This window comes from Ostreiculturibacter nitratireducens (genome assembly GCF_032670585.1).
GTDB lineage: Bacteria > Pseudomonadota > Alphaproteobacteria > Rhodobacterales > Rhodobacteraceae > Ostreiculturibacter > Ostreiculturibacter nitratireducens.
This window is the reverse complement of the sequence record NZ_JAVQHL010000002.1, coordinates 221,654-276,570: the sequence shown is the minus strand read 5'-3', so window position 1 is coordinate 276,570 and position 54,917 is coordinate 221,654. Positions and strand designations below refer to the sequence as shown.

General features: G+C 65.8%; 56 protein-coding genes (1 of these 56 cut by a window edge). 32 read left to right on the top strand and 24 right to left on the bottom strand.

Translation table 11 applies throughout. The features are described 5' to 3' along the window. Together ABCN56_RS08640 and ABCN56_RS08635 are read left to right on the top strand one after the other, a co-directional pair. On the top strand, positions 1-312 hold the 3' portion of the coding sequence (locus ABCN56_RS08640; protein WP_343080406.1) for a ParA family protein. 489 nt of this gene lie to the left of the window's left edge; 312 of the gene's 801 nt are visible here — the last part of the coding sequence; its start codon lies off the left edge, out of view; the stop codon is at positions 310-312. Between the two features lie 22 nt (positions 313-334). Next, on the top strand, positions 335-1,234 hold the full coding sequence (locus tag ABCN56_RS08635) for a ParB/RepB/Spo0J family partition protein (RefSeq protein WP_343080405.1): 900 nt from the start codon (positions 335-337) through the stop codon (positions 1,232-1,234). A gap of 3 nt (positions 1,235-1,237) precedes the next feature. Here ABCN56_RS08635 and ABCN56_RS08630 read toward each other — a convergent pair whose 3' ends face one another. From ABCN56_RS08630 to rph, 5 genes are read right to left on the bottom strand one after another with little or no spacing between them, the layout of a single operon-like run. Then, positions 1,238-1,591 carry a YbaN family protein gene (locus tag ABCN56_RS08630; protein WP_343080404.1) on the bottom strand — a complete coding sequence of 118 codons (354 nt, stop codon included), beginning with the start codon at positions 1,589-1,591 and terminating at the stop codon, positions 1,238-1,240. 1 nt (position 1,592) lies between these two features. Beyond that, positions 1,593-2,747, bottom strand: a complete 1,155-nt coding sequence (gene hemW / locus ABCN56_RS08625) for a radical SAM family heme chaperone HemW (RefSeq protein ID WP_343080403.1) — start codon at positions 2,745-2,747, stop codon at positions 1,593-1,595. A 3-nt stretch (positions 2,748-2,750) separates the two neighbouring features. Continuing rightward, on the bottom strand, positions 2,751-3,086 hold the full coding sequence (locus ABCN56_RS08620; RefSeq protein WP_343080402.1) for a RidA family protein: 336 nt from the start codon (positions 3,084-3,086) through the stop codon (positions 2,751-2,753). A gap of 50 nt (positions 3,087-3,136) precedes the next feature. Further along, entirely contained in the window at positions 3,137-3,745 is a 609-nt protein-coding gene (locus ABCN56_RS08615) for a non-canonical purine NTP pyrophosphatase (RefSeq protein ID WP_343080401.1), read from the bottom strand. Next, positions 3,742-4,455 carry a ribonuclease PH gene (gene rph / locus ABCN56_RS08610; RefSeq protein ID WP_343080400.1) on the bottom strand — a complete coding sequence of 238 codons (714 nt, stop codon included), beginning with the start codon at positions 4,453-4,455 and terminating at the stop codon, positions 3,742-3,744. Before rph ends, ABCN56_RS08615 begins: the two co-directional genes overlap by 4 nt. 116 nt (positions 4,456-4,571) lie before the next feature. Here rph and hrcA point away from each other — a divergent pair, with 116 nt between their 5' ends. Both hrcA and ABCN56_RS08600 read left to right on the top strand, forming a co-directional pair. Beyond that, entirely contained in the window at positions 4,572-5,636 is a 1,065-nt protein-coding gene (hrcA, locus tag ABCN56_RS08605; RefSeq protein ID WP_343080399.1) for a heat-inducible transcriptional repressor HrcA, read from the top strand. A gap of 5 nt (positions 5,637-5,641) precedes the next feature. Continuing rightward, complete coding sequence (locus ABCN56_RS08600; protein ID WP_343080398.1) at positions 5,642-6,196, top strand: nucleotide exchange factor GrpE; 555 nt, start codon at positions 5,642-5,644, stop codon at positions 6,194-6,196. A gap of 9 nt (positions 6,197-6,205) precedes the next feature. Here ABCN56_RS08600 and mutS read toward each other — a convergent pair whose 3' ends face one another. Further along, positions 6,206-8,827: a DNA mismatch repair protein MutS gene (mutS, locus tag ABCN56_RS08595; RefSeq protein ID WP_425466104.1), complete on the bottom strand. Its 2,622-nt coding sequence runs from the start codon at positions 8,825-8,827 to the stop codon at positions 6,206-6,208. A gap of 159 nt (positions 8,828-8,986) precedes the next feature. On the opposite strand from mutS, the gene ABCN56_RS08590 reads away from it, so the two are divergent. After that, positions 8,987-11,254 (top strand): NADP-dependent malic enzyme, encoded by a 2,268-nt coding sequence (locus ABCN56_RS08590; protein ID WP_343080397.1) that lies wholly within the window; start codon positions 8,987-8,989, stop codon positions 11,252-11,254. Positions 11,255-11,260: 6 nt separating this feature from the next. On the opposite strand, the gene msrA is transcribed toward ABCN56_RS08590, so the two are convergent. Further along, positions 11,261-11,884, bottom strand: a complete 624-nt coding sequence (gene msrA, locus ABCN56_RS08585) for a peptide-methionine (S)-S-oxide reductase MsrA (RefSeq protein ID WP_343080396.1) — start codon at positions 11,882-11,884, stop codon at positions 11,261-11,263. A gap of 122 nt (positions 11,885-12,006) precedes the next feature. Between msrA and ABCN56_RS08580 the strand changes: the two genes are divergently transcribed. Together ABCN56_RS08580 and ABCN56_RS08575 are read left to right on the top strand one after the other, a co-directional pair. Next, complete coding sequence (locus ABCN56_RS08580) at positions 12,007-12,912, top strand: D-amino acid aminotransferase (RefSeq protein ID WP_343080395.1); 906 nt, start codon at positions 12,007-12,009, stop codon at positions 12,910-12,912. Beyond that, positions 12,903-13,619 (top strand): sulfotransferase-like domain-containing protein, encoded by a 717-nt coding sequence (locus tag ABCN56_RS08575; protein WP_343080394.1) that lies wholly within the window; start codon positions 12,903-12,905, stop codon positions 13,617-13,619. The genes ABCN56_RS08580 and ABCN56_RS08575 overlap by 10 nt, the downstream gene beginning before the upstream one ends. A gap of 45 nt (positions 13,620-13,664) precedes the next feature. On the opposite strand, the gene ABCN56_RS08570 is transcribed toward ABCN56_RS08575, so the two are convergent. Further along, positions 13,665-14,891 carry an argininosuccinate synthase gene (locus tag ABCN56_RS08570; protein WP_343080393.1) on the bottom strand — a complete coding sequence of 409 codons (1,227 nt, stop codon included), beginning with the start codon at positions 14,889-14,891 and terminating at the stop codon, positions 13,665-13,667. A 130-nt stretch (positions 14,892-15,021) separates the two neighbouring features. Next, entirely contained in the window at positions 15,022-15,786 is a 765-nt protein-coding gene (locus tag ABCN56_RS08565; RefSeq protein ID WP_343080392.1) for a hypothetical protein, read from the bottom strand. Positions 15,787-16,003: 217 nt separating this feature from the next. Between ABCN56_RS08565 and ilvA the strand changes: the two genes are divergently transcribed. Next, a complete protein-coding gene (ilvA, locus tag ABCN56_RS08560) occupies positions 16,004-17,251 on the top strand; it encodes a threonine ammonia-lyase IlvA (protein ID WP_343080391.1) in 1,248 nt (415 codons plus the stop codon). On the opposite strand, the gene ABCN56_RS08555 is transcribed toward ilvA, so the two are convergent. Then, positions 17,248-17,592, bottom strand: coding sequence for an Hpt domain-containing protein (locus ABCN56_RS08555; RefSeq protein WP_343080390.1), 345 nt, complete (start codon positions 17,590-17,592; stop codon positions 17,248-17,250). The genes ilvA and ABCN56_RS08555 overlap by 4 nt on opposite strands. Positions 17,593-17,767: 175 nt before the next feature. On the opposite strand from ABCN56_RS08555, the gene ABCN56_RS08550 reads away from it, so the two are divergent. Beyond that, the gene (locus ABCN56_RS08550; RefSeq protein WP_343080389.1) at positions 17,768-19,048 is read left to right on the top strand and encodes a PP2C family protein-serine/threonine phosphatase; all 1,281 of its coding nucleotides are present in this window, start codon (positions 17,768-17,770) and stop codon (positions 19,046-19,048) included. On the opposite strand, the gene ABCN56_RS08545 is transcribed toward ABCN56_RS08550, so the two are convergent. Beyond that, entirely contained in the window at positions 19,045-19,485 is a 441-nt protein-coding gene (locus ABCN56_RS08545; protein WP_343080388.1) for an NUDIX hydrolase, read from the bottom strand. The genes ABCN56_RS08550 and ABCN56_RS08545 overlap by 4 nt on opposite strands. Before the next feature lie 76 nt (positions 19,486-19,561). Between ABCN56_RS08545 and hslO the strand changes: the two genes are divergently transcribed. From hslO to ABCN56_RS08500, 9 genes are all read left to right on the top strand, one after another. Further along, positions 19,562-20,572, top strand: coding sequence for an Hsp33 family molecular chaperone HslO (hslO, locus tag ABCN56_RS08540; RefSeq protein WP_343080387.1), 1,011 nt, complete (start codon positions 19,562-19,564; stop codon positions 20,570-20,572). Continuing rightward, positions 20,559-21,158 (top strand): CoA pyrophosphatase, encoded by a 600-nt coding sequence (locus ABCN56_RS08535; RefSeq protein ID WP_343080386.1) that lies wholly within the window; start codon positions 20,559-20,561, stop codon positions 21,156-21,158. The genes hslO and ABCN56_RS08535 overlap by 14 nt, the downstream gene beginning before the upstream one ends. After that, positions 21,158-22,300: a CCA tRNA nucleotidyltransferase gene (locus tag ABCN56_RS08530; protein ID WP_343081453.1), complete on the top strand. Its 1,143-nt coding sequence runs from the start codon at positions 21,158-21,160 to the stop codon at positions 22,298-22,300. Before ABCN56_RS08535 ends, ABCN56_RS08530 begins: the two co-directional genes overlap by 1 nt. 52 nt (positions 22,301-22,352) lie before the next feature. Further along, a complete protein-coding gene (locus ABCN56_RS08525; RefSeq protein WP_343080385.1) occupies positions 22,353-22,949 on the top strand; it encodes a LysE family translocator in 597 nt (198 codons plus the stop codon). A gap of 57 nt (positions 22,950-23,006) precedes the next feature. Then, a complete protein-coding gene (locus ABCN56_RS08520) occupies positions 23,007-24,857 on the top strand; it encodes an ABC transporter ATP-binding protein (RefSeq protein ID WP_343080384.1) in 1,851 nt (616 codons plus the stop codon). Beyond that, positions 24,854-26,710 (top strand): ABC transporter ATP-binding protein, encoded by a 1,857-nt coding sequence (locus ABCN56_RS08515; RefSeq protein ID WP_343080383.1) that lies wholly within the window; start codon positions 24,854-24,856, stop codon positions 26,708-26,710. The genes ABCN56_RS08520 and ABCN56_RS08515 overlap by 4 nt, the downstream gene beginning before the upstream one ends. Next, positions 26,700-27,128: a VOC family protein gene (locus ABCN56_RS08510; RefSeq protein ID WP_343080382.1), complete on the top strand. Its 429-nt coding sequence runs from the start codon at positions 26,700-26,702 to the stop codon at positions 27,126-27,128. Before ABCN56_RS08515 ends, ABCN56_RS08510 begins: the two co-directional genes overlap by 11 nt. Next, on the top strand, positions 27,128-28,354 hold the full coding sequence (locus ABCN56_RS08505) for a class I SAM-dependent RNA methyltransferase (RefSeq protein ID WP_343080381.1): 1,227 nt from the start codon (positions 27,128-27,130) through the stop codon (positions 28,352-28,354). Before ABCN56_RS08510 ends, ABCN56_RS08505 begins: the two co-directional genes overlap by 1 nt. A gap of 80 nt (positions 28,355-28,434) precedes the next feature. Further along, on the top strand, positions 28,435-28,932 hold the full coding sequence (locus ABCN56_RS08500) for a L,D-transpeptidase family protein (RefSeq protein ID WP_343080380.1): 498 nt from the start codon (positions 28,435-28,437) through the stop codon (positions 28,930-28,932). Positions 28,933-28,946: 14 nt separating this feature from the next. Here the strand turns inward: ABCN56_RS08500 and dalA are convergent, their stop codons facing one another. After that, positions 28,947-29,459, bottom strand: a complete 513-nt coding sequence (gene dalA, locus ABCN56_RS08495) for a divisome-associated lipoprotein DalA (RefSeq protein ID WP_343080379.1) — start codon at positions 29,457-29,459, stop codon at positions 28,947-28,949. Between the two features lie 187 nt (positions 29,460-29,646). Here dalA and ABCN56_RS08490 point away from each other — a divergent pair, with 187 nt between their 5' ends. The 3 genes from ABCN56_RS08490 (at position 29,647) to ABCN56_RS08480 (ending at position 30,822) form a co-directional block, all read left to right on the top strand. Continuing rightward, positions 29,647-30,252: a L,D-transpeptidase gene (locus ABCN56_RS08490; protein ID WP_343080378.1), complete on the top strand. Its 606-nt coding sequence runs from the start codon at positions 29,647-29,649 to the stop codon at positions 30,250-30,252. Positions 30,253-30,399: 147 nt separating this feature from the next. Further along, positions 30,400-30,585, top strand: a complete 186-nt coding sequence (locus tag ABCN56_RS08485) for a hypothetical protein (RefSeq protein WP_343080377.1) — start codon at positions 30,400-30,402, stop codon at positions 30,583-30,585. A gap of 36 nt (positions 30,586-30,621) precedes the next feature. Continuing rightward, positions 30,622-30,822, top strand: a complete 201-nt coding sequence (locus tag ABCN56_RS08480) for a hypothetical protein (RefSeq protein WP_343080376.1) — start codon at positions 30,622-30,624, stop codon at positions 30,820-30,822. 61 nt (positions 30,823-30,883) lie between these two features. Here ABCN56_RS08480 and hemH read toward each other — a convergent pair whose 3' ends face one another. Together hemH and ABCN56_RS08470 are read right to left on the bottom strand one after the other, a co-directional pair. Continuing rightward, complete coding sequence (hemH, locus tag ABCN56_RS08475) at positions 30,884-31,951, bottom strand: ferrochelatase (RefSeq protein ID WP_343080375.1); 1,068 nt, start codon at positions 31,949-31,951, stop codon at positions 30,884-30,886. Between the two features lie 52 nt (positions 31,952-32,003). Beyond that, the gene (locus tag ABCN56_RS08470) at positions 32,004-32,849 is read right to left on the bottom strand and encodes a methyltransferase domain-containing protein (RefSeq protein ID WP_343080374.1); all 846 of its coding nucleotides are present in this window, start codon (positions 32,847-32,849) and stop codon (positions 32,004-32,006) included. Here ABCN56_RS08470 and ABCN56_RS08465 point away from each other — a divergent pair. From ABCN56_RS08465 to ABCN56_RS08450, 4 genes are read left to right on the top strand one after another with little or no spacing between them, the layout of a single operon-like run. Then, positions 32,848-33,597, top strand: a complete 750-nt coding sequence (locus ABCN56_RS08465; RefSeq protein WP_343080373.1) for a double zinc ribbon domain-containing protein — start codon at positions 32,848-32,850, stop codon at positions 33,595-33,597. The two genes, ABCN56_RS08470 and ABCN56_RS08465, sit on opposite strands and share 2 nt — an antisense overlap. Positions 33,598-33,634: 37 nt before the next feature. After that, entirely contained in the window at positions 33,635-33,892 is a 258-nt protein-coding gene (gene grxC / locus ABCN56_RS08460) for a glutaredoxin 3 (RefSeq protein ID WP_343080372.1), read from the top strand. Between the two features lie 5 nt (positions 33,893-33,897). Next, the gene (locus ABCN56_RS08455; RefSeq protein WP_343080371.1) at positions 33,898-34,728 is read left to right on the top strand and encodes a carbon-nitrogen hydrolase family protein; all 831 of its coding nucleotides are present in this window, start codon (positions 33,898-33,900) and stop codon (positions 34,726-34,728) included. Between the two features lie 2 nt (positions 34,729-34,730). Beyond that, positions 34,731-35,174, top strand: a complete 444-nt coding sequence (locus ABCN56_RS08450; RefSeq protein ID WP_343080370.1) for a MarR family winged helix-turn-helix transcriptional regulator — start codon at positions 34,731-34,733, stop codon at positions 35,172-35,174. Positions 35,175-35,186: 12 nt separating this feature from the next. On the opposite strand, the gene ubiG is transcribed toward ABCN56_RS08450, so the two are convergent. Then, positions 35,187-35,936: a bifunctional 2-polyprenyl-6-hydroxyphenol methylase/3-demethylubiquinol 3-O-methyltransferase UbiG gene (gene ubiG, locus ABCN56_RS08445; protein ID WP_343080369.1), complete on the bottom strand. Its 750-nt coding sequence runs from the start codon at positions 35,934-35,936 to the stop codon at positions 35,187-35,189. A 63-nt stretch (positions 35,937-35,999) separates the two neighbouring features. Here ubiG and pip point away from each other — a divergent pair, with 63 nt between their 5' ends. The 5 genes from pip to infB all read left to right on the top strand — a co-directional run bounded on the left by pip (position 36,000) and on the right by infB (position 42,590). Continuing rightward, positions 36,000-36,983, top strand: a complete 984-nt coding sequence (pip, locus tag ABCN56_RS08440; RefSeq protein ID WP_343080368.1) for a prolyl aminopeptidase — start codon at positions 36,000-36,002, stop codon at positions 36,981-36,983. Between the two features lie 217 nt (positions 36,984-37,200). Beyond that, positions 37,201-37,791: a ribosome maturation factor RimP gene (gene rimP / locus ABCN56_RS08435; protein WP_343080367.1), complete on the top strand. Its 591-nt coding sequence runs from the start codon at positions 37,201-37,203 to the stop codon at positions 37,789-37,791. Between the two features lies 1 nt (position 37,792). After that, positions 37,793-39,406, top strand: coding sequence for a transcription termination factor NusA (gene nusA, locus ABCN56_RS08430; protein ID WP_343080366.1), 1,614 nt, complete (start codon positions 37,793-37,795; stop codon positions 39,404-39,406). Between the two features lie 23 nt (positions 39,407-39,429). Continuing rightward, complete coding sequence (locus tag ABCN56_RS08425) at positions 39,430-40,059, top strand: RNA-binding protein (RefSeq protein WP_343080365.1); 630 nt, start codon at positions 39,430-39,432, stop codon at positions 40,057-40,059. Further along, a complete protein-coding gene (gene infB, locus ABCN56_RS08420) occupies positions 40,056-42,590 on the top strand; it encodes a translation initiation factor IF-2 (protein WP_343080364.1) in 2,535 nt (844 codons plus the stop codon). Before ABCN56_RS08425 ends, infB begins: the two co-directional genes overlap by 4 nt. A gap of 66 nt (positions 42,591-42,656) precedes the next feature. Here the strand turns inward: infB and ABCN56_RS08415 are convergent, their stop codons facing one another. From ABCN56_RS08415 to ABCN56_RS08400, 4 genes are all read right to left on the bottom strand, one after another. After that, positions 42,657-42,794 carry a hypothetical protein gene (locus ABCN56_RS08415; RefSeq protein WP_343080363.1) on the bottom strand — a complete coding sequence of 46 codons (138 nt, stop codon included), beginning with the start codon at positions 42,792-42,794 and terminating at the stop codon, positions 42,657-42,659. Between the two features lie 97 nt (positions 42,795-42,891). Further along, positions 42,892-43,290: a (deoxy)nucleoside triphosphate pyrophosphohydrolase gene (locus tag ABCN56_RS08410; RefSeq protein WP_343080362.1), complete on the bottom strand. Its 399-nt coding sequence runs from the start codon at positions 43,288-43,290 to the stop codon at positions 42,892-42,894. Further along, on the bottom strand, positions 43,287-44,669 hold the full coding sequence (argJ, locus tag ABCN56_RS08405; RefSeq protein ID WP_343080361.1) for a bifunctional glutamate N-acetyltransferase/amino-acid acetyltransferase ArgJ: 1,383 nt from the start codon (positions 44,667-44,669) through the stop codon (positions 43,287-43,289). Before argJ ends, ABCN56_RS08410 begins: the two co-directional genes overlap by 4 nt. 26 nt (positions 44,670-44,695) lie before the next feature. Continuing rightward, positions 44,696-45,550, bottom strand: coding sequence for a peptidylprolyl isomerase (locus ABCN56_RS08400; protein ID WP_343080360.1), 855 nt, complete (start codon positions 45,548-45,550; stop codon positions 44,696-44,698). 187 nt (positions 45,551-45,737) lie between these two features. Between ABCN56_RS08400 and secA the strand changes: the two genes are divergently transcribed. Then, the gene (gene secA, locus ABCN56_RS08395; protein WP_343080359.1) at positions 45,738-48,437 is read left to right on the top strand and encodes a preprotein translocase subunit SecA; all 2,700 of its coding nucleotides are present in this window, start codon (positions 45,738-45,740) and stop codon (positions 48,435-48,437) included. 16 nt (positions 48,438-48,453) lie between these two features. On the opposite strand, the gene radC is transcribed toward secA, so the two are convergent. From radC to dnaK, 3 genes are all read right to left on the bottom strand, one after another. Beyond that, a complete protein-coding gene (gene radC / locus ABCN56_RS08390; RefSeq protein ID WP_343080358.1) occupies positions 48,454-49,215 on the bottom strand; it encodes a RadC family protein in 762 nt (253 codons plus the stop codon). Positions 49,216-49,361: 146 nt separating this feature from the next. After that, positions 49,362-50,504: a molecular chaperone DnaJ gene (gene dnaJ, locus ABCN56_RS08385; protein ID WP_343080357.1), complete on the bottom strand. Its 1,143-nt coding sequence runs from the start codon at positions 50,502-50,504 to the stop codon at positions 49,362-49,364. Between the two features lie 71 nt (positions 50,505-50,575). Then, positions 50,576-52,492, bottom strand: a complete 1,917-nt coding sequence (gene dnaK, locus ABCN56_RS08380) for a molecular chaperone DnaK (RefSeq protein ID WP_343080356.1) — start codon at positions 52,490-52,492, stop codon at positions 50,576-50,578. 202 nt (positions 52,493-52,694) lie between these two features. On the opposite strand from dnaK, the gene ABCN56_RS08375 reads away from it, so the two are divergent. Then, positions 52,695-53,312, top strand: coding sequence for an alpha-ketoglutarate-dependent dioxygenase AlkB family protein (locus ABCN56_RS08375; protein ID WP_343080355.1), 618 nt, complete (start codon positions 52,695-52,697; stop codon positions 53,310-53,312). Positions 53,313-53,318: 6 nt separating this feature from the next. Here the strand turns inward: ABCN56_RS08375 and ABCN56_RS08370 are convergent, their stop codons facing one another. Together ABCN56_RS08370 and ABCN56_RS08365 are read right to left on the bottom strand one after the other, a co-directional pair. Further along, positions 53,319-53,963, bottom strand: coding sequence for a peptide-binding protein (locus ABCN56_RS08370; RefSeq protein WP_343080354.1), 645 nt, complete (start codon positions 53,961-53,963; stop codon positions 53,319-53,321). Further along, complete coding sequence (locus ABCN56_RS08365) at positions 53,948-54,766, bottom strand: ABC transporter permease (protein WP_343080353.1); 819 nt, start codon at positions 54,764-54,766, stop codon at positions 53,948-53,950. Before ABCN56_RS08365 ends, ABCN56_RS08370 begins: the two co-directional genes overlap by 16 nt. Between the last annotated feature and the right edge of the window lie 151 nt (positions 54,767-54,917).

Sequence of the window (54,917 nt, the reverse complement as noted above, 5' to 3'; positions counted from 1 at the left end):
TTCGCGCTTGAAGGGCTTTCGCAGCTCATGCTGACGATTCGAGAGGTCCGGCAGAGCGCCAATACCGATCTCCGGATCGAGGGCGTCGTCCTTACCATGGCCGATATTCGAAACAACCTTTCGCAACACGTCGAAAACGATGCCCGCACCACCCTCGGCGACCTGGTCTTCGAAACGGTGATCCCGCGGAATGTCCGCGTCAGCGAGGCACCATCCTTCGCGCTTCCCGTGCTCACCTACGATCCGCAGTCGAAGGGCAGTGCCGCTTACCGGGCGCTTGCCCAAGAACTTCTGTCGCGTCACGCTAAATAGCTGAAAAACAAGAGGTTTCCCGATGGCAGAGAAGAAGACAGAGCGTCGCGGTCTCGGGCGGGGCCTATCCGCGCTGATGGCCGACGTCGGCGCTTCCGCCCCGGACAAGGCCTCCGAGGACCGTCCGCGTCGGCCTGACCAGCGGGTGCCGATCACCGCGCTGTACCCCAACCCGGACCAGCCGCGCCGAGATTTCCCCAAGGAGGCGCTGGAGGAGCTTGCAGCCTCCATCCGCGCGAAGGGCGTGATTCAGCCGCTGATCGTGCGGCCGCGTACAGGTGCGCCGAATACCTATGAAATCGTGGCCGGCGAGCGCCGCTGGCGCGCGGCTCAACTCGCGCAACTGCACGAGGTTCCGGTTCTCATCCGCGACTTCACCGACGCTGAAGTGCTCGAGGTCGCGATCATCGAAAACGTCCAGCGAGCGGACCTCAACGCGATCGAAGAGGCGATGGGATACCGGCAGCTGGTCGAACGGTTTGGCCACACGCAGGACCAAATCGCCGAGGCGCTGTCGAAAAGCCGCAGCCACATCGCGAACCTGCTTCGACTTCTGAACCTCCCGCCCGAGGTTCAAACCTACGTCCGCGATGGCAAGCTTTCCGCCGGTCACGCCCGCGCGCTCATCACGACGGAGGATCCGGCCGCGTTGGCCCGCCAGGTCATCTCGAAGGGACTCTCGGTCCGCGAGACCGAGCGTCTGGCGAAGGCGCCAGCAAAACAGCCGGGCGTTGGCCGGCCCGCGCCCTCCCGGCCCGAAAAGGACGCGGATACGCGCGCCCTGGAGCAGGATCTATCCGCAGCACTTGGTATGCGCGTCGTCATCGACCACAAGGGTCATGATGGCGGACAGCTCGTGATCACCTACAAGACGCTGGATCAACTCGACGAACTTTGCCAGGTTCTCGGCAGCGCGCGGTGAAGATCAGACGCTCGGCCGAGTCAAGATGAACAGGATCACGGCGGCGAAAGCCATCGCCTGTATGATCAGGACAATCGTCGGGAAGCCGAGGAGCAGCGACAAGCCGTAGCCGGCCAGGATTGACAGCGTCGCCAGGCGTTTCGACCGCTTGCTGATCGCCCCGCGTTCGTTCCAGGCGATGATCGGTGGACCGTAGGTCGGGTGTGTCAGGATCCAGTGGTGCAGTCGTTCCGAGGACCGGGCAAAGGAATATGTCGCGAGCAGCAGGAACGGCACTGTCGGCATGATCGGCAGGAAGACTCCGATGATGCCAAGCACCACTGAAATCACTCCAAGGATCAGCCAAAAGATCTTCATCTCAGGGTAGAAGTTCCCGGATCACACCGTTGAGGACGGCGCGACCCTCTGCCGTCGCCCCAAGCCGCCCGGCGGCGCGCCAGACAAGTCCCTCGTCCATTAACATGTTGATTTTGTTATCATCAAGCGGTCCCCGAGCAAGAATCTGATAACGGGAAAGCTCTATCCCCTCCGCCAGCCGCAGCCCCATCATCAGGTATTCCGCGGCTTGATCCGCCAGCGGCAGAAGTTCCCTAGGCACCTCGCCGGAGCCGCGGTCCTCGACCGCGCGCAGCCAGTCCGCGGGCCCCTTGGGTGTCTCCGTCGCGTGGCGATGCCCGTCAAGCGTCAGGCGCCCGTGTGCCCCTGGACCGATGCCGGCGTAATCCCCCGCGCGCCAATAGATCAGGTTGTGCCGGCTCTCCGCGCCTTCCCGCGCGTGGTTCGAAACCTCATAGGCCGGCATCCCTGCCTTGTCACAAATCTCCTGTGTCATCAGATACATATCGGCCGCCAGGTCATCGTCAGGCAGGCCTTTCAGCTGCCCCAGAGCCGCCCGGGAACCGAAAACCGTGCCCTCCTCGACGGTCAACTGGTAGAGCGAGAAATGATCAACGGCCATGGCAAGAGCCTCGGACAATTCGGCCCGCCACCCTTCCGCCGTCTGGCCCTGCCGCGCATAGATCAGGTCGAAACTCACACGGTCAAAGACGCCGCGCGCTACGTCGAACGCTGCGCGAGCTTCGGCGGCCGTATGCATCCGCCCCAGGCGCCTCAGATCGGCGTCGTTGAGCGCCTGCACGCCCATCGAGACGCGCGTGACGCCTGCCTCCCTGTAGCCACGGAACCGGCCGGCTTCGACGCTTCCGGGGTTCGCCTCGAGCGTTATCTCTGCGTCGTTCGCCATCGGCCAGGCCGCCCGAACCGCTTCCAGGACGGTTGCCACGGTCTCTGGCGCCATCAGGGACGGCGTTCCGCCGCCGAAGAACACGGTATCGAGCACCCGCGGCCCCGTTTCCGCCGCCACCCGACGGATTTCCGCGACATAGGCCCGAGCCCAGCGTTCCTGATCGATCGCCGCCGCGACATGCGAGTTGAAGTCGCAATACGGGCATTTCGACGCGCAGAACGGCCAGTGCAGGTAAAGCCCGAATCCGCCGTTGCGCCAGTCTTCCATACCTCAGCCCCGCATCGCGGTGACTTCGATCTCCACATTCATCTCCGGCCTGATCAGCCCCGCGACCACCATGGTCGCCGCGGGCCGGATCTCGCCGAGAGCTTCGCCGAGGACCGGCGTGATCCGTTCCACGAAGGAAGCATCCGTAACCGTGTACTGGACGCGAACGATGTCCTCCATCGTGAACCCGGCCTCCTTCAGGACCCCTTCTATGGTCCGGAAACAGTTCCGCGCCTGTTCGGCCACCTCCTCCGGCATCTGCATCGTGGCGTAGTCGTAGCCCGTGACGCCGGAAACGAAGCACCAGTCGCCCTTCACGATGGCGCGACTGTAACCCATTGTTTTTTCGAACGGAGATCCCGTCGAAATGCGCCTGACCTTCATCTCCCTCACTCCTCGAACAAGGCCACGAGCCTGCCGAAGGCGTCCGCCCGGTGGCTGATGCTGTTCTTAAGGTCCGGGTCCATCTCGCCATAGGTCATGCTGTAGCCTTCGGGCTGGAACATCGGGTCATAGCCGTGCCCGCGCGCCCCTCGCATCGGCCAGACGACCTGACCTTCCGCCTTGCCCTCGAAGACTTCGTCATGTCCGTCCGGCCATGCCAGAACCAGTGTGCACCGGAACCGCGCCGTTCTGGGATACGGCGCTTTCGCGGCCTCGAGTTCTTCCCATGTCCGCGTCATGGCGCGTACGAAATCGCGCCCGCCCGGACCCTCGGCCCAATCCGCCGTATGGACCCCGGGCGCACCCCCGAGACCGTCGACCTCGATCCCGGAATCATCCGCAAGCGCGGGCAGCCCCGAGGCCTTGGCCGCCGCATGCGCCTTGATCCGCGCGTTCCCGACGAAGGTCGTCTCGGTCTCCTCGGGCTCCGGCAGGCCAAGCTCCCCGGCCGAGACGCAGGAAATCCCGAACGGCTTCAACAGCGCCGCGATCTCCTGCAGCTTCCCCGCGTTATGGGTCGCGATCAGCAGCCGGTCGCCGGTAAACCGTCTCATCCCAGCGCCGCCTTCTGCGCCGCGACCAGTTCCGAGACGCCCGCTTCGGCAAGATCCAGGAGTTCGGTCATCTCGGCCCTGCTGAATGTGGCGCCCTCGGCGGACATCTGCACCTCGATCAACCGCCCTGCGCCGGTCATGATGAAATTGCCGTCCGTCCCCGCCTCGCTGTCTTCGGCGTAGTCAAGGTCAAGCACCGGCTGGCCTGCGTAAATGCCGCAGCTGACCGCGGCCACGTGGTCGAGGATCGGGTCCGACGTGACCGCGCCGACCTTCAGAAGCTTGTTCACCGCCATCCTCAGGGCCACCCACCCCCCCGTGATGGAGGCGCAGCGGGTTCCGCCGTCGGCCTGGATCACGTCGCAGTCGACAACGATCTGGCGCTCACCCAAGGCCACGCGGTCGATCCCTGCCCGGAGCGAGCGACCAATAAGCCTTTGAATTTCCTGCGTTCTGCCGCTCTGCTTGCCCGCCGCAGCCTCCCGCCGGCCACGCGTGTGCGTGGCGCGGGGCAGCATGCCGTATTCCGCAGTCACCCAGCCGAGCCCGGAGCCCTTCAGGAAGGATGGCGCCTTGTCCTCGATCGTCGCGGTGCAAAGGACATGCGTGTCCCCCATCCTGATCAGGCACGATCCTTCCGCGTGCTTCGTGACTCCCGTCTCGATTGAAACGGCACGCATTTCGCCTATCTTCCTGCCGGAGGGACGCATGATCTAACCTTTCATTATCTCAAGGCCAGATATGCCCCGCGCCGGGCGTGATGCAACCCCGATTGACGGAGGAAATCTACCGCCTCTAATGTTCCCAACCCCCAGCGACGGTGACGATGAACGAAAGCCCTAACATTCTTGCCGACCTGAACGAGCGGAGCCGCGAAGTCTTCCGCCGCGTGGTCGAGGGCTACCTCGATACCGGCGATCCCGTTGGTTCCCGCACCCTGACCCGCTCCATGAGCGAGAAGGTCTCTGCCGCGACAATCCGGAACGTCATGCAGGACCTCGAGTACCTCGGTCTCCTCGGCAGTCCGCATGTTTCCGCGGGCCGTGTGCCCACTCAGCTGGGCCTGAGAATGTTCGTGGATGGCCTCATGGAGGTCTCCACCATGGCCGAGGAGGACCGGGAAAAGATTGACGCGACGCTTGGCCAGAACGACCCCGATGTCGGCACGATCCTTGACCGCGTCGGCGCCGCGCTTTCGGGGATTACCAGGGGTGCGAGCCTCGTCCTCGCTCCGAAGCACGAGGCCCCGATCCGCCACATCGAGTTCGTGAGCCTCGGCCCGGACCGCGCTCTCGTGGTGCTCGTCTTCGCGGACGGCCACGTGGAAAACCGCGTCTTCAATCCGCCCCCGGGCCAGACGCCGTCCTCGATGCGGGAGGCGGCGAACTTCCTGAATTCACTTGCCGAGGGCCGCACGCTTTCGGAACTGCGGACGCAGCTTCGGCGCCAGATCGAAGTGTATCGCCAGGAACTCGACGCGCTGGCCCGTGAACTCGTGGAAAACGGCCTCGCGCTCTGGGACGGCACGGGCGACGGGGCCGAAAGGCTCATCGTACGCGGCCGGGCGAATCTGATCGGCGAGGAGGCCAGCGACATCGAGAGAATCCGGACGCTGTTCGACGATCTCGAAAGGAAGCGCGACATCGTCGAATTCCTCGAACTCACCGAGGCCGGCGAAGGCGTGCGCATTTTTATCGGCTCAGAGAACAAACTTTTCTCACTTTCGGGTTCCTCTCTGGTGGTGTCTCCCTATATGAACGCCGACCGTAAGATCATCGGCGCCGTGGGCGTGATCGGGCCGACGCGGCTCAATTACGGCCGCATCGTGCCGATCGTCGATTACACGGCGCAACTCGTCGGCCGGATGCTCGGCGGCGAGCGCAAGGGATAAGACTTATGAGCGAGATGAAGAAAGACGAAATCGCCGAGGATCAGGCCCAGATCGGCGAGGAAGCAGTCGAGGAAGTGTCCGAGGTCATGGCCGAGGAGCTGGCCCAGCTTCGGGCCGAGCGGGACGAGTTCAAGGACCGCTTCATGCGCGCCCTCGCCGACGCGGAAAACGCCCGCAAGCGCGGTGAACGCGACCGGCGCGAGGCTGAACAGTATGGCGGCTCGAAGCTCGCCCGCGATCTCCTGCCCGTCTACGACAACCTTCGGCGCGCGCTCGATGCGGCGAACGAGGAACAGCGTGAAATCGCCTCCGCGCTGATCGAGGGCGTGGAACTCACACTGCGCGAACTGGTCCACGTGTTCACCAAGCACGGGATCCAGCCGGTATCGCCCGCCGTGGGCGAAGCGTTCGACCCCCAGATTCACCAGGCGATGTTCGAGGCCCCGGTCCCCGGCACCAAGGCGGGCGACATCATCCAGGTGATGACCGAGGGCTTCCTCCTGCACGACCGGTTGCTCCGGCCCGCGCAGGTGGGTGTGTCCTCCACGCCGAAATCCTGACGACAGGCTCTATTCCGCCAGACTTTGCCTGAGCTCGTACAGTGCTGCCAGCGCCTCGAGCGGCGTCATCTCGTCGGGGTGCAGCTCTTTCAGCTGCGCCTCGATAGGGGATGGCCCCTTGGGTTCGGCGCGCGGCGCGACCGTGACCGTCGCGTTGAACAGCGGCAGGTCGTCCACCAGACCCTCGCGTTTTGCGGACCCCTCGCGCTCACCCTTCTCGAGCGCATCCAGAACCACTCGCGCCCGCTCCACGACCGCATGGGGCAGTCCCGCGAGACGCGCCACCTGCACCCCGTAGGACCGGTCCGCCGCACCCTTCCGCACCTCGTGGAGGAAGATCACCTCGCCCTCCCACTCCTTCACGGCCACCGTCGCGTTCTCGACACCGTCGAGCTTGTGCGCCAGCGCCGTCATCTCATGGTAATGCGTTGCGAACAGGGCCCGGCAACGGTTCACGCCGTGCAGATGCTCCATCACCGCCCAGGCGATCGACAACCCGTCATAGGTCGCCGTCCCGCGCCCGATCTCGTCGAGGATCACCAACGCACGGTCATCGGCCTGATTGAGGATCGCCGCGGTCTCCACCATCTCGACCATGAAGGTCGACCGCCCGCGCGCCAGGTCGTCCGCCGCGCCCACCCGGCTGAAAAGCTGGCTGACGAGCCCGATATGCGCCCGCCGGGCCGGAACATAGCTTCCCGCCTGCGCGAGAAGCGCGATCAGGGCGTTCTGGCGCAGGAAGGTCGACTTGCCGGCCATGTTAGGACCGGTCAGCAGCCAGATCGCCGGCGTCTCGCCATCGGTCAGCGCGCAATCGTTGGCGACGAAGGGCTCCCCGGTCCGCCGCAGCGCGCGCTCGACCACGGGATGCCGCCCCGCCTCCACGACGAAGGCGCGGCTGTCGTCCACTTGCGGCTCGCACCAATCCCCTTCCCGCGCGATTTCCGCGAATGCCGCCGCGAGGTCGATCTCCGCCAGCGCCCGAGCCGCCGCGGCGATCCTCGCCGCCTTCGCCAGAACCGCCGCCGAAAGCTCGCCGAAGATCCGCTTCTCGATCTCCAGCGCCCGGTTCCCGGCGTTCAGGATCCGCGTCTCCATCTCGGACAGGGCGACGGTGGTGAATCGCACCTGGTTGGCCGTCGTCTGCCGGTGGATGAAGGTTTCGTTCAGCGGTGCCGACAGCATCTTCTCGGAATGGGTCGCCGTCGTCTCGATGAAATAGCCCAGCACGTTGTTGTGCTTGATCTTCAGGCTCTGCACGCCGGAAAGCGCGACGTATTCCGCCTGCATCCGGGCGATGACGCCGCGTCCTTCGTCGCGAAGCTCGCGCGCCTCGTCGAGGTCCGCGTCGTGGCCAGAGGCCACGAAACCCGCGTCGCGGGCAAGAAGCGGCGGGTCGGCAACGAGCGCGGCGTCGAGCAACGCCAGAAGTTCGTCATGTCCCCTCAGATCCTCGGCCGACCGGCACAGCCTTTCCGGCGCTTCGACCGAGGCCAGCGCGCCGGCGATCTCCTCGGCCTGAGTCAGCCCGGCTCGGATCGCCCCGAGATCACGCGGCCCGCCACGCTCCAGCGCGAGGCGTGACAGCGACCGGTCCATGTCCGGCGCACGGCGCAGCGCGTCACGCAGTTCTTCCGTGAATCGACCCTGTTCCAGCAGAAAACGCACCGCATCGAGGCGCGATTGCACCTCGGCCAACTCCCGCGACGGCGCCGAGATCCGCCGCTCGAGAAGCCGCGCGCCCGCCGCCGTCACTGTCCGGTCGATCGCGGCCAGAAGCGACCCTTCCCTTCCACCCGACAGCGCCTGAGTGAGTTCGAGGTTCCGCCGTGTGGCCGCGTCGATCTGCATCGCACCGCCCGCGGCTTCCTTCACCGGGGGCCTCAGGTATGGGAGCCGCCCCCTCTGCGTCAGGTCCAGGTATTCGACGATCCCGCCCAAGGCGGAAAGCTCCGCCCGACCGAAAGCGCCGAAGGCGTCGAGCGTCTCGACCCCGAAAAGCTCGCACAGCCGCCGTTCCGCCCCCATGGAGTCGAAAGACCCGCGCGACAGGGGCGTCAGTGCCGCGCCCGCATCTCCCACGACTGCGCTGCACTCCGCGGTCTTCGCTTCGCTCGCGATCACTTCGCGCGGGGCGAGCCGCGCCAGCTCCGGCCCAAGCCGCGACAGCGGGCAGGACATGACCCGGAATTCGCCGGTCGAAATGTCCGTCCAGGCCAGCGCCGCCTCGTCCCGGACCTCCGCCCAGGCCGCTAGGAAATTGTGCCGGCGCGCCTCCAGCAGCGCGTCTTCAGTAAGCGTTCCGGGGGTGACCAGCCGCACCACGTCGCGCGCGACGACGGCCTTCGACCCGCGCTTCTTCGCTTCGGCGGGGTCCTCCATCTGCTCGGCGATCGCCACGCGGAACCCCTTGCGGATCAGCGTCAGCAGGTAGCCTTCCGCCGAATGGACAGGGACTCCGCACATCGGGATGTCCTCGCCCAGGTGCTGGCCGCGCTTCGTCAGCGCGATGTCGAGAGCGGCGGCGGCCGCGACCGCGTCGTCAAAGAACATCTCGTAGAAATCGCCCATCCGGTAGAAAAGAAGCGCGTCCTGATAGCGCCCCTTGATCTCCAGATACTGCGCCATCATCGGCGTCACGGCAGCGTCGGCAATCGTCACGAAAGGCCCCCTCCTTTTCGGAGCCCGACCCTACAAAACAGCCTCGCCCGTTGAAAGCGGCAAATCCTGACCGTTGTCGCCCGACGCGCGCCCGGCTATGACCCGTTTAACAGAGGAGGAGCCCGGCCAATGTCCCCGAAGACCCGCATCACCCGCGAAGAGGCGCTGGCCTATCACCACGATCCGCGACCCGGAAAGTACGACATCACGGCGTCGAAGCCGATGGTGACGCAGCGCGACCTGTCGTTGGCCTATTCGCCGGGCGTGGCAGTTCCGGTCGAGGCGATCGCGGAACGCCCGGAAACGGCCTACGACTATACCGTGAAGGGCAACATGGTCGCCGTCATCTCGAACGGCACGGCGATCCTCGGCCTCGGCAACCTCGGCGCGCTGGCCTCGAAGCCGGTGATGGAGGGGAAGGCCGTTCTCTTCAAGCGCTTCGCCGACGTGAACGCGATCGACATCGAGCTTGATACCGAGGACGCGGACGAGATCATCAAGGCCGTGTCGCTCATGGGGCCGTCCTTCGGAGGAATCAACCTCGAGGACATCAAGGCGCCGGAATGCTTCATCATCGAGCAGCGCCTGAAGGAAATCATGGACATCCCGGTGTTCCATGACGACCAGCACGGCACGGCCGTGATCTGCGCCGCGGGCCTCATCAACGCGCTGGAGCTTTCGGGCAAGAAGATCGGCGAGGTGAAGATCGTCCTGAACGGGGCGGGCGCGGCCGGTATCGCCTGCCTCGAACTTCTGAAGGCCATGGGCGCCAGGCACGACAACTGCATCATGTGCGACACCAAGGGCGTCATCTACCAGGGCCGCACCGAGGGCATGAACCAGTGGAAATCGGCCCACGCGGTGAAGACCGACCTTCGCACGCTCGAAGAAGCGATGAAGGGCGCGGACGTGTTCCTCGGCGTTTCCGCGAAGGGCGCGGTGACGCAGGACATGGTCGCATCGATGGCCGACAACCCGGTGATCTTCGCGATGGCGAACCCGGATCCGGAGATCACGCCTGAAGAGGCGCAGGCCGTCCGCCCCGACGCGATCGTCGCCACGGGCCGGTCGGACTATCCGAACCAGGTCAACAACGTCCTCGGCTTCCCCTATCTCTTCCGCGGCGCGCTCGACATCCACGCCCGTGCCATCAACGACGATATGAAGATCGCCTGCGCCCGCGCGCTCGCCGAACTCGCCCGCCAGGACGTCCCCGACGAGGTGGCGATCGCCTACGGCCGAAAGCTCACCTTCGGCCGCGATTACATCATCCCGACGCCATTCGATCCGCGACTGATCCACGTCATCCCGCCGGCGGTGGCCAAGGCGGGCATGGACACGGGGGTCGCGCGGCGGCCGATCGTGGACATGCCGGGCTATGTCCTTTCGCTCAAGGCGCGGATGGATCCGACCGCGTCGATCCTTCAGGGCATTCACGCCCGCGCCCGCGCCGCGCAGGCCCGGATGATCTTTGCCGAAGGCGACGACGTGCGCGTTCTCCGCGCCGCAGTCGCCTATCAGCGCGGTGGCTTCGGCAAGGCGCTCGTCGTCGGGCGCGAGGCGGACGTGCGCGAGAAGCTGACGGCCGAGGGCCTTGGCGATGCCGTGCGTGAACTCGAGGTCGTCAACGCCGCGAACACGCGCCACCTCGCGACCTACAAGGAGTTCCTCTACACCCGGCTCCAGCGCAAGGGCTTCGACCGGCACGACGTTCACCGCCTTGCCGCCCGCGACCGCCATGTGTTTTCGGCGCTGATGCTGGCCCACGGCCACGGTGACGCGATGGTCACCGGGGCGACGCGGAAGTCGGCCCACGTGCTTGGCCTCATCAACCACGTCTTCGACGCCCGCGCCGAGGACGGAGCCGTGGGGATCACGGCGGTCCTGCACCGGGGCCGCGTGGTGCTTCTGGGCGATACGCTCGTCCACGAGTGGCCCGAGGCGGAGGATCTCGCCGATATCGCCGAACGCGGCGCGCTCGTGGCGCGGGGCCTGGGGATCGAACCGCGCGTCGCCTTCGTGTCCTTCTCGACCTTCGGTTACCCGGTGTCCGAACGCGCGGCCAAGATGCACGAGGCGCCCCGCGTGCTCGACAGGCGCCGGGCCGATTTCGAATACGACGGCGAAATGGCCGTGGACGTTGCCATGAACCCCGAGCAGATGGCGCAATACCCGTTCTGCCGCCTGACCGGGCCGGCGAACATCCTCGTCGTGCCGGCGCGCCACTCGGCCTCGATCTCGGTGAAACTCCTGCAGGAAATGGCGGGTGCCACGGTGATCGGCCCGATCCTTACCGGCGTCGACAAGCCGATCCAGATCTGCTCCACCGGTTCGAACGTGAACGACATCCTCAACATGGCGGTCATCGCCGCCTGTGGACTGGGCCAGACAAGCTAGGGCGCGTCATTCGCGAGAGAACACCGCCTCGGAGCCCCAGAGCTTTCGGAGCCTTTCGTCGCGCCCGCAGCTTTCGCGGTAAAGCTTGTAGGCGCTGGACTTCTTGCGGGGCCCGAAGCGGGTGAAGATGAAATCACCGCTCTTGTAGTAGTCCTGGTGGTATTCCTCCGCCTTCCAGAACGTCCCGGCGTCGAGGATCGGCGTCACGACCGGCCGACCGAGCTTCGCCTCGGCTTCGGCCTTGGCCGCCTCAGCAAGCGCCCTTTCCGCCTGATCAGAGACGAAAATGGCGGTCCGGTAGCTGTCTCCACGGTCGCAGAACTGCCCGCCCGCGTCGGTTGGATCGACGGAGCGGAAGAAGAGCTTCAGGAGCTGCTCGTAGCTCACCTTCGCGGGGTCGTAACTGATTTCGGCGGCCTCGTAATGACCCGTCCCGCCGGCCGATACCTGCTTGTAGGTCGGGTTTTCCACCGTTCCCCCGGTGTAGCCCGACACGACGGACTTGACGCCCGGGACCTTTTCGAAATCGGCCTCCACGCACCAGAAGCAGCCGCCCGCGAAGATCGCGGTTTCGGTCTTTGCCGACACCGGGCCCGCGAGAAGCGCGAAGATCAGGATCAGAAAGCGCATCTTGTCCTCCCCTTGCCAAAGGGTCGGGTCCCCGGACCCGCAAGGCAACTCATCTTCCCGTGAAAACGCCCTTGGCGGCGCCTTCGCCGCCGCATAGCTTCGGCGCCGCGACGGAGGGACAGATGACCGATCACGTGACAACGCACCAGGCCGAGGAAGACGCCCGGAACGAAACCATCCTGATCTGGGTGAACGGCCGCATCGTGCCGAAATCCGAGGCGATGGTCAGCGTCTACGATAGCGGCTTCATGCTCGGCGACGGCGTGTGGGAGGGCATCCGCCTCTATGACGGGAAATGGGCCTTCCTGGACGAGCATATCGAACGTCTCTTCGAAGCCGCGAAGGCCATCGACCTCGACATCGCGATGACGCCCGAAAGCGTGAAATCCGCCTTGCTGGAGACGCAGAAGGCCAACAGTATGCAGACCGACGCCCATGCCCGGCTGATGGTCACACGCGGCGTGAAGGTGCGCCCGTTCCAGCACCCTTCGCTCTCCCGCTCGGGGCCGACGATGGTCATCATCATGGAACACTCGCGTCCGAAGATCCCCCGCCCGATCCGGCTTGCCACCGTCCCGCATATGCGGGGCCTGCCGATGACGCAGGACCCGAAGCTCAACTCGCATTCCAAGCTCAACTGCATCCTCGCCTGCATCGCTGCCGAAAAGGCCGGAGCGGACGAGGCGCTGATGCTCGACGTCCACGGCTTCGTGAACACCACGAACGCCTGCAACTTCTTCATCGTCAGGAAAGGCGAGGTTTGGACGTCGACGGGCGACTACTGCATGAACGGGATCACCCGCCAGAAGGTGATCGACCTTTGCCGCGCGAACGGGATCCCGGTTCACGAACGGAACTTCTCGCTCGTTGACACCTACTCGGCCGACGAGGCCTTCCTGACAGGCACCTTCGGCGCGCAGACGCCGGTTGGGGAAATCGATGGCCGCTTGATCGGCACCGGCCAGATGGGGCCGGTGACCGAACGGCTCCGCGCGCTTTACAAGGACCTGGTGGCGCGATGCGCATAGCGATGTGGTCCGGTCCGCGGAACCTTTCGACCGCGATGATGTATTCCTTCGCGGCGCGAGGGGATTGCGCCGTGTGGGATGAGCCCTTCTACGCGCCCTACCTCGCCGCGACCGGGGCGGACCACCCGATGCGCGCCGAGATCATCGCCGCGCACGAAGCCGACCCGGAGAAGGTCGCGGCCCGCTGCTTAGGCTCTATTCCAGCGGAAAAGCCGCATTTCTACATGAAACACATGCCGCATCACATGCTGCCGGGCTTCCCCCTCGACTGGGCGCACGAGTGTGAAAACGTCTTCCTGATCCGCCACCCTGTGCGTGTCGTGGCGAGCTACGCGAAGAAGCGCGAGGGGCCGACGCTCGAGGATATCGGCTTCGTCCAGCAGGCCGAGCTTTTCAACCGCATCGCGCAGTGGATCGGCCGCGCTCCCGTCGTGATCGACAGTTACGACATCCGCCAGGATCCCGCGACGATGCTGGAAAGGCTCTGCGACGCGATCGGTCTTTCCTACACCGACAAGATGCTCAGCTGGACCGCCGGCGGGCGGCCCGAGGACGGCGTCTGGGCGTCGCACTGGTATGGGGCGGTGCACCGGTCGACCGGTTTCGACGCGCCCGAAGGCACGCTGCCGGATCTCGCGCCGGACTACGCGCGCCTCGCCGAGGCGGCGCTGCCCTATTACGAAAAGCTGGCGGCCCACCGCCTCTGAAGCACCTGCGCGGCCCGATGCTATGTCGGGCCGCGTGTGCGCAGATCAGCCCTTGACCCGCTCGTTCCGCGTGGCGATCAGCTTCAGCCTCAGCGCGTTCAGGCGGATGAAGCCGGCCGCGTCCTTCTGGTCGTAGGCGCCCGCGTCCTCCTCGAAGGTCACGTGCTTTTCCGAGTAGAGCGAGTGGTCGGACCACCGGGCAACCGTCCGCGCCGAACCCTTGTAGAGTTTCACGCGCACCGTGCCGGAGACATGCTCCTGGCTCTTGTCGATCAGCGCCTGAAGCATCTCGCGCTCGGGCGAGAACCAGAAACCGTTGTAGATCAGCTCCGCATAGCGCGGCATGATCGAGTCCTTGAGGTGCCCCGCGCCGGAATCGAGCGTGATCTGCTCGATGCCGCGGTGCGCTTCCAGGAGGATCGTGCCGCCGGGCGTTTCGTAGACGCCGCGCGACTTCATGCCGACGAAGCGGTTTTCCACGAGGTCGAGCCGGCCAACGCCGTGCTTGCCGCCAAGCTCGTTGAGCTTCGTCAGCACCGTCGCAGGCGACATCGCTTCGCCGTTGATCGCGACGGCGTCACCCTTCTCGAAGGTGATCTCGACGAATTCGGGCTCGTTCGGCGCGTCTTCGGGGTTGGCGGTGCGCTGGTAGACGTAATCGGGCGCTTCCTCGCCGGGGTTCTCCAGCACCTTGCCCTCGGACGAGGTGTGCAGGAGGTTCGCGTCGACCGAGAACGGCGCCTCGCCGCGCTTGTCCTTCGCGATCGGGATCTGGTTCTGCTCGGCGAATTCCAGGAGCTTCGTGCGCGAGGACAGGTTCCATTCCCGCCAGGGCGCGATCACCCGGATATGCGGGTTGAGCGCATAGGCCGAAAGCTCGAACCGGACCTGGTCGTTGCCCTTGCCGGTGGCGCCATGCGCGACAGCGTCCGCGCCGGTTTCCTCCGCGATCTCGACGAGGCGCTTCGAAATCAGCGGCCGCGCGATCGAGGTGCCGAGAAGGTAGAGCCCTTCGTAGAGGGCGTTCGCCCGGAACATCGGGAACACGAAGTCGCGCACGAATTCCTCGCGCACATCCTCGATGTAGATGTTTTCGGGCTTGATCCCCAGAAGCTCCGCCTTCCTGCGTGCGGGGTCGAGTTCTTCCCCCTGGCCGAGGTCGGCGGTGAAGGTCACCACCTCGCAGCCGTATTCGGTCTGCAGCCATTTCAGGATGATCGAGGTATCGAGGCCGCCGGAATAGGCGAGGACGACTTTCTTGGGCGCGGACATGGGCAGTCTCAATCCGGTCTGGGGCGTTTCGCGCGCGGTGTATTGACTTTTCCGTGTCTCGGCAAGTGCGCGGCCAAAGAGAAAGGGCGGCCCCGGGGGCCGCCCTTCGCCAGCTTGATCCTGCCTGGGCTCAGAGGCCGAGCAGCTCGCGGAAATAGGCGAGCGCTTCGTCGGAAAGCGTCCTACCGCCCGAAGCGGTCATGAGCGCGTCTCCTTCGAGCCCTTCCTTCTCTTCGACTGTCGCCTCGGCTTCCTCGATCTTGGCCGGAGCTTCGTCGATGACCGTCTGCAGCCGCAATTGCTCGGCTTCGAAGGATTCCGCAGCCGCGAGTTCTGCGTCGAGGGCGGCCTTTTCCGCCTCGTAGCTATCCGACTCCTCGTCGAGGAGCGCGATATCAGCCAGGATATCGGCCGAAGAACGGCCCGTGTAGGCCGCCTCGAGCGCGGCGAGGTCGTCCGCAGCCTTGGCTGCTTCTTGCTCCAGCGCCTCGACCGCCGCTTTGGCTTCAATAGTGGCCAACGCGGCGTCCCTGTAGAGCGCGATCCGGCCGACCTGGCTCCCCGGATTCGCCCGCTCCAGCGCACGCGGGTTGGCATGCGCCGCCATGAGCCCTTTCAGCTCCGAAGCAAGTCGGCCCTGCTCGCTACGCGGAGGCGGAGCGGTCTCTGCCTTGGATACCGAGCGCTTGGTCGCACCTTTGCTGGCGCCGCCGCCCTTGCTGCTGCTCTTGCCGCCGCCGCCTTTGCTTTCGCTCTTGCCGCCACCGCCGCCGCCACCGCCACCGCCACCGCCTTTGTCACCACCACCCTTGGCATAGGCGCTACCGGCGCCGACGAAGGGCGTGATGGGCGAAAGCGGACCGATGATCAGCGCGGCGGTCGCCGCGGCTGCCATAAGCGTCCTCATCTTCATCAGATTCTCCTCTGTCCCAGTTTCACAGGCCGCCCAGAGGCGCAACCTCGGAGCGAATTATGAGCGATTCTGTGGCAGGAGTATGGCAAGGCGGCAATCAAAACCCGGGAGCGCCGAACCCCTTGGCCGAATTTCGCCGATTTCCTTGACAGGAGCGCGGGATCGTGGCCGAAGGGCCGCCACATCGGGAGGCACGCGAATGACGGGATTCATGGAAGCCGCAAGGCAGGCAACGCAGGCGCTGCGGGCGCTTTTTCCGGAAACGCCGCTGCAGCGCAACGACCATCTCTCGGCCCGCTACGGGGCTGAGATTCTCCTTAAGCGCGAGGATCTTACGCCGGTCCGCAGCTACAAGCTCCGCGGCGCGTTCACAGCCATGCGGAAGGTCCTGGCCGAGGATCCCGCGCATGGGCACTTCGTTTGTGCCAGCGCCGGGAACCACGCGCAGGGGATGGCCTATGCCTGCCGCCATTTCGGTGTTCGCGGCACGATCTTCATGCCTGTCACCACGCCCCAGCAAAAGATCGACAAGACCCGCGCTTTCGGTGGTGACTCCGTCGATATACGCCTGACGGGTGACTACTTTGACCAAACTTTGGCAGCCGCGCAGTCCTTCTGCGCCGATGCGGGCGCCCATTTTCTTTCGCCTTTCGACGATGAAGACGTGATTCTCGGCCAGGCGAGTGTCGGCGTCGAAATCCTCGACCAACTGGGCCGAGCGCCCGACCTCGTGATCCTGCCGGTAGGCGGGGGCGGCCTTGCCGCCGGGGTGACGACGTTCCTCTCCGAGGCGGCACCAGAGGTCGGTTTCCGTTTCGTCGAGCCGCTCGGCGGCGCGAGCCTTACTGCCGCGGTTGCCGCGGGAGAACCCGTGACGCTCAAATCCGTCAACAGCTTCGTGGATGGCGCCGCTGTCGCCCGGATCGGCGCGCGCTCCTTCGCGCGGCTGAAGGGCATCGATCCGGCCCATGTGCTTCGCGCGCCCGAAGACCGCATCTGCATAACGATGCTGGAAATGCTCAACGTCGAGGGGATCGTCCTCGAGCCTGCCGGCGCGCTCTCCGTCGATGTGTTGCCGGAGCTTGCCGACCAGATCGCCGGCAAGACCGTGGTCTGCGTCACGTCGGGCGGCAATTTCGATTTCGAACGCCTGCCCGAGGTCAAGGAGCGCGCGCAACGCTACGCCGGGCTGAAGAAGTACTTCATTCTCCGGATGCCGCAGCGACCGGGCGCATTGAAGGAGTTCCTGACCATGCTCGGCCCGGACGACGATATCGCGCGTTTCGAATACCTCAAGAAATCCGCGCGCAACTTCGGCTCCGTGCTGATCGGGATCGAGACGAAGAAGGCGACGAACTTCGCCGATCTCATCGCGAAGCTCGATGCCTCCGGTTTCGCCTACCGCGACATCACCGCCGACGAGACGCTGGCGGAGTTCCTGATCTAGGCCGCGGCTCTGCGAAAGCCGTAATCGGCGGCGCGTTCCATGAACTGAGCCTTGGACCGACCGTAGCAGTCGAGGATCTCGCGGATGTCCACGGAGCGGGCACGACCGGCAGCCGCAGTGCGTTCGCCGCCCTGGCAAAGCGCGCCGAAAGCGGCGAAGCCCAGGTTCCAGGCGCTGCCTTTCAGGAAATGCAGGTCTTCCTCGTAGTGCTCGGTCGACGGCTCGGACCGGAGTCGCATCACGACCGTCTCGACCTCGTCGAGGAAGAGTTCGACCACCTCGGCGAAACCCTCCTCCCCGATCTCGTCGCGAAGTTCCTCTACCCGTTTCCAGTCAATCATATCCACCACTCCGTCGGGACCTGCCACCACGGTCCCGCAGGCTAGCTTCCGAACCTTTAGAGCCGGTTAAGACGAACCGATCGGCAGGGCCCAGGCGTGCTTCACGGCGCCTTAACCCGCCCAGCCTAGGCTGGGGCGACGTGATTGATGCAATCAGTTTGGAAGGAAGGCGCGGATGGGCAGGTTCGGGCAGGCGGAGGCCGGGGATTGCGCCCCGAAGACCGATCCGTCGCGCCGGGTGCTCGTCGTGGACGACAGCGCAATGCAGCGGAAGATCCTGTCGGCCTCGCTGACGCGAGCGGGGTACCGGGTGACCGAGGCCGAATCCGGTGAACGTGCGCTTGAGCTCTGTGCCGTCGACCCGCCCGACTTCGTCTTGTCGGACTGGATGATGAAAGGCATGACGGGCCTCGATTTCTGCCGCGCCTTCCGTGCCATGCCACGCGAAAGCTATGGCTATTTCATATTGCTGACCTCGAAGAACGAGGTGTCTGAAATCGCGCTCGGGCTCGAGGCTGGGGCGGACGATTTCCTGACGAAGCCGGTGACCGCGCTGGAGATACGCGCGCGTCTGGCGGCCGGCGAACGCATCCTCGGGATGGAGGCCGAACTCAAGAGGAAGAACCGGCTCGTCTCCTCAACCCTAAGTGAACTGCAGGGGCTATACGATTCGATAAACCGCGACCTCATGGAAGCGAAGAAGCTCCAGCAAAGCCTCGTAAAGGAACGCCACCGCAGTTTCGGCAACGCGGAGGTCTCGCTGTTCCTGCATCCCTCGGGCCATGTCGGCGGCGATCTCGTCGGGTTCTTCCCGATCAACGCGCGTCGCGTCGGGCTCTACGCGATCGACGTGTCGGGCCATGGCATAACCTCCGCGCTGATGACGGCGCGACTTGCGGGTTTCCTTTCCGGTACCTCTCCGGAACAGAATCTGGCGCTGATCCTCTCGGACCTCGGGATTTACGACGCGCGTCCGCCGGACGAACTGGCCGCGTATCTCAACGACCTCGTTCTGGAGGAGTTGCAGACCGAGAACTACTTCACGCTGGCCTATGCAGACGTGGACCTTATTTCCGGCCAAGTCGAGATGGTGCAGGCCGGCCACCCGCATCCGATCGTGCAGCGTGCCGACGGGCGAGTGGAGAGTTTCGGGTCCGGCGGCCTGCCCATCGGCCTGATCGAGGGTGCCCGCCACACGCCGTTCGAGGCGCGGCTCAGCCCCGGAGACCGGCTCTTCCTGATGTCCGACGGGATCACGGAGGCGGAAGACCCCTCGGGCCGCCAGCTTGGCGACGAGGGGCTTGCGCGCCTGATGGCCAAAAGCCGGGGGCTCGGCGGCCCGGCCTTCCTGGAGGCACTCGTCCGGGATATCGCGGCGTTCACCGGTGGTGATTTCGGCGATGACCTGTCCGGCGTCCTCTTCGAATTCCACGGCGCCAAGAAAAACGCCGACTAGCTCCGAAGCGCCCTGATCAGGAAATGCCGGTCGCCCTCGTTCCCGAGGAGGTCAGCCGCGTCCTCCGCCGCGAGCCAGACGGCGCGGTGCGCCGGTTCCGTCGGCGGTCCCAGCCGCCGCGCAGGGCGCGCCGTGTAGACGGTGCAGATCTTCTCGGCCCATTTGTCGTATTCCGGCATGTAGACGAAGCGGCGGAAGGCGCCGAGCCGCCGAGCCTCCGCGATGGTCCACCCGGTTTCCTCGTAGACCTCGCGATGCAGCGCATGCAGGGGCGATTCGCCCCTGTCGATCCCGCCGCCGGGCAACTGGAACTCGGGTTGGGGGTGGGACTGGTGCGTCACCAGCGCCCGGCCACCGGCCAGGAGCACCGCGTAAACCCCTGGCCTCGGGGAGTAATGTTGGCCGGCCACCAGCCTTTCACCGAACCTCCTGATCATGTCCGCCCCTTGGTCCCCCGGTTGCCGCGACTATATAGACCGGGTATGCCGCATTGGCACGCTACTAGGAAATTCCATGACAACCCTGTCGCAGATCGCCTGGGACGATACCGTCCTTCCGTTTCAGCTTGACCGCTCCGATATCCGGGGTCGGGTAGCACGTCTGGACGGCGTCCTGGAAATGGTCCTGGCCCAGCACGACTACCCGCCGCAGATCGAAGCGCTGGTGGCAGAAGCGGCCATGCTGACGGCGCTCATCGGCCCGACGGTCAAGCTTCGCTGGAAACTGTCGCTCCAGATCCGCGGCGATGGGCCGGCGCGCATCATCGCGACGGACTACTACGCCCCCGAGAGGGAAGGCGCTCCCGCCCGCATCCGCGGCTGGGCAAGCTTCGACGAGACGCGCATCGATCCGGCGGCCGAGCCCTTCGACCTGATCGGGCAGGGCTATTTCGCCATCCTGATCGACCAGGGCCCCGGCACGGTTCCCTACCAGGGCATCACCCCGATTGCGGGCGGCTCCCTTGCGACCTGCGCCGAGACCTATTTCGCGCAGTCGGAACAGCTGCCGACCCGGTTCGAACTGTCCTTCGGACGTTCGCGGCTCTCGGGCGAGGGCGAACGCTGGCGCGCCGGCGGCGTGATGCTGCAGACGATGCCCAAGGCGTCGCCCCACGCGAAGGGCGAAGGCGGCACCGGCGAGGGTGGATTGCTGGCCGCCGAGGATATCCTCGAGGGCGAGGAGGAAGAGAACTGGGGTCGGGCCAACCTGCTTCTCGACACGGTCGAGGAGATGGAGCTGATCGGCCCCGCCGTGCAGGCGACCGACCTTCTCGTGCGGCTTTTCCACGAGGAAGGCCCCCGCGTGTTCGATCCGCAGCGGGTGGAGTTCGGCTGCACCTGCTCGCCCGACAAGGTGCGCCAGAGCCTCTCGATCTACTCGGCCAAGGACATCGGCACGATGACGACCGACGAAGGCGTCGTCACCGCCGACTGCCAGTTCTGCGGCGCGCATTACGAATTCGATCCCAAGACACTCGGTTTCGAGGCGGAAACGCCCGGGGAGGCCGAGGGTGACGGCGACTGATCCGCTCGCGCCAGTCCTTGCGGCGCTGTCGCGCAAGGGCCGCGACACCTCGGACTTCGACCTCAACCCGCAAGTGGCCCTCCCCGAGGGACGCGTCCTGCGCCCCGCCGGGGTGCTTGTTCCGTTCCTTTTGGGCCCGCGCGGCCCCGAGGTGATGCTGACCAAGCGATCCTCGCGGCTGAAGCACCATCCGGGCCAGATCGCCTTCCCCGGCGGCAAGGTCGATCCGACCGACGCCGACGCGACAGCCGCAGCACTGCGCGAGTCCCACGAGGAAATCGGGCTTGACCCCATCAACGTCGAAATCCTCGGCCTCATGGACCCGCATGAAACGGTGACGGGCTTCACCGTCACGCCTGTCCTCGGCCGTGTCATCGCGCCGTTCACGCCCGTTCCCGAGCTGGGCGAGGTGGACGAGGTCTTCACCGTCCCCCTCTCCCATGTCGCGGACCCTGCCCGCTTCCGCGTGGAAAAGCGCCGCTGGCGCGGAGAATGGCGCCGCTACTATGCCGTTCCCTACGGACCCTATTACATCTGGGGCGCGACCGCGCGTATCCTGCGCGCACTTGCGGACCGGATGGAATGATGCGGGTAACGGGCGACTGGATCGAGAACGATCACGTTCAGGAGGTGCTGGGTATGCTTGCCGAAGGCGGGCATCGCGCACTTCTCGTCGGCGGCTGCGTCCGGAACTCGCTTCTTGGTTACCCGGTCGCCGACATCGACATCGCCACGGACGCGGTGCCCGAGCGGGTGATGCAGCTCGCCCGGAATGCCGGTCTGAAGCCCGTGCCGACCGGGATCGACCACGGCACGATCACCGTCGTCGCCAAGGGCGAGCCGCACGAGGTCACGACCTTCCGCCGCGACGTCGAAACCTTCGGACGCCGCGCCGTCGTCGCATACTCCACGCATGTCGAGGATGACGCCGCGCGGCGCGACTTCACGATGAACGCGCTATACGCGGAGGCCGATGGCCGCGTGATCGACCCCCTGGGCGGCCTTCCCGACCTTCGGTCCCGCCGCGTCCGCTTCGTCGGCGACGCGGGCGAGCGGATCCGCGAGGACTTCCTGCGCATCCTCCGCTTCTTCCGCTTCCACGCCTGGTACGGCGACGAACGGGAGGGCCTCGACCCCGAGGGGCTCGCCGCCTGCGCCGCGAATTCCGCCGGAATAGAGACGCTTTCCAAGGAGCGGCTCGGCCACGAGATGCGCCGTCTCCTCGCCGCGCCCGACCCCGCGCCCTCGGTCGCGGCGATGCAGGCCACCGGTGTCCTTTCGCGCGTCCTCCCCGGCGCGGATGCCCGCGCGCTCGCGCCGCTGATCCACATCGAAGGCGCCTATGCGCCCGCGTTCCTGCGCCGCCTCGCGGCGCTGGGCGGCGAGGACCCGGAGGACGCCCTCCGCCTGTCGCGGCCGGAATCCCGGCGGCTCTCGATCCTGCGCGAGGGGATCGCGAGCACGGCCGGAGCGGCTGAACTCGCCTACCGCCACGGGGCAGAGGCCGCGCATGACATCGTCCTCCTTCGCGCGGCGCTCGCGGGGGCGCCGCTGCCGGAGGGATGGGAGAACGAGGTTGCCAGGGGAGCGGTGGCGAAATTCCCGATCCGGGCCTCCGATCTCATGCCGGCTCTGGAGGGCGAGGCGCTGGGCGCGCGTCTTCGTGAGCTCGAGGCGCAGTGGATCGCGGCGGGGTTCTCCCTTACCCGGGAACAACTCCTCTCTTGACCCGCGCACGGCGTCGCGCGACAGGTCGTCGTCCCGACCTCTCCGAAACCCCATGACACCCGAAGCCTCACTTGCCCTCATCGGCCTTGCTATCGGCACGCTCTTCACGCCGGGCCCGAACAACGCGATGCTCGCCGCGTCGGGCGCGAATTTCGGTTTCCGCCGCACGGTGCCCCATATGCTGGGAGTCGCGACCGGCTTCCCGGTGATGATGCTGATCGTCGGGCTCCTGCTCGGGGGCCTCTTCCAGACCAGCGCGGTCCTGCGCGAAACGCTCCGCTGGGGCGGCGCCGCGATCCTGCTGTGGCTCGCCTGGAAGATCGCGTTTTCGGGGGGAATAGGGTCGAAGAGAAGCGGCGTTCATCCCCTCACCTATGTCCAGGCGGCAGCCTTCCAGTGGGTGAATCCGAAAGGCTGGTCGATGGCCATCGCCGCCGTCTCGCAGTTCGTGATCGCGGCGAAACCCGTCGCCTCGTCGGTGACCGTCTGCGGGGTCTTCCTCGGCTTCGGCCTTCTCTCCTCGGCCACGTGGGCCTTTGCCGGGCAGTCCCTGACCCGTTGGCTCACGACCGACCGCCGCCTGCGCGTGTTCAACGTCACGATGGCGGCGCTGATCGTCCTGTCGACCGTGCAACTCCTCGCCCACTGACGTTTCCCTCGCGCCCGAACGGCGCTATATCCGGCAGGTAACACGAAGGCTTGCCCGATGTTCCGGTTCTTCGAATCCCTCGTCGATCCCTACATGGCGTACGAGGAAAAGGACGTGCCCCCGCCGCGGCTCTGGCCGTTCCTGCGCGAATACGCGCGCCCGTTCCGCAGCGTGTTCATCGTGACCGCGGCTCTGAAGATGGTCGTCGCTGCGCTCGAGGTCGCGCTGATCTGGTACGTGGGCCGCCTCGTGGATCTTCTGGCTTCCGGCGCACCGCCCGAGGTCTGGCGCGCGCATGGGACGGAGTTCATCATCGCGGGCCTCGTCGTCCTGATCCTGCGCCCGATCATCTCGGGCATCGACGTCGCGCTCCTGCACAACACGATCCTGCCCAACTTCGGCACGATGATCCGCTGGCGCGCCCATCGCCACGTGCTGCGCCAGCCCGTGGGCTGGTTCGAGAACGACTTTGCCGGGCGGATCGCCAACCGGATCATGCAGGCGCCGCCCGCCGCGGGCGACGCGGTGTTCCAGACCTTCGACGCCGTGGCCTTCGCCACAGCGACGCTGATCGGATCCGTGGCGCTCCTGTCGGACGCCGATCCGCGGCTCGTGCTGCCGCTGCTGGTCTGGATCGTCCTTTACCTTGCGCTCCTGCGTTGGACGATCCGGCGCGCGGGCCCGGCCTCCAAGGCCTCGTCCGACGCGCGTTCCGCCGTCACGGGCCGGGTGGTCGACAGCTATTCCAACATCCACTCGGTCAAGATGTTCGCCCATCACGGGCGCGAGATCGCCTATGCCGGCGAAGCGATCGAAACCGCCCGCACGACGTTCCAGAAGGAAATGCGGATCATCACGCGGATGGACGTGGCGCTGACCACGCTCAACGGTTTCCTGATCGTGTCGGTCACTGGCCTCGCGCTTCTCCTCTGGTATCAGGGCCAGGCGACCGTCGGCACGGTGGCCGCCGCCGCCGCCCTGGTCCTGCGCCTCAACAACATGACCTACTGGATCATGTGGGCGACGAGTTCGCTCGTGCAGGCGCTCGGCGTCGTCGCCGAAGGGATGGAAACCATCGCCCAGCCAGTCACGCTCGTGGACAGGAAGGATGCGCAGCCGCTGGAATTCCGGGGCGGCCGGATCGAGATTCAGGGCCTTTCGCACCACTACGGCCGTGGCGCCGGCGGCCTCGACAGTGTGACGCTGACCGTCGCGCCGGGCGAGAAGGTCGGCCTCATCGGCAGGTCGGGCGCCGGGAAGTCGACGCTCGTGAAGCTGATCCTGCGCTTCTACGACCCCGAGGCGGGCCGGATCCTGATCGACGGCCAGGACATCACCCATGTCACGCAGGAATCGCTGCGCCGCGCGATCGGCATGGTCCAGCAGGATTCGAGCCTTCTGCATCGTTCGGTCCGCGACAATATCCTCTACGGCCGCCCGGACGCGACCGAGGAGGAGATGTTCGAGGCCGCGAAGCGCGCCGAGGCGCATGAGTTCATCCTGACCCTCGAGGATCCGTCGGGCCGCAAGGGCTACGATGCCCATGTCGGCGAACGCGGCGTGAAGCTCTCCGGCGGCCAGCGCCAGCGCGTGGCGCTTGCTCGCGTGATCCTGAAGGACGCGCCGATCCTCGTCCTGGACGAGGCGACCTCCGCCCTCGATTCCGAGGTGGAGGCCGCGATCCAGGACACGCTTTACGGCGTGATGGAAGGCAAGACCGTGATCGCCATCGCCCACCGCCTTTCGACCATCGCGCATCTCGACCGCATCATCGTTCTGGACGACGGCCGCGTCGTCGAGGACGGAACCCACGCCGAGCTGCTCGCGCATGGCGGCCTTTATGCCCGCTTCTGGAACCGCCAGTCGGGTGGCTTCATCGGAACCGACATCGAGGAGGCGGCGCAGTGAGGATCGCCACGTTCATCGACGCCTTCCGGCCCGCCGAAGGCCCGCCGCCGCGCACTCTCGGCGCGTTCTTCTTCTGGTGCCTCTCGGGCGCCTGGCCCGCGATCCTCGTCTCGGCGCTCATTTCCGCCGCGGCCGGGACGATGGAGGTCATCTCCGCCTACCTTCTCGGCACGGTCATCGACAGATCGCTCGGCTCCGAGGCGGGCTCGGTCTTTACCGACAACTGGCCGCTCTTCCTGGGCTTCGCCGCGTTCTACCTGATCCTTCGCCCCCTGGTCTTCGGACTGTCCTCGGCCGCGACCGCGATCGTGATACAGCCGAACCTTCTGCCCCTCGTGCTGTCGCGCCTCCACCGCTGGACGATGGGGCAGGCCGTCACCTTCTTCGACAACGACTTCGCCGGACGCATCGCGCAAAAGCAGATGCAGACCGCGCGCTCGGTGACCGACGTGGCCTTCGAGTCGATCAACGTCGTGGCCTTCGCACTCTCGTCGATCGTGAGCTCGATCTTCTTCCTGCTCGTCATCGATATCTGGGTCGGCGTCGCGCTCGCCATCTGGATGGTGGCCTACGGCTTCCTGATCCGCTGGTTTCTGCCGCGCGTCCGGGGCCGGTCCAAGGCGCGGGCCTCGGCGCGGGCGATGGTGACGGGCCAGGTCGTCGATACGATCACAAACATCAAGACGGTGAAGCTTTTCGCCCATGCCGAACACGAGGACCGCGCGGCCCTGTCGGCAATGGCCGGCTTCCGCGAGCGCGCGCTCGACTTCGGCCGCGTCTCGGCCTCCTTCCGCTTCTCGCTGATGGCGCTGGCCGGCGTCCTTCCCGTCCTCCTCATCATGGGGACGATCCTTCTGTGGAGCCGTGGCGCCGCCACGGCCGGCGACATCGCCGCGGCGGGCGCCATCTCCATCCGGATCGCGCAGATGACGGGATGGGTGTCGATGGCGGTCATGAGCATCTGGGGGTCGATCGGCGAGGTCGAGGACGGCATGAACACGCTGACGCCTCCGCACACGCTCACCGACGCGCCCGACGCCGAGGAACTGCCGCGCGTCCGCGGAGAGATCACCTTCGACGACGTCTCCTTCGCCTATGGCCGCGATACCGGCGGGGTGGAGCATGTCCGCCTGACTGTGCGTCCGGGCGAGAAGCTCGGCATCGTCGGAGCCTCGGGCGCGGGGAAATCCACCCTCGTCGCCCTGCTCCTGCGCCTCTATGACACGGAAAAAGGCCGGATCCTGATCGACGGGCAGGACATCCGGGGCGTAACGCAGGAATCCCTTCGCCGCCAGATCGCGATGGTGACGCAGGAAACCGCGATGTTCAACCGGACCGCGCGGGACAATATCCTCTACGGCCGACCCGACGCGACGACCGAGGAAATCGTCGCCGCGGCGAAGGCGGCCGAGGCCGATACGTTCATCCGCGGCCTTCAGGACCACCAGGGCCGCAAGGGCTACGACGCCTTCCTGGGCGAGCGCGGGGTGAAGCTTTCGGGCGGTCAGCGCCAGCGAATCGCCCTCGCGCGCGCGTTCCTGAAGGACGCGCCGATCCTCGTCCTCGACGAGGCGACCTCCGCCCTAGATTCCGAGGTGGAGGCCGCGATCCAGACCGCGCTTCACCGCGTCATGCAGGGGAAGACCGTTCTCGCAATCGCGCACCGCCTGTCCACCATCGCGGAGATGGACAGGATTGTCGTCCTCGACGAGGGCCGGATCGTCGAGGAAGGCACGCATTCGGAACTTCTCGCCGCCGACGGGCTTTACGCGCGCTACTGGAACCGGCAATCCGGCGGCTTCATAGGGACCGATGAAGATGACGAGGAACAGGAGGCCGCCGTTGGATTATGAAACCGTTCCCGCGCCGGAGCTCGGCCGCGCGCTGAAGGGCATCGGGCTGAACCTCCTCTCGCGCGATGTGCCCGGTCTCGCCGCCTTCCTCGAACAGGTCTTCGGGATGAAGGCTCACCGCGTGGGCCGCGACTTCGCGATCGTTGCCCATGGCGATGCGCTGATGCAGATCCACTCGGATGCCGCCTATGGCAGCCACCCCCTGCTGTCGCTACTGCCCGAGACGCCGCCCCGCGCGGCGGGCGTGCAGGTGTATCTTTTCGGCGTCGACCCCGACGAAGCCGCCGCCCGCGCCGAGGCGGCCGGCGGCATGGTCCTCGAACCACCAGCCGACAAGCCACACGGTCTGCGCGAATGCACGATCCTCGCGCCCGAGGGCCAGGCATTTTCCCCCGCCACGAACAGCCGGAAGCCGTGATGCACCTGACAATCGACCGCCTCGGCCACCAGGGGGACGGGATCGCGCATGACGCCGACGGCGTCGCCGTGTTCGTGCCGATGATGTTGCCGGGCGAAGTCGTCGAGGGCGAAGTCGCCAACGGCCGGATGGCGGCGCCGAAGATCGTGACGCCCTCTCCGGACCGGGTGAAGGCGCCGTGCCGGCATTACCGTGCCTGCGGCGGCTGCATGCTCATGCACGCCTCCGACGCCTTCGTTGCGGACTGGAAGGCCGAAGTCATCCGCCTTGCGCTCTCCGCGCAGGGGCTGGACGCGCCCCTGCGGCCCACCGCCACTTCTCCCGCCCGCTCGCGCCGCCGCGCGACGCTCTCCGGACGCAGGCTCAAGTCGGGCGCGCTCGTCGGCTTGCATGCCCGGGCCTCCGACACGGTGGTGGAGATCACGGACTGCCAGCTTCTTCACCCGGCGCTGATGGCCACCCTTCCAGCGCTGCAGGAGGCAGTTGTGCTCGGCGGCTCTCGCAAGGGCGAAGTGGCGTTCACGCTCACCCTCACCAAGAGCGGCGTTGATGTTGCAGCCGAGGGTGGAAAACCGCTGGATTCGAGCCTTTTTCAGGCTCTCGCAACGCTTGCCGGGGCCGCCGACCTCGCCCGCCTCAGCTGGAACGGCGAACCCGTCGCGACCCGCCGCCCGCCGGCGCAGCGCTTCGGCGAGGCGCTGGTCGTCCCGCCCCCCGGCGCCTTCCTCCAGGCGACCGCTGAAGGCGAGGCTGCGCTTCTGTCCGCCGTGCGGGCGGCCGTGGGCGGCGCGTCCCGCATCGCCGACCTCTTCTGCGGCTGCGGCACCTTCGCGCTGCCGCTCGCCGAAGGCGCCGAGGTCCACGCTGCGGAAGGCGAAGCCGCCATGATCGCGGCGCTCGACCATGGCTGGCGCCATGCCCCGGGCCTTCGCCGCGTCACGACCGAGACGCGCGACCTGTTCCGCCGCCCCCTGATGCCCGACGAGCTCAACCGCTTCGATGCCGTGGTGATCGACCCGCCCCGCGCCGGCTGCGAGGCGCAGGCACGCGAACTCGCCGCCTCCAAGGTCCCGGTGATCGCCGCCGTCTCCTGCAATCCGGTCACCTTCGCACGGGACGCGCGCATTCTTTCGGAAGGGGGCTACCGGCTTGGCTGGGTGCTGCCCGTGGACCAGTTCCGGTGGTCGCCGCATGTCGAGCTTGCGGCCAGATTCTCACGCGACTGATCGTTCCGTTCGCGGAAGACCCTAGCCAGACGGGGGCCTCTGCGTGTATTTTCACGAAAAAAAATCGAGGCAGTGAAGCGATGCGGTTCCTCAGAGTTTTCATGATGCTGGCGCTTGCGGCGACGCTCGCCGGTTGCGCGCCGTCGAAATTCCGGACCTACGACGGGCCGGAGGTGACGCAGGTCCTGGTCTACAAGTCTGCGCGGGTGATGTTCCTCACCCACAACGGACAGGTTCTGAAGAAGTACAAGATCGCGCTGGGTGGAAACCCGCTCGGTCCGAAGCAGTTCGAAGGCGACGGGAAGACGCCCGAGGGCATCTATTTCATCGACCGGCGCAACCCGAACAGCGCCTACCATCTCTCGCTCGGGATATCCTATCCGAACGAGAACGACCGCGTATTCGCCTCGACGAAGGGGCTGAATCCGGGCGGTGACATCTTCATCCACGGGCGCGCGGGGGCGAATCGCGGCAGGGGCCGCGACTGGACTGCGGGCTGCATCGCCGTCAAGGACCGCGAGATCGAGGAAATCTATTCGATGGTCCGCGAAGGGACGCCGATCATCATCCTGCCCTGAGGCGCCGCGGCGCCTCAGTTCCCTGTCAGCAGCGTCCACCAGATCTTGCCGCCGGGTTCCTGGTACCAGGCGAAGCCGAGGTTGCGCGCGTTCGGGTCGAGGATCACTGCCCGCGTGTCGCTGACCGCCATCCAGGCCGAAAGCGTCTCGAGCTCGGTCTCGTAGGTCTCCGAGATGTTTTCGCCGAGCATCATCCCCGGATAGCCTGCGCGCCGCACGCGGTCGATCGGCGAGGAACCGTCCGAGCCGAAGTGCCAGGGGCGGTTCTGCACCGACATGTCGCGCGAATGCGTCGCGGCGGCGGCGTTCAGCTGCGCGTTCAGCTGCAGGGGCACCGCCCCCGCCGCGCGGCGCAGCGAGTTGACGGAATCGAGCATCCGGTACTGGATCTCGGCCTCGTGGCCCGGCTTGATGGCGTAGACTTTCGGCAGCGGCCTGCCATCGGGGCCAAGCTGGGGCGGCGTGGTGGGTGCACAGGCCGAAAGGACAGCAAGCACGGCAAACGCCAGACCGGTCGAACGAAGCATCTCTTTGTCACCCCACGGGTTGTTCGCGGGGCTCTTTACAGGCTAATCCGCGGCCTTTCAAACGCAACTCTGCGAGAACTTGCCTGTTAACGCGGGTTTGAGTTGCGCGGACAAGGTCCAAAGCTTATTTTCCGGCCGATTTCCGCCGGCCCCCCTCCGGGCGCCGCCGAACCAGGAGAAAAAGACCATGAGCAACGGTCGCCCCGTCAACCTGAGCCGCCGCGCCCTTCTCGGCGCAGGCGCCGCCATGGCCGCCGGCCTCGCCGCCCCCGCGGTCCTGGCGCAGACCCAGAACACCGTCGAGATGGAACAGGAACTGTCCTCGAACATCCGGCGCAACATGTCGAGCTTCCGCTCGCTTCAGTGGCAGCCCTATTTCAGTGACACCCGCAACGGCGCGATCCTTGTCGACACAACGTCTCGCGCACTGCATTTCTGGTCCGAGGACCAATCGATCTACAAGCTCTACCCGACGTCCGTGCCGTTGACCGAAGACCTGACCCGACGTGGGCGGACCCAGATCGTCAAGAAGGTCATCGGCCCCGATTGGAGGCCGACGCCCGCGATGAAGGAGCGCAACCCCGAATGGCCGGACTACGTGCCGCCGGGGCCTGACAATCCGCTCGGGACCCACGCGCTGTATCTGTCCTGGCAATTCTACCGGATTCACGGCACCCATGACACGCGCAAGATCGGGCGGCGTTCGTCCAATGGCTGCGTCGGTCTCTACAACGAACACGTCGCCGAACTCTTCGAACTCACCAAGGTCGGCACGCAGGTGTTGCTAATTTGACGACACCGCGAACGGCGTGAAATCCAAAGCGTATCTCGCGTTGCAAAGGTATCGGCAAGCTGCTTATAGGGCGGTACGAGGTACTGACTTTAGTGCCCCTGCCGTACTCATTGTGCCTTACGGACAGGGGCCGAACTGGAGGTTGACATGAAGAAACTCGCGCTTGCCGCCGCCCTTTCGGCTTTCGCCACCACCGCCTTCGCTGGCGGCATGGCTGAGCCGGTCGTGGAGCCGGAAGTCATCGTTGAAGAAACCGCCGGCACCTCCGGTGGGATCGTCGTTCCGCTTCTCCTTCTGGCGCTCGTCGCCGTTGCGGTTTCGCACAACAACTAACGCTGTCTAGCCGTATTCAGACATCGAGGGACTGAAATGAAGAAGCTTGCAATCGCCGCGTTCGCGTCGCTGTTCGCCACCACCGCCTTCGCTGGCGGCATGGCTGAACCGGTCGTCGAGCCGGAAGTCATCGTCGAAGACACGGCCGGCACCTCGGGTGGGATCATCGTTCCGCTCCTGCTGCTCGCGCTCGTCGCGGTGGCGGTGTCGCACGACAACGGCGGCAGCCCCGAGTAATCAGGGCGATAAGCTCCAGGAAAAAGGCGGTGGTTTTCCACCGCCTTTTTTCATTTCCGGATCAGGGCGCCCAGCCGGCCAGGTTGTCCTCGATCACCGCCATCAGCGCGCGGACATGCGCCGGATCGTCGTTGAGGCAGGGGATATAGGTGAAGCTCTCGCCGCCTGCGTGCAGGAACGCCTCGCGGATCTCGCCCTGGATTTCCTCCAGCGTCTCGATGCAGTCGGCCGCGAAGGCCGGCGAAATCACCGCGATCCGCTTCTTGCCCGCCTTGGCCAGTTCGGCGACGTGTTCGACCGTGTAGGGGCGAAGCCACTCTTCCCGACCGAAGACCGACTGGAATGTCGTGTCGATCGATCCCTTTTCCCAGCCAAGCCGCTCCCGCAGGAGGCGCGACGTCTTCTGGCACTGGCAGTGGTAGGGGTCGCCTTCCATGAGGTAACGCTTCGGCATCCCGTGATACGAGGCCACGAGAACGTCCGGCTTGTGATCAAGCCCCGCATAGGCCCGCTCCACCGACTGTGCGAGAGCGTCGACGTAGAGCGGATGGTCGAAATAGGCGGGAACCGTCCGCGCAGCCGGCTGGAATTTCTCCTTCATCAGGGCGCGAAAGAACTCGTCGCAGGCCGTCGCCGAGGTCGCTCCGGCGCTTTGGGGGTAGAGCGGGAAGAACAGGATCCGCTCGCATCCGGCCGCGACCATCTTGCGCAGGACCGACTTCGTCGAGGGATTGCCGTAGCGCATGCAGAACTCGACCTCGACGCCATCGCCGTATTTCTCCTGAACAGCGGTGCGGATCGCATCGGTCTGGTCCCTGGTAATGGTCATCAGGGGGCTTTCGTTCTTCTCCTCGTTCCAGATGGAGCGGTAGTTCGCCCCCGAGGTGAAGGGACGTTTCGTCAGGATGATGAGCTGGAGGAGCGGCTGCCACTTCCACGACGGGAAGTCGATTACCCGCTTGTCCGAAAGGAACTCGTTCAGATAACGCCGCATCGACCAGTAGTCGTATCCGTCCGGAGTGCCCAGGTTCGCGATCAGGACGCCTATCTTCGCCGCAGGGACCGGCGGATGGTCAGCCGGGGCATGGGTCAGCCGGCCCTCGCCGGGGCGGATCATCTCATGTTTCATTGCCGCTCCGTTTTTCTGTCTCGGCCCTGAGATAACGGGAAAAGTCCCGCCGTCAATTGCCGCGCGGGCCCTCGTTCAGCGGCTTTTCCTCCGTTCCCAGGGCTTCGGCCAGCCGCGCCGCGGCCGATCCGGGGCGCAGGGGCTTCTGCTGGCTTTCGTGCGGCGCCCAGCCGGTAAGGTAGATCAGCTCGAATGTCGCGCGGACCCTGCCCTCGGGGGCGGCGTAGTTTTCCGCGTATATCCGGGCCGCTTCGGGAAAGAGCGCCCGTGGCGCCGCGCGGCGCGCACGGGCGGCCAGCGCGTTCCCCTCGCCCATGGCACGAAGCTCCGCCATCAGGTGGAAGGCTGTCTGGTAGGTCACCGTCATCTTCACCGCGTCGGCCACGGGAAGGGCGAATCCCGCCCGCTGCAGAAGCGCGCCGAGGTCCCGGATTTCCCCCATCGGCAGAATGCGCGGCGACAGCCCGCCGGTGAGCCCCGATTCCGCTTCGGCAAGGCTGGCGCGAAGCTCGTGAAGAGTCTGGCCGCCGAACAGGACAGCAAGGAGAAGCCCGTCGGCCTTTAACGCTCGCCGGCATTGCACCAGTTGCCCGACCGGATCATTGGCCCAGTGGAGCGACAGGGCATGGATCACGAGGTCATGCGCACCGGCCTCAAGGTCGAGCACTTCGGCGTCGGGCACGATCTTCGCCTGTGGCAGGATCTCCCGCCAGGGCTCGGGAAAGCACGTCACGACGGCCGGCGCCGTAAACGTTCTGTTAACCTCGTTCAGTCTCTCCTCGATCTCGGCGGCCGCTTCCCTGTGCAGGAACAGTTCGACGCCGCGGCGCGCGGCTCGCGCGCGCTGGCGGGCGAGGGCTGCACGGTCGGTCAGGGCTGGGGGATGCGGCGTCGTCATGGCGGTGGACATTAGGCAGATCGGTGCGGCAATGCAAAGCGCCCTCAGGCTCGTTCTGCCGCCGCAGTGCATTTCCTGCGGCGGGGTCGTGTCGGAGGAATTCGGGCTCTGCGCCGATTGCTGGCGCGACACGCCATTCATCCACGGGCTGACCTGCGACGCCTGCGGCACGCCGCTTCCAGGTCAGGACGAGGGCAAGGCCGAATACTGTGATGACTGCCTGACGCTCGCGCGGCCCTGGTCGCGGGGGCGCGCCGCGCTTCTCTACAAGGACAACGGACGCAGGCTCGTCCTCGCGCTAAAGCACGGGGACAGGCTCGACCTCGCCCGGCCTGCGGCGCGCTGGATGTTCCGCGCCGCCGCGCCGATCCTGACCGAGAACACGATCGTGGCGCCGATTCCCCTGCATTGGGTCCGCTTCGTCAGGCGCCGGTTCAACCAGTCCGCGCTTCTTGCGCAGGGCGTGGCGCGTCTCGGCGGTCTGGACCATTGCCCCGACCTGCTGACGCGCCCGCGCCGCACGCCCACGCAGGATGGGCGCGACCGGGACAGCCGCTTCGCGAACCTCGCCGGTGCGATCCGCGTCCATCCCCGCCGCGCGCAGCGCGTCCAGGGTCGCCACGTTCTTCTGATTGACGACGTGATGACCTCTGGCGCTACGCTCGCGGCTGCCGCTGACGCCTGCCTTGCAACAGGCGCAGCGGAGGTTTCCGTTCTGGTCATGGCACGCGTTGCGAAGGATGCCTAAATCCCTATAGTCGCTCCGACAATAAGGACCCCGGTGAATGACCAACGTCGAGATCTACACAACGCCCTGGTGCCCCTACTGCGTCGCTGCCAAGCGGCTTCTGGACCGGAAGGGTGTCGCCTACGAAGAAACGGACGTGTCTGGCGATGCCGATACGCGGGTGAAGATGATGGAGCGCGCCAACGGCCGCTACACGGTTCCGCAAATCTTCATCAACGGCCAGCATGTGGGCGGCTGTGACGACCTGCACGCCCTGGAGCGTGAAGGCAAGCTCGATCCCCTCCTGGCGGCCTGACCGGGATGCGCGCGGGTCTCCTTCAGCTCTCGGTCACCGACGACCCGGAAGAGAACCTGAAGGTGACGCGCGCGCTCGTGCGTGAGGCGGTTTCTGGCGGTGCGGGCTTCGTGCTCACGCCAGAGGTCACGAATTGCCTTTCGACCAGCCGCACCCACCAGGAGGAGGTCCTGCGTCTGGAAGAGGATGACGCGACGCTCGCCGCGCTTCGGGAGGACGCGGAAGACTTGGGCGTGTGGCTCCTGATCGGGTCGCTCGCGCTAAAGACGGATGACCCGGACGGGCGTTTCGCGAACCGCAGTTTCCTCGTTTCGCCGGACGGGCGCGTCGTCGCCAGCTACGACAAGATACACATGTTCGACGTGAACGTGTCGGAGACCGAGCAGTACCGCGAAAGCGCGGGCTACCGCCCCGGCTCCCGCGCGGTTGTCGCCGAGACACCATTCGCCAGGATCGGTATGACCGTCTGCTACGACGTCCGTTTCCCCTATCTCTACCGCAAGCTCGCGAAGGCGGGCGCGGAGATCCTGACGATTCCATCCGCTTTCAACGAAACGACCGGCCGCGCGCATTGGGAATCGCTTCTGCGCGCCCGCGCGATCGAGAACGGGGCCTATGTCCTCGCCCCGGCGCAGACCGGCGAACATGCTGCCCGTGCCGGGCGGCCCCGCCGCACCTACGGCCATACGCTCGCCGTCGCCCCTTGGGGCGAAGTACTGGTCGACGCCGGAACCGAAATCGGCGTCAGCTTCGTCGACATCGACCGTGCCGAGGTCGAAAAGGCCCGCGCCCGGGTCCCGTCTCTTCAGCACGACCGCGGATTCGAGGGGCCCTGAGGATGGCCGACCAGACCGATCCCCTGGCCGCGGCGCTCTTTTCCGAAGTCCTGATGGTCGATCAGCTCGCCCGCAGCCGCGTGTCCAAGGCGCTGCCCAAGGGCATGGAGTTGTCGCATTTCTCTGTCCTGAACCACCTCGCCCGCGCGCAGGAGGAACGCACGCCCGCGCAGCTTGCCGAAATCTTCCACGTCACCCGTGGCGCGATGACCAACACGCTGTCGAAGCTGGAGTGGGCGGGTCATATCCACATCCGCCCGGACTGGGACGATGCGCGGCGCAAGTTCGTCTCGATCAGCCCGGCGGGCCGGGCCGCGCGCGATGCCGCGCTTGCCGCGATCTCGCCGGTGATCGGCGAAGTCGTGGCCGGTGTCGGGCCTGACAAGGTCCGCGCCGTCCTTCCGGTGCTGAGGGCGATCCGCGCCCGGCTGGAGGAGGACGTCTGACGGGCGGAACGCTCAGGCCTCCCGCTTCACGCTCGCGGTCACGTAGTTGACCGACAGATCCCGGTCCGAGATCGACCAGGCCCAGGTGACCGGGTTGAAGACGAAGCCCTTCTTGTCCACGGGTTCCAGGCCCGCCTCCCGGATCAGGCCGTATAGTTCCTCGGGCGTGATGAACTTGTTCCAGTCATGCGTGCCCTTCGGGAGCCACCGCATCACCCATTCCGCGCCGATGATCGCCATCATGAAGCTCTTCGGATTTCGGTTGATCGTCGAGGCGATCATCAGCCCACCGGGTTTCAGGAGCTGCCGGCAGGCCGTCAGGTAAGCCAGTGGGTCCGAGACGTGTTCGACCACCTCCATGTTGAGGACGGCGTCGAACCGCTCTCCCGCCTCGGCCAGCGCCTCCGCCGTCGTGTGGCGGTAATCGATATCGAGCCCCTGCTGTTCGGCATGGATCCTAGCCACCGGGATGTTCCGTTCCGCCGCATCGGCGCCAACCACCTCGGCACCGAGACGCGCCATGGGCTCCGACAGGAGTCCGCCGCCGCAGCCGATGTCGAGAATCCTGAGTCCGGCGAAGGGCTCGGGTTCGTTCAGGTCACGCCCGAATTCCTCCGCGATCTGCCGGGTGATGTAGTCCAGCCGGCAGGGATTCATCATGTGCAGGGGCTTGAACTTGCCCGTCGGGTCCCACCATTCCGCCGCCATCGCCTCGAACTTGGCGACTTCATTGGCATCGACCGTGCCTGTTCCCGCCTGCATGCTTTTCTCCTTCAGTATACGGACCCCGTGGAAGCCCGGCTTTTCACGCTATATAGTCCGATCATGGACAGGACCGCAGGTCAAAAGCGCGCAGCAGCGTTTCTTTATCCGCAGATCGACGCGTTCGATCAGCGGATGCTCGACGTTGGCGATGGCCACCGGATCTACGTAGAGCAATGCGGCCATCCCTCGGGCCTTCCCGTGGTGGTCCTGCATGGCGGTCCGGGGGGCGGCTGCTCGCCCGCGATGCGGCGCTATTTCGATCCCTCGGTCTACCGCGTCATCCTGTTCGATCAGCGCGGCTGCGGCCGGTCGCGCCCGCATGCGAGCGTCGAGGCGAATACGACCTGGCACCTCGTGGCGGATATCGAGAAGATCCGGGAAACACTGGGGATCGACCGCTGGCTCGTCTTCGGCGGAAGCTGGGGGGCGACGCTTGCGCTCGTCTATGCACAGACGCATCCCGATCGCGCGCTGCACCTGATCCTGCGCGGCGTCTTCCTGATGACGAAGGCGGAGCTCGACTGGTTCTATGGCGGCGGCGCCGGGAAGTTCTGGCCGGACCTGTGGCGCAGGTTCACCGGGATCATCCCGGAGGACGAGCGGGGCGACCTGATCGCCGCCTATCACAAGCGGCTCTTTTCCGGCGACATCCTGACCGAAACGCGGTTCGCACGGTCCTGGGCGGCCTGGGAAAACGCGCTCGCCTCGATCGAGCAGGAGGGCCTTCTGGGCGAAAGCCCTGCGGATTACGCGCGGGCCTTCTCGCGGCTTGAGAACCATTATTTCAAGAACGCCGGATTCCTGGAGGAGGACGGGCAGATCCTGCGAGACCTGCCAAGGCTCGAAGGGGTGCCGGGAACGATCGTCCAGGGTCGCTACGACATGATCTGCCCGCCGATCTCGGCCTGGAAGCTGGCGCAGGGCTGGTCGGGCTCCGACCTCAGGTTCATCCCCGTCGCCGGGCACGCCCTGTCGGAGCCGGGGATCAGCGCGGAGCTCGTCCGCACGATGGACGCGCTGAGGGGCGCGAGGTTTCGCGACTGAACAGGCCGGAGACGGTGATCGCTCCGGTCCAGTCAAGACGTGGCGAGCCGGTCATCACGAAGCTGAACGACCAAGTCAGCGAGGAAGAAACCGTACCTCTTGCAGACTCGGCCGCTTTTTCATATATGCGCTTCAACAGCGGCGCTGCGGGGTCCAAACTCGCAGCCCACCGGAAAGATCAGCGGGCCGCTTCGGCCCGTTTTTTGTTTTGGACCCTATGACCGACCTCGTCGCAAAAACTGCCATAGACCGGCGCCTCGCGGAAATCATCACCCCGACCATCGAGGGGATGGGCTTCGAACTCGTGCGCATCCGGCTGATGGGCGGCCAGCACAAGACGCTGCAGATCATGGCGGACCGTCCCGAAGGCGGCATCGTCGTGGAAGACTGCGCAAAAATCTCCACGGCGGTCTCCGCGGTCCTCGACGTCGAGGATCCGATCGAGGACGCCTACACGCTCGAAGTCTCCTCACCAGGGATCGACCGGCCACTGACTCGGCTGAAGGATTTCGACGTCTGGTCGGGATACGAGGCGAAGCTCGAGACGACCGAACTCATCGACGGGCGGCGGCGGTTCAAGGGAACGCTCGCCGGAACCGAGGGCGACGAGGTCCTGATCGAGATCGAGGACCAGGGCGAACCGGTGACCATCGGGCTCCAGTTCGACTGGCTTTCCGACGCCAAGCTCGTCCTGACCGACGAGCTCATCACTGAAATGCTGCGCCAGCGGAAGTCCGCGGGCGCCATCGACGAAACCGATTTCGACGAAATCGAAACCGAAGACACAGACCCTTCCGAGGAGGAGTGAGATGGCAATTACCTCTGCCAACCAGCTGGAGCTTCTGCAGACGGCCGAGGCGGTCGCCCGCGAGAAGATGATCGACCCAGCGCTGGTCATCGAGGCGATGGAAGAAAGCCTCGCTCGCGCGGCGAAGTCCCGCTACGGCTCGGAAATGGACATCCGCGTAAGCATCGACCGCAAGACCGGTCGTGCGACCTTCACGCGCGTGCGCACCGTGGTCGAGGATGACGCGGTCGAGAACTACCAGGCGCAGCTGACGGTCGAACAGGCCCGTCAGTACATGGACAACCCGCAAGTCGGCGACGAGATCGTCGACGAGGTTCCGCCCGTCGACATGGGCCGGATCGCGGCGCAGTCCGCCAAGCAGGTGATCCTGCAGAAGGTGCGCGAGGCCGAGCGCGACCGCCAGTTCGAGGAATTCAAGGACCGCAAGGGCACGATCATCAACGGCGTGGTCAAGCGCGAGGAATACGGCAACATCATCGTCGACATCGGCCGGGGCGAAGCGATCCTGCGCCGGAACGAGAAGATCGGCCGCGAAAGCTACCGCCCGAACGACCGCATCCGCTGCTACATCAAGGATGTGCGCCGCGAGGCGCGGGGCCCGCAGATCTTCCTGTCGCGTACCGATCCGCAGTTCATGGCCGAGCTCTTCAAGATGGAAGTGCCGGAAATCTATGATGGCATCATCGAGATCAAGGCCGTGGCCCGCGACCCGGGTTCGCGCGCGAAGATCGCGGTGATCTCCTACGACAACTCCATCGACCCCGTGGGCGCCTGTGTCGGCATGCGCGGTTCGCGCGTGCAGGCCGTCGTGAACGAGCTGCAGGGCGAGAAGATCGACATCATTCCGTGGAACCAGGACCAGGCCACGTTCCTCGTGAACGCGCTCCAGCCGGCCGAGGTTTCGAAGGTCGTGATCGACGAGGAAGCGGGCAAGATCGAGGTCGTCGTTCCGGACGAGCAGCTGTCGCTCGCCATCGGCCGCCGCGGTCAGAACGTGCGCCTCGCCTCGCAGCTGACGGGTCTCGACATCGACATCATGACCGAGGCCGAGGAAAGCGAACGCCGCCAGGCGGAATTCGCCGAGCGCACGAAGCTCTTCATGGAGAGCCTCGACCTCGACGAGTTCTTCGCGCAGCTTCTCGTCGCCGAAGGCTTCACGAGCCTCGAGGAAGTGGCCTACGTCGAACTCGACGAGCTTCTCTCGATCGAGGGAGTCGACGAGGCGACGGCTGAAGAACTGCAGGCCCGCGCCCGCGATGTCATCGAGGAGCAGAACCGGAAGGCTCTCGAAAACGCCCGCGCGCTGGGTGTCGAGGACAGCCTGATTGAATTCGAGGGCCTGACACCCCAAATGGTAGAGGCGCTTGCCAAGGACGGCGTCAAGACGCTCGAGGACTTCGCGACCTGCGCGGACTGGGAGCTGGCCGGCGGCTGGACCACGGTGAACGGCGAGCGCGTCAAGGACGAGGGGCTCCTGGAGCCCTTCGACGTGAGCCTCGAGGAAGCTCAGCACCTGGTGATGACGGCGCGTATCCAGCTTGGCTGGGTCGATCCGGCAGAGCTTGAGGCGGAAGCCGAAGAAGAAGGCGCCGACGAAGAGGAGGCCGAGGCCTGATTTCAGGTCTCGGGAGCCCAACGATGACCCGCGGCGGCCGCCAGAAGGACCGGGAAGAGCCTGAACGGCGCTGCATCGTCACCGGCGATGTGCAGCCGAAGGGCGGGCTGATCCGTTTCGTGGTCGGCCCCGAAGGCCAGTTGGTGCCCGACCTCGCGGACAAGCTGCCGGGGCGCGGGCTCTGGGTTACCGCCGACCGGGCGGTCCTGGAGCAGGCGATGAAGAAAGGGGCCTTTTCGCGGGCCGCACGGGCACAGGTTCAAGTGCCCGAGGGTCTCGCGGACATGGTCGAAGAGGGGTTGGCGAAACGGCTTGTCGAGCTCGTTTCGCTCGCCAGGAAGGCGGGGCTGGCGGTGGCCGGCTTCGAGAAGGTGAAGGACTGGTTGGCGCAGGGGAAAGCCAAGGTCCTCTTGCAGGCGACCGATGGGTCGGAACGCGGCAAGGGGAAGCTCTGGACCCCCCAGGGTGGGCGCTATTTCGCGGTCCTGACCGCGTCGGAATTGGGTTTGGCTTTCGGGCGTGATCATGTGATACATGGCGCGCTTGCGGCTGGCGGACTTTCGACGCGTGTTGTAGAGGAAGCGGCAAAGCTCGCGGGATTCCGCGGGCGCGACGGCGGCGGGACCGCCGGGAAGGATACGAAGACGGCATGAGCGATACAGACGGCAAGAAACCCCTCGGGCTCGGTGGCGGACGCCCCGGTCAGGTGAAGCAGAGCTTCAGCCACGGCCGGACGAAGAACGTCGTCGTCGAGACCAAGCGCAAGCGCGTGGTGGTGCCGAAGCCGGGCGCGGCTGCGGTGACGACGAAGCCGGGTTCGGCCTCGTCGGCTTCGGGCGATGCGTCGAAGCGGCCGGCGGGTATTTCCGATGCGGAGATGGAGCGCCGGCTGAGGGCGTTGCAGGCTGCCAAGGCACGTGAGGTCGAGGAAGCTGCGGCGCGCGCGGCCGAGGAAAAGGCACGCGAGGAAGAGCGCGAGCGGCGCAAGGCCGAGCTCGAGGCCAAGGAGCGCGAGGAGCGCGAGCGCGAAGAAGCCCTGCGGCTGAAGGCCGAGGAAGACGAGCGCCGCGCCCGCGAGGCCGAGGCCCGCGCCGCGAAGAAGGAAGAAATCAAGCCCGCGGCCGCGAAGCCCGCGGCTCCTGCGGATCGCGCGGCGGCCGAAGCTGCCGCGGCGCGCGCCGCGACTAAGGGCGTGCCCGTGGGTGGTCCGCGCAAGACCGACCGCGAGCGCGACGATCGCGGCGCGCCTGATCGCGACCGGGCCGGACGTGGCCGCGACGAGGGCCGCCGGTCGGGCAAGCTGACGCTGTCCGAGGCGCTTTCGGGTGAAGGCGGCCGCCAGCGCAGCCTCGCGGCGATGAAGCGCAAGCAGGAGCGCGCGCGACAGAAAGCCATGGGCATGGGCGGCCGCGCCGAGAAGCAGGTGCGTGAAGTCCAGCTTCCCGAGACGATCGTCGTGCAGGAGCTTGCGAACCGCATGGCCGAGCGCGCCGCCGACGTCGTCAAGGCGCTGATGAAGATGGGCATGATGGTCAACATGAACCAGCCCATCGACGCGGATACGGCCGAGCTCATCATCGACGAATTCGGCCACAAGGCCGTGCGCGTGTCGGATGCGGACGTCGAGCAGGTCATCGACACTGTCGAGGACAAGGCCGAGGATCTGCAGCCGCGCCCGCCGATCATCACGATCATGGGCCACGTCGACCACGGCAAGACCTCGCTTCTCGACGCGATCCGCAAGACCAACGTGGTTTCCGGCGAAGCGGGCGGCATCACCCAGCACATCGGCGCCTACCAGGTGACGACGGAATCGGGTGCTGTGCTCAGCTTCCTCGACACGCCCGGCCACGCGGCCTTCACCTCGATGCGCGCCCGCGGCGCGCATGTGACGGACATCGTGGTCCTCGTGGTCGCGGCCGACGACGCGGTGATGCCGCAGACGATCGAAGCGATCAACCACGCCAAGGCCGCCAAGGTTCCGATGATCGTCGCCATCAACAAGTGCGACAAGCCCGACGCGAACCCGCAGAAGGTCCGCACCGACCTCCTCCAGCACGAAGTCGTGGTGGAAGCGATGTCGGGCGACGTGCAGGACGTCGAGGTTTCGGCCAAGACCGGCAAGGGGCTCGACAACCTGCTCGAAGCGATCGCGCTTCAGGCCGAGATCCTGGAACTCAAGGCGAACCCGAAGCGCGCCGCGATGGGCGCGGTGATCGAAGCGAAGCTCGACGTGGGCCGGGGCCCGGTCGCGACGGTCCTCGTGCAGAACGGCACGCTGAAGCAGGGCGACATCTTCGTCGTCGGCGAACAGTGGGGCAAGGTGCGCGCGCTTCTGAACGACAAGGGCGAGCGCGTCGAGTCGGCCGGGCCGTCGGTTCCGGTCGAGGTTCTCGGCCTCAACGGCACGCCTGAGGCTGGCGACGTCCTGAACGTGGTCGAGACCGAGGCGCAGGCGCGCGAGATCGCCGACTACCGTATCCAGGCCGCGAAGGACAAGCGCGCGGCTGCGGGTGCGGCTGCGACGCTGGAACAGCTCATGGCGAAGGCCAAGGCGGACGAAGCGGTGGCGGAGCTGCCGGTCGTCGTGAAGGCCGACGTGCAGGGTTCCGCCGAGGCGATCATCCAGGCGATGGAGAAGATCGGCAACGAGGAAGTGCGCGTGCGCGTGCTTCACTACGGCGTCGGCGCCATCACCGAGACGGATGTGGGTCTTGCCGAGGCTTCCTCCGCGCTGGTCATCGGCTTCAACGTCCGGGCCAACGCCCCGGCGCGGAACGCCGCGAACCAGAAGGGCGTGGAGATCCGCTATTATTCGGTCATCTACGATCTCGTCGATGACGTGAAGGCGGCCGCATCGGGCCTCCTGTCGGCGGAAGTCCGCGAAACCTTCATCGGCTACGCCTCGATCAAGGAGGTCTTCAAGGTCTCCGGCGTCGGCAAGGTCGCTGGCTGCCTCGTCACCGAAGGCGTGGCGCGCCGTTCGGCGGGCGTGCGCCTGCTGCGCGACGACGTGGTGATCCACGAAGGGACGCTGAAGACCTTGAAGCGCTTCAAGGACGAGGTGAAGGAAGTCCAGTCGGGTCAGGAATGCGGCATGGCATTCGAGAACTACGAGGACATCCGCCCCGGCGACATCATCGAGATCTTCGAACGCGAAGAGGTGGAGCGGAAGCTCGCCTGATATGACAAAGGGGAGGCGCGAGCCTCCCCCCGAAAATCCCAACGTACAGCAGGGCCGCCTGAACCGTCAGGCGGCCTTCTTTTCGACCGGATGACCGACGAATTCGCGGTTACCGACACGTACCACGACGCGTCCATCGGACAGCTGTCGAACGAAACTGCCCTGAACGGAAACGCAGCTACCCAGTGTGATCGTCTTCAGCATTCGCGATGATCTCCTGATCAAACTGGGCAAAATCCTACCATTGTTGCGGAAAACGAACAAAACGCATTGGCTGTAATCCGCCTATCCTTTTGGGTAGCTACAACCAGTCGCGCAGGATCGGGACCAGCGGCACATCTGCTGGGGGCATGGGATAGTCCTTGAGTTGCTTCGGGCGGACCCAGGCGATTCGCTGGCCCTCGCGCGGATGCAGTGTCCCCTGCCATTTCCGGCAGGCGAAGAGCGGCATCAGGAGGTGGAAGTCCTCGTAGCTGTGGCTCGCGAAGGTCAGGGGCGCGAGGCAGGACTCCCACGTGTCGATGCCCAGTTCCTCGTGAAGTTCGCGGATCAGCGCGTGCTCTGGCGTCTCGCCGGGCTCGACCTTGCCGCCGGGGAACTCCCACAGGCCCGCCATCGACTTGCCCTCGGGACGCTGCGCGAGAAGGACCCGGCCGTCGGGGTCGATGAGCGCGACGGCCGAGACGAGGACGACCTTCAAGAGCGGTAGTCCGCGTTGATGTCGATGTAGCGATGCGTCAGGTCGCAGGTCCAGACCGTGCGCGACGCGCGCCCGAGGCCCAGATCGACGCGGATCAGCAATTCCTCGCCCTTCATGTGGGCGGCGCCGTCCTCTTCCTTGTAACTCGGCGAGCGCCAGCCCTTTTCGGCGACGAGGATGTCCCCGAAATGGATCTTGATCTTGTCGCGGTCCGCCTTGGCGCCGGACTTGCCGATCGCGGCGACGATGCGACCCCAATTCGGGTCCTCGCCGGCGAAGGCGGTCTTGACCAGGGGGGAATTGGCGATGGCCATGGCCACCTTGTGCGCGTCGCTCTGGTTCTCCGCGCCCTTCACCTGGATCTCGACGAACTTGGTCGCGCCCTCGCCGTCACGGATCACCTGGTGGGCGAGGTCCATCATCACCCCGCGAAGTGCCTCCTCGAAGGCCTTGGCGCCGGCGGAGCGGAGGGTCTTGATCTCGGCCGCCGGGCTCTTGCCCGTCGCGGCAAGGATCAGTGCGTCCGAAGTCGAGGTGTCGCTGTCGACCGTGATCGCGTTGAACGTGTCGTCCACCTGGCGCGAGAGCATCTTCTGCAGCGTTGCGGGCGCGATCTTCGCGTCGGTGAAGATGTAGACGAGCATGGTGGCCATGTCCGGCGCGATCATGCCCGAGCCCTTGGCGATCCCGGCGATGCGGATCGTGCCGCCCTCCGCCTCGATCTCTGCGGAAGCGCCCTTGGGGAAGGTGTCCGTGGTCATGATCGCACGCGCGGCGAGTTCGATCCCGTTCTTGTCCAGCGCGCCGACGAGGTCGGAAACCCGGTCGGTGATACGCTCATAGGGCAGCGGTTCGCCGATGACGCCGGTCGAGGAGGAGAAGACGCGGGACGCCGGAACGCCGAGCGCCTCGCCCACCGACTTGGTGATGGCGTCCACCGCTTGTTGACCCGACTTGCCGGTGAAGGCGTTTGAGTTGCCCGAGTTCACGATGATCGCGGCGCCGGACTTCGGGTCGACCCTGCCGCCAAGCTTGGTCTGGCAGTCGAGGATGCAGGCCGCGCGCGTCGAGGAACGGGTGAAGACGCCTGCGACGGAGGTGCCCGGCGCAAGGTGCGCAAGCATCACGTCGGTGCGGCCAGCGTAGCGCACGCCCGCCGCGATGGCGGCGAATTCCGCCCCCTCGATCACCGGGAGCTTCGGGAAGCCGCCTTTCGGTGCCAGCGGAGAGACCGGGTTGGCCTTCTTCTTGGGCGCCGCGGCTTCCACCGGGGCGGCCGTGTCGACGGGGGCGATGGCCTCGGCAAGCTCGGCGCGGAGCTTGCGGACCTTCGCCTTCAGTTTCTTCGCCCTGGCCTTCCAGTCGGATTTCGTCGCCATGCCATGTCCCTCCCCGGTCGCCGGATTTATTCTTCGATCAGCGCTTCGTTCTTCAGCACGGAAGGGTCGATCCCGTCCGTAGCACGCTCGACCGTCGCGGCATCGGTGACCTCCCGGATACGGGCCTGCACCGCCGCTTCGGCGATCTCGTTTTCCAGTTCCGCACGCACGTCGTCGAGGGACGGCGCCTCGGCAATGCGGGTTTCGTTCAGCTTGATGACATGCCAGCCGAATTCGGTCTGAACCGGCCCCGAAATCTGCCCGGGCTCCAGAGCGATCACCGCGTCCTCGAAGGGCTTCACCATCATGCCGGGGCCGAACCAGCCAAGCTCACCCCCGTTCGGGCCCGAGGGACCGGTGCTTTTTTCCTTGGCGATGGCGGTGAAGTCCGCGCCATTGTCCAGTTCTTCCTTGATCGCCATTGCGTCTTCCTCGGTCGTCACGAGGATATGTGCGGCGTTGTACTCTGTCGTCGGCTCGGCAAGGGCGTAACGCGCGTCATAGGCCTTCTGAAGCGTTTCGTCGGTGACGGCGGCGGTCGCGGCGTCGTCCAGCACGGAACTCGCGAGGTAGGCACGGCGCTCGTTCGCGATCACGAGTTCGTCACGCTTGTCGATCTCGCCCTCTCCGATCTCGGCAAGAGCCTGCTGCTGGATCATCTGGTCGAGGATGCCGTTGAACAGGACGTCATCGGGCAGCTGGAGATACTGGGCGGGCAGCGTTTTCCTCGCGGCGATCAGGTGACCAAGCGTGATTTCCGCACCGTTGACCGTCGCCACGACGGTGTCGGCCGTGACGTCCGTGGCGGTGGTGTCCTGAGCGAGGGCCGGCGCCGCGATGACGGCGCAGAACGCCATTGCGAGTTTGAACTGCTTAGACATGCCTGCCACTCCTGATCTGCCGCGTCCGGCGCGGCGTTGACACTTTGGCGGCCGACCCTTACATCGCCTTGTGACCTGTGAAAGGCCGCCCAACCGCTTATTTCGCTGCTTCTCTTAGGCAAGCTCCGCGGCGCGGGCAAGGCCGCGCTTCACACGATGTTATGAACAGAAGGCGGGCGGAGAAAGAATGCTGGGCCTTGGAACGATCACGAAGAAGGTGTTCGGAACCCCGAACGACCGGAAAGTTAAGGCGACCCGACCGCTGGTGGAGAAGATAAACGCGCTGGAGCCCGAGTTCCGCGCGCTCTCCGACGAGGGGATCAAGCAGAAGACCGAAGAACTGGCCAAGCGCGCCATGTCGGGAGAAAGCCTCGACAACCTGCTGCCCGAAGCCTTTGCAAACTGCCGCGAGGCGGCCTGGCGGGCGCTGGGTCTCCGCGCCTTCGACGTGCAGCTGATGGGCGGTATCTTCCTCCACCAGGGCAATATCGCGGAGATGAAGACCGGCGAGGGCAAGACGCTCGTCGCGACCTTCCCGGCCTACCTCAACGCGCTGGCCGGCAAGGGCGTCCACATCGTCACGGTGAACGAATATCTCGCCAAGCGAGACTCGGAATGGATGGGCAAGGTCTATAACGCGCTCGGTCTGACCGTGGGAGTCGTCTACCCGTTCCAGCCCGACGCGGAGAAGCGCGCGGCCTATCGGTCGGACATCACCTACGCCACCAACAACGAGCTCGGCTTCGACTACCTTCGCGACAACATGAAGGGCTCGATCGAGGAGATGGCGCAGCGCGGCCATTTCTACGCGATCGTGGACGAGGTGGACTCGATCCTCATCGACGAGGCGCGGACGCCGCTCATCATCTCCGGCCCGAGCCAGGACCAGTCGGAGCTTTACAAGGCGCTCGACAAGTTCATCCCGGAACTGACGGAAGAGCACTACAAGGTCGACGAGAAGGCGCGGAACGCGACCTTCACGGAAGAAGGCAACGAATACCTCGAAAAGCGCCTGCAGGAAGCCGGCGTTCTGCCTGCGGATCAGACGCTCTACGATCCGGAATCCACGACGATCGTCCACCACATCAACCAGGCCCTCATGGCGCACACGCTGTTCCAGAAGGACAGCCACTACATCGTGCGCAACGGTGAGGTGATCTTGATCGACGAATTCACCGGCCGGATGATGCCGGGGCGGCGGCTCAACAACGGGCTGCACCAGGCGCTCGAAGCCAAGGAAGGTGTGACCGTCCAGCCCGAGAACGTCACCCTCGCCTCGGTGACGTTCCAGAACTACTTCCGTCTCTATGGCAAGCTTGCGGGCATGACCGGCACGGCGGCGACCGAGGCCGAAGAATTCATGGAGATCTACAGGCTTGGCGTGGTCGAGGTTCCGACCAACCGTCCGGTGCAGCGGGACGACCAGAACGACCGGGTGTACCGCACCGTTCGGGAGAAGTACGAAGCGATCGTCGAGGCCATTCGCGCGGCGCATGAAAAGGGTCAGCCGACCCTCGTCGGCACGACCTCGATCGAGAAATCCGAGATGATTGCCGCCATGCTCACCAAGGCTGGGATTCCGCACAACGTGCTGAACGCCCGCCAGCATGAAATGGAAGCGAAGATCGTGGCCGAGGCGGGCCGCGTGGGCGCGGTAACGATCGCGACCAACATGGCCGGCCGGGGGACCGACATCCAGCTTGGCGGCAACGTCGAGATGAAGGTGCTCGAGGAGATCGCCGCGAACCCCGAGGCGCATCCCGACGAGGTGCGCGCCCGGATCGAGGCGGAACACGCGGCCGAAAAGCAGAAGGTGCTGGAGGCGGGCGGGCTCTTCGTGCTCGGCACCGAACGGCACGAAAGCCGCCGGATCGACAACCAGCTGCGCGGCCGTTCCGGCCGCCAGGGCGACCCTGGTCGTTCGCTGTTCTACCTGTCGCTCGAAGACGACCTGATGCGGATCTTCGGGTCCGAGCGTCTGGACAAGGTCTTGTCGACGCTCGGGATGAAGGAAGGCGAGGCGATCATCCACCCCTGGGTGAACAAGTCGCTGGAGCGCGCGCAGGCGAAGGTCGAAGCGAGGAACTTCGATATCCGCAAGCAGCTCCTGAAGTTCGACGACGTCATGAACGACCAGCGCAAGGCGATCTTCGACCAGCGCCTGGAGATCATGGAATCCGAGGACATCGAGGAGATCGCGAGCGACATGCGCCACAAGGTCATCGAGGACCTGGTGGACGAGTTCCTGCCGCCGAAATCCTACGCTGAACAATGGGATACGGATGGCCTTCGCGCCGCGGTGAAGGACAAGCTGAACCTCGAACTGCCGGTCGCCGAATGGGCCGCCGAGGAGGGCGTGGACCAGGAGGCGGTTCGCGAGCGGATCGAGGAGGCTTCGAACGCCTTCATGGCCGAGAAGGCCGAGAAGTTCGGGCTCGAGACGATGCGCACGATCGAGAAGCAGATCCTCCTGCAGACGATCGACACGAAATGGCGCGAACACCTCGTGACGCTGGAGCATCTTCGCTCCGTCGTCGGCTTCCGGGGCTACGCGCAGCGCGACCCGCTGTCGGAATACAAGACCGAGGCCTTCACCCTGTTTTCACATCTTCTGGACGGGCTCCGGATCGACGTGACCCAGCGCCTCGCCATGATTCGGCCCCTGACACAGGAAGAGCAGGACGCGATGGTTCGACAGCTCGCCGCGTCGCAGGCCGCGCTTCAGAAGCCGGCCGAGGCGCCGCAGCCCGAAGAGGCCCCGCCCGCGCCGTTGGTAGAAGGCTTCGACGCGACGGATACCGCGACCTGGGGCAATCCGGGCCGGAACGATCCCTGCCCCTGCGGCTCGGGCAAGAAGTTCAAGCACTGCCACGGCGCGCTGGTCTGAGCCGGCGCCCGTCGGCTCAGAGGTAACCCGACGCGCGGAAGCTGAGTTCGCGGCTCTTGCCGACGATCAGGTGGTCGTGGAGCACGATCCCAAGCGCCCGCGCCGCCGTCTCGATCTGCGTCGTCATCGCGAGATCCTGGTCGGACGGCGTCGGGTCCCCCGACGGGTGATTGTGCACGAGGATGAGCGCGGAGGCGTTGAGTTCCAGCGCCCGCTTCAGCACCTCGCGCGGGTATACGGGCACGTGGTCCACCGTGCCGCGCGCCTGTTCCTCATCGGCGATGAGGACGTTCTTGCGGTCAAGGTAGAGAACGCGGAACTGTTCGGTTTCGCGGTGCGCCATCGTCGTGTGGCAGTAGTCCAGCAGCGTATCCCAGGAGGACAGGACCGGGCGGTTCATCACCCTTGCCCGCGCCAGCCTCTGTGCGGCCGCCTCGACGATCTTGAGCTCCTGCACCACCGCGTCGCCGACGCCCTCCGTTTCCTTGAGGCGTTGGGCCGGGGCGGAGAGGACCCGGTTGAAGTCACCGAAGCGGTCGAGCAGCCGCCTTGCCAGCGGTTTCACGTCCTGGCGGGGGATGGCGCGGAAGAGCAGAAGCTCCAGAAGCTCGTAGTCCGGCATGGCCGCCGCCCCGCCTTCCATGAAACGGGCGCGCAGGCGTTGCCGATGGTCCTTGATGTAGGAGGGCAGCCGGCCTTCGGGCAGCAGCGCGGCTGTTGCCTCATCGGCGTCGAAGAGGGGCAGCGGGGCTTCGTGGAAGGCGCGATCGGAGCACATGCGCGGAGTGTCGCGCGGTGCGGTGAATCAATGGTTAACGGTCACGGGTCGAGGATGGCGTGCCGAAGCGGTCGGTTCCGGGGCTGGCAGGCTTGCTCTCCCGTCCGTGCGGGCAAGGACGCAGGAGGGCCTTGCCTGTTCCGCACTCACCCCTTCATTCCGTCCCAGAAATTCTTCACCGACTTGAAGAAGCTTGACCCTTCCGGGTTGTTGTCTTCCGAAAGCTTCTCGAACTCGCGCAGAAGCTCCTTCTGCCGCGCGGTGAGGTTCACGGGCGTCTCGACCGCCAGCTCGATGAGCATGTCGCCGCTACCAGTGCCGCGAAGCGCCGGCATACCCTTGCCGCGGAGCCGCATCTGCTTGCCGGTCTGGCTGCCCGCCGGGATCTTCACGCGGCTGCGGCCGCCGTCGATGGTCGGAACCTCGACTTCGCCGCCAAGCGCCGCCGAAGTCATCGAGACGGGAACGCGGCAGAAGAGGTTCACCCCTTCGCGCTGGAAGATCGGGTGCTCGCGGACCTCGATGAAGATGTAGAGATCGCCCGCCGGCCCGCCGCGCATGCCGGCTTCGCCCTCGCCCGCAAGACGGATGCGGGTGCCGGTCTCCACCCCTGCGGGGATGTTGACGGACAGCGCGCGGTCCTTTTCCACCCGGCCCGCGCCGTGGCAGACGCGGCAGGGGTTCTTGATCGTCTGGCCCATGCCGCCGCAGGTCGGGCAGGTGCGTTCGACCGTGAAGAAGCCCTGCTGTGCGCGGACCTTCCCCATGCCCGAACAGGTCGGACAGGTGACAGGCTCCGCCCCGCCTTCCGCGCCGGTGCCACTGCAGGCGCCGCAGGCGACCGAGGTCGGGACATTGATGGTCTTCTGAACGCCAGAATAGGCTTCTTCCAGCGTGACGCGCAGGTTGTAGCGCAGGTCGGAGCCGCGCTGGGCCCGCTGGCGACCGCCGCCGCGTCCGCCCATGAAATCGCCGAAGAGGTCCTCGAAGACATCGGAGAAGGCCGAGGCGAAATCGCCGCCGCCGTATTGGCCGCCACGCGGCCCGCCGCCGCCCATGCCGCCCTCGAAAGCCGCGTGGCCGTAGCGGTCATAGGCGGCCTTCTTGTTCTCATCCTTGAGAACGTCGTAGGCCTCGTTCACTTCCTTGAACTTGCCTTCGGCGGTCGTGTCGTCCTTGTTGCGGTCGGGGTGGAGTTCCTTGGCCTTCGTTCGATAGGCCTTCTTGATCTCCTCGGCCGAAGCGCCACGCGCAACGCCCAGAACCTCGTAGTAGTCGCGCTTTGCCATACTGCACCTACCCGGGGGAACGCGCGGGCCGGCCCGAATTGCTCAGGCCGGCCGCCTTGTTCCGGACGCGCTCAGTCGCGCTTCTTGTCTTCGCCAAGATCCTCGAAGTCGGCGTCCACGATGTCGTCGTCGACACCGCGCGGGCCGTCCTCGTCGGCAGAGCCACCTTCGGCTTCGGTCTGCTGGGCCTTGTAGATCGCCTCGCCGAGCTTCATCGCCGCATCGGTGAGGTTCTGGATGCCGCCCTTGATCTTGCCGGCGTCCTCGGTCTTCAGAGCCTCTTCGAGCGCGCCGACGGCCAGCTCGATCGCCTCGACGGTGGACGGATCGACCTTGTCGCCATGCTCCTCGAGCGACTTCTTCGTCGAGTGGACGAGGCTTTCGGCCTGGTTCCGGGTCTCGACGAGTTCACGCCGCTTCTTGTCCTCGTCGGCATGGGTCTCGGCGTCGCGGACCATCTTGTCGATCTCGTCGTCGGACAGACCGCCCGAAGCCTGGATCGTGATCTTCTGCTCCTTGCCGGTGCCCTTGTCCTTCGCGGACACGCTGACGATGCCGTTCGCGTCGATGTCGAAGGTGACCTCGATCTGCGGCATGCCGCGCGGTGCCGGCGGGATCTGTTCGAGGTTGAACTGGCCCAGAAGCTTGTTGTCCGCAGCCATCTCGCGCTCACCCTGGAAGACGCGGATCGTCACGGCGCTCTGGTTGTCCTCGGCGGTCGAGAAGATCTGCGATTTCTTCGTCGGGATCGTGGTGTTGCGGTCGATGAGGCGGGTGAACACGCCGCCCAGCGTCTCGATGCCGAGCGACAGCGGGGTCACGTCGAGAAGGACCACGTCCTTGACGTCGCCCTGCAGGACGCCCGCCTGGATCGCCGCGCCGAGCGCCACGACCTCGTCCGGGTTCACGCCCTTGTGCGGTTCCTTGCCGAAGAAGGCGGTGACTTCCTGCACGACCTTCGGCATCCGCGTCATACCACCCACGAGCACGACCTCGTCGATGTCGCCCTTCGAAATGCCTGCGTCCTTCAGAGCGGCCTCGCAGGGCTTCAGCGACTTCTTGATGAGGTCGCCGACAAGCGATTCGAGCTTGGCGCGGGTCAGCTTCATCACCATGTGGAGCGGCGTGCCGGAGGACGCGTCCATCGAGATGAAGGGCTGGTTGATTTCGGTCTGCTGCGAGGAGGAAAGCTCGATCTTGGCCTTCTCCGCGGCTTCCTTGAGCCGCTGCAGAGCCATCTTGTCCTTGGTCAGGTCGACGCCATGCTCCTTTTTGAACTCCTCGGCGAGGTAGTTCACGATGCGCATGTCGAAGTCTTCACCGCCGAGGAACGTGTCACCGTTGGTCGACTTCACCTCGAAGAGGCCGTCGTCGATCTCGAGGATCGTGATGTCGAACGTGCCGCCGCCGAGGTCGTAGACGGCGATCGTCTTCGAATCCTTCTTGTCGAGGCCATAGGCCAGCGCGGCAGCCGTCGGTTCGTTGATGATGCGCAGCACCTCGAGACCGGCGATCTTGCCGGCGTCCTTCGTGGCCTGACGCTGCGCGTCGTTGAAATAGGCCGGGACCGTGATGACGGCCTGGGTCACCGTCTCGCCGAGGTAGCTTTCGGCGGTTTCCTTCATCTTCTGCAGGATCATCGCCGAGATCTGCGAGGGCGAGTACTTGTCACCCTTCACTTCGACCCAGGCGTCGCCGTTACCACCGTTCACGATGGAATAGGGAACGAGCTTCTTGTCCTTTTCCACCTCGGCATCGCCGATGCGGCGGCCGATCAGGCGCTTGACGGCAAAAACCGTATTGGCGGGGTTGGTGACTGCCTGGCGCTTCGCGGACTGGCCGACGAGACGCTCGCTGTCGGTGAAACCGACGACGGACGGGGTCGTGCGCGCGCCTTCCGAGTTCTCGATCACGCGGGGCTGCGAGCCGTCCATGATGGCGACGCAGCTGTTGGTGGTTCCAAGGTCGATCCCGATGACTTTGGCCATATGAAGTACCTCTTCCTTCGGCGATGTTGTGGGGCCCGGACCCGTTCGCGGCCTCCGATCCCCGATCCCAGAAATTTGGCCCGGGGTGAGCGGCCCGGACCGGCTTCTCGGCGTATATAGGGAGGGGTCTTGGAGCCTGCAAGCGGCCCGAGCATGGCAAGACGGGGGGAAATTCTTGGAAAATGATCCGAAATCTCCGGGGATGGCTCGGCCTGCGCAGCCAACGCGGATGGTGCGGGGGTTCGCGCTCTACGAGGGTTTCCTGACGCGGGCCGAACAGGAGGCGCTGGTCGAGGACATGCGCGGGATGGTGCGCGCCGCGCCGCTCTTTTCGCCGCAGACGCCTTACGGCAAGCCGATGAGCGTCCGGATGACCTCGGCCGGGAAATACGGGTGGTATTCGGACCGGAAGGGGTATCGCTACGAGAAGCGGCATCCGGGCGGCGGCCCCTGGCCGCCGATCCCCGAGAGGGTCCTGGCGATCTGGCGGGCAGTGAGCGGGGTGGAGAGAGAGCCGGACTGCTGCCTGGTCAACTTCTACGGCGAGGGCGCGCGGATGGGGATGCACCAGGACCGCGACGAGGCCGATTTCCGCTGGCCCGTCGTATCGGTCTCGCTTGGCGATGACGCGCTGTTCCGGATCGGCAACGTCACACGCGGCGGGAAGACGGAGAGCCTGTGGCTCCGGTCCGGCGATGTGCTGGTGATGGGGGGCGAGGCGCGGCTCGCCTATCACGGCGTCGACCGGATCGCCTTCGGGTCCTCGGACCTTCTGCCGGAGGGCGGGAGGATCAACCTGACGCTCAGGGTCGTGGACTGACGGGACTCAGGGGGCGAGCGTGCAGCAGCCGGAATAGCCCCGGCGTCCATCCGGGCCGGAGAAGAACACCTCGACCGCAAGCCCCATGACCCGGTCGCTCATCCCGTCGTTGCACGAAACCGCGCGGAAGACGGAGAAGCCCGTCGTCTCCTGGCCGGAAAGTCTCATGCCGATGACGCCGTTGCGTCCGGAGGCGGGAGCGACCCAGTCGGCGGTGAAGTCCAGTTTCGCACCCTCCATCGTCCGGAAGGCTATCTTCGCGCCGGCGGGCTGGAAGTCGAAGCTCCAGAACGGCTCCGTCCCGTAACACGAAAGCGGCGTCTGCAGTTCGTGCCAGGCCGGGCCCGGCTCGGCCGCGAGATAGCGCATCGAAGCCCACCCCGACCGTTCGCCCATGTTCACGCGGCCCCACCGGCCATCGGCGGAAAGCTCCGTCACCTCGACGTGCACCGCGTCCGGGGCGAGCGCGTTCAGGAGTTCCGCCCCCGCATCCGGCTCGGCGCGGACGTTCAGAACGTCGTTCCCGGCGACGTCCGTGACCCGGAAGAGAGCCGGCAACTCCTGTGACCAGCCGGGCGTCGCCGTCGCGGCCAGCACCGCTGCCGAGACGACGGCGCGGATCCGGAAGCCGCGCGTCATCGTCTGTGCCAACTCAGAGACACGTGCTTGCGTGTGAAGAACTCCGCCATCAAGCCGAACGCCAAGAGCACGAGCGTCACGTAGACGGCATAGCTGATCGAGGAAAAGCGCGGGAAATAGTTCATGAACACGAACCCGCGCGACTGGTCGATCGCATGGAAGAGCGGGTTCCAGTCGAACATCTTCAGCATGCCGTAGGACAAGGCGTTGGCGACGAACATCTTCCCGCTCGCGATCATGTTGGCGCGGGTGTAGATCGTGCGGGCGATCATCGTGAACTTCGGGAACCAAGGCTTCAGCGACATGAAGACCATGCCAACGCCGACGCCATAGGCCCAGGCGAGAAGGAGCATCCCGAACGCCCCGACCGGGTCCTCGATCTCTATCGGCGAGAAAGCGACATGATAGACGAAGAGGATCACCAGGATCGTCAGGAACTGGATGTAGAGCGTGGAAAGCGCCGCGCTGACGATGGCGATGGCGGTGTTCATCGGGGCATGCTGCATCATCGCTGAGGTCGCCCCCTCCGCCCCGCTGATCGCGGTCACCGTCTTGACGTGCGTCATGTAGAGGAAGATGCCCGACAGGATGTAGAGCATGAAATTGCCCCGCAGCGGCGAGTGGCGCTGCCCGAGGATCTGGAACATCAGGTAGAACATCAGAAGGATCACGAGAGCCTGGACGATGTTCTGGGCCAGAGCGACGACCGCGTTCTGATGACCGCTGCGGATCGCGCGCACGGTGGCGTAGTACATCCGTTCCAGCAGGCTGAGACCGCCGCCGATATGTGTCTTCGGTCTTGCCGGCGTGAACATCTGGCGACTGCTCCGCGTGTTCCTGGACTGCGGCCCGACTTTCGCAGGGAAACCTTGCCGATCCTTTAGCTGGCGATCATAAGGTGACTTCGGAAACGGCGCAACGCAGGCGCCCCGAGGGTGCGAACGGGAGAGAGCTTTTGGATTTCGA

Coding starts and splice junctions, on each gene's coding strand:
- ABCN56_RS08635 (WP_343080405.1), top strand. CDS start 335: ATGGCAGAGAAGAAGACAGAGCGTCGCGGTCTCGGGCGGGGCCTATCC.
- ABCN56_RS08630 (WP_343080404.1), bottom strand. CDS start 1,591: ATGAAGATCTTTTGGCTGATCCTTGGAGTGATTTCAGTGGTGCTTGGC.
- hemW (WP_343080403.1), bottom strand. CDS start 2,747: ATGGAAGACTGGCGCAACGGCGGATTCGGGCTTTACCTGCACTGGCCG.
- ABCN56_RS08620 (WP_343080402.1), bottom strand. CDS start 3,086: ATGGGTTACAGTCGCGCCATCGTGAAGGGCGACTGGTGCTTCGTTTCC.
- ABCN56_RS08615 (WP_343080401.1), bottom strand. CDS start 3,745: ATGAGACGGTTTACCGGCGACCGGCTGCTGATCGCGACCCATAACGCG.
- rph (WP_343080400.1), bottom strand. CDS start 4,455: ATGCGTCCCTCCGGCAGGAAGATAGGCGAAATGCGTGCCGTTTCAATC.
- hrcA (WP_343080399.1), top strand. CDS start 4,572: ATGAACGAAAGCCCTAACATTCTTGCCGACCTGAACGAGCGGAGCCGC.
- ABCN56_RS08600 (WP_343080398.1), top strand. CDS start 5,642: ATGAGCGAGATGAAGAAAGACGAAATCGCCGAGGATCAGGCCCAGATC.
- mutS (WP_425466104.1), bottom strand. CDS start 8,827: ATGATGGCGCAGTATCTGGAGATCAAGGGGCGCTATCAGGACGCGCTT.
- ABCN56_RS08590 (WP_343080397.1), top strand. CDS start 8,987: ATGTCCCCGAAGACCCGCATCACCCGCGAAGAGGCGCTGGCCTATCAC.
- msrA (WP_343080396.1), bottom strand. CDS start 11,884: ATGCGCTTTCTGATCCTGATCTTCGCGCTTCTCGCGGGCCCGGTGTCG.
- ABCN56_RS08580 (WP_343080395.1), top strand. CDS start 12,007: ATGACCGATCACGTGACAACGCACCAGGCCGAGGAAGACGCCCGGAAC.
- ABCN56_RS08575 (WP_343080394.1), top strand. CDS start 12,903: ATGCGCATAGCGATGTGGTCCGGTCCGCGGAACCTTTCGACCGCGATG.
- ABCN56_RS08570 (WP_343080393.1), bottom strand. CDS start 14,891: ATGTCCGCGCCCAAGAAAGTCGTCCTCGCCTATTCCGGCGGCCTCGAT.
- ABCN56_RS08565 (WP_343080392.1), bottom strand. CDS start 15,786: ATGGCAGCCGCGGCGACCGCCGCGCTGATCATCGGTCCGCTTTCGCCC.
- ilvA (WP_343080391.1), top strand. CDS start 16,004: ATGACGGGATTCATGGAAGCCGCAAGGCAGGCAACGCAGGCGCTGCGG.
- ABCN56_RS08555 (WP_343080390.1), bottom strand. CDS start 17,592: ATGATTGACTGGAAACGGGTAGAGGAACTTCGCGACGAGATCGGGGAG.
- ABCN56_RS08550 (WP_343080389.1), top strand. CDS start 17,768: ATGGGCAGGTTCGGGCAGGCGGAGGCCGGGGATTGCGCCCCGAAGACC.
- ABCN56_RS08545 (WP_343080388.1), bottom strand. CDS start 19,485: ATGATCAGGAGGTTCGGTGAAAGGCTGGTGGCCGGCCAACATTACTCC.
- hslO (WP_343080387.1), top strand. CDS start 19,562: ATGACAACCCTGTCGCAGATCGCCTGGGACGATACCGTCCTTCCGTTT.
- ABCN56_RS08530 (WP_343081453.1), top strand. CDS start 21,158: ATGCGGGTAACGGGCGACTGGATCGAGAACGATCACGTTCAGGAGGTG.
- ABCN56_RS08525 (WP_343080385.1), top strand. CDS start 22,353: ATGACACCCGAAGCCTCACTTGCCCTCATCGGCCTTGCTATCGGCACG.
- ABCN56_RS08520 (WP_343080384.1), top strand. CDS start 23,007: ATGTTCCGGTTCTTCGAATCCCTCGTCGATCCCTACATGGCGTACGAG.
- ABCN56_RS08505 (WP_343080381.1), top strand. CDS start 27,128: ATGCACCTGACAATCGACCGCCTCGGCCACCAGGGGGACGGGATCGCG.
- ABCN56_RS08500 (WP_343080380.1), top strand. CDS start 28,435: ATGCGGTTCCTCAGAGTTTTCATGATGCTGGCGCTTGCGGCGACGCTC.
- dalA (WP_343080379.1), bottom strand. CDS start 29,459: ATGCTTCGTTCGACCGGTCTGGCGTTTGCCGTGCTTGCTGTCCTTTCG.
- ABCN56_RS08490 (WP_343080378.1), top strand. CDS start 29,647: ATGAGCAACGGTCGCCCCGTCAACCTGAGCCGCCGCGCCCTTCTCGGC.
- ABCN56_RS08485 (WP_343080377.1), top strand. CDS start 30,400: ATGAAGAAACTCGCGCTTGCCGCCGCCCTTTCGGCTTTCGCCACCACC.
- ABCN56_RS08480 (WP_343080376.1), top strand. CDS start 30,622: ATGAAGAAGCTTGCAATCGCCGCGTTCGCGTCGCTGTTCGCCACCACC.
- hemH (WP_343080375.1), bottom strand. CDS start 31,951: ATGAAACATGAGATGATCCGCCCCGGCGAGGGCCGGCTGACCCATGCC.
- ABCN56_RS08465 (WP_343080373.1), top strand. CDS start 32,848: ATGGCGGTGGACATTAGGCAGATCGGTGCGGCAATGCAAAGCGCCCTC.
- ABCN56_RS08470 (WP_343080374.1), bottom strand. CDS start 32,849: ATGACGACGCCGCATCCCCCAGCCCTGACCGACCGTGCAGCCCTCGCC.
- grxC (WP_343080372.1), top strand. CDS start 33,635: ATGACCAACGTCGAGATCTACACAACGCCCTGGTGCCCCTACTGCGTC.
- ABCN56_RS08455 (WP_343080371.1), top strand. CDS start 33,898: ATGCGCGCGGGTCTCCTTCAGCTCTCGGTCACCGACGACCCGGAAGAG.
- ABCN56_RS08450 (WP_343080370.1), top strand. CDS start 34,731: ATGGCCGACCAGACCGATCCCCTGGCCGCGGCGCTCTTTTCCGAAGTC.
- ubiG (WP_343080369.1), bottom strand. CDS start 35,936: ATGCAGGCGGGAACAGGCACGGTCGATGCCAATGAAGTCGCCAAGTTC.
- pip (WP_343080368.1), top strand. CDS start 36,000: ATGGACAGGACCGCAGGTCAAAAGCGCGCAGCAGCGTTTCTTTATCCG.
- rimP (WP_343080367.1), top strand. CDS start 37,201: ATGACCGACCTCGTCGCAAAAACTGCCATAGACCGGCGCCTCGCGGAA.
- nusA (WP_343080366.1), top strand. CDS start 37,793: ATGGCAATTACCTCTGCCAACCAGCTGGAGCTTCTGCAGACGGCCGAG.
- ABCN56_RS08425 (WP_343080365.1), top strand. CDS start 39,430: ATGACCCGCGGCGGCCGCCAGAAGGACCGGGAAGAGCCTGAACGGCGC.
- infB (WP_343080364.1), top strand. CDS start 40,056: ATGAGCGATACAGACGGCAAGAAACCCCTCGGGCTCGGTGGCGGACGC.
- ABCN56_RS08415 (WP_343080363.1), bottom strand. CDS start 42,794: ATGCTGAAGACGATCACACTGGGTAGCTGCGTTTCCGTTCAGGGCAGT.
- argJ (WP_343080361.1), bottom strand. CDS start 44,669: ATGGCGACGAAATCCGACTGGAAGGCCAGGGCGAAGAAACTGAAGGCG.
- ABCN56_RS08400 (WP_343080360.1), bottom strand. CDS start 45,550: ATGTCTAAGCAGTTCAAACTCGCAATGGCGTTCTGCGCCGTCATCGCG.
- secA (WP_343080359.1), top strand. CDS start 45,738: ATGCTGGGCCTTGGAACGATCACGAAGAAGGTGTTCGGAACCCCGAAC.
- radC (WP_343080358.1), bottom strand. CDS start 49,215: ATGTGCTCCGATCGCGCCTTCCACGAAGCCCCGCTGCCCCTCTTCGAC.
- dnaJ (WP_343080357.1), bottom strand. CDS start 50,504: ATGGCAAAGCGCGACTACTACGAGGTTCTGGGCGTTGCGCGTGGCGCT.
- dnaK (WP_343080356.1), bottom strand. CDS start 52,492: ATGGCCAAAGTCATCGGGATCGACCTTGGAACCACCAACAGCTGCGTC.
- ABCN56_RS08375 (WP_343080355.1), top strand. CDS start 52,695: ATGGCTCGGCCTGCGCAGCCAACGCGGATGGTGCGGGGGTTCGCGCTC.
- ABCN56_RS08365 (WP_343080353.1), bottom strand. CDS start 54,766: ATGTTCACGCCGGCAAGACCGAAGACACATATCGGCGGCGGTCTCAGC.